General features: G+C 43.6%; 41 protein-coding genes and 1 tRNA gene (2 of these 42 cut by a window edge). 27 read left to right on the top strand and 15 right to left on the bottom strand.

Going from position 1 to position 57,671, the window contains the following annotated elements:
• Positions 1-41 carry the 3' end of a LutC/YkgG family protein gene (locus F0145_RS09065; RefSeq protein WP_150088087.1) on the top strand. The gene continues 553 nt to the left of window position 1, outside the view, so the window shows 41 of its 594 coding nt (coding positions 554-594); the start codon falls outside the window, past its left edge; the stop codon is at positions 39-41.
• 117 nt (positions 42-158) lie between these two features.
• On the opposite strand, the gene F0145_RS09060 is transcribed toward F0145_RS09065, so the two are convergent.
• The 4 genes from F0145_RS09060 to F0145_RS09045 all read right to left on the bottom strand — a co-directional run bounded on the left by F0145_RS09060 (position 159) and on the right by F0145_RS09045 (position 4,681).
• Positions 159-629, bottom strand: coding sequence for a DUF1905 domain-containing protein (locus F0145_RS09060; RefSeq protein ID WP_190277510.1), 471 nt, complete (start codon positions 627-629; stop codon positions 159-161).
• A gap of 217 nt (positions 630-846) precedes the next feature.
• Positions 847-1,680 carry a hypothetical protein gene (locus tag F0145_RS09055; protein WP_150088085.1) on the bottom strand — a complete coding sequence of 278 codons (834 nt, stop codon included), beginning with the start codon at positions 1,678-1,680 and terminating at the stop codon, positions 847-849.
• Positions 1,681-1,861: 181 nt separating this feature from the next.
• A complete protein-coding gene (locus F0145_RS09050; RefSeq protein ID WP_150088084.1) occupies positions 1,862-2,446 on the bottom strand; it encodes a hypothetical protein in 585 nt (194 codons plus the stop codon).
• A 540-nt stretch (positions 2,447-2,986) separates the two neighbouring features.
• On the bottom strand, positions 2,987-4,681 hold the full coding sequence (locus F0145_RS09045; RefSeq protein ID WP_223815911.1) for a M28 family metallopeptidase: 1,695 nt from the start codon (positions 4,679-4,681) through the stop codon (positions 2,987-2,989).
• A gap of 405 nt (positions 4,682-5,086) precedes the next feature.
• Between F0145_RS09045 and F0145_RS09040 the strand changes: the two genes are divergently transcribed.
• From F0145_RS09040 to F0145_RS09010, 7 genes are all read left to right on the top strand, one after another.
• On the top strand, positions 5,087-6,811 hold the full coding sequence (locus tag F0145_RS09040) for an IlvD/Edd family dehydratase (protein ID WP_150088083.1): 1,725 nt from the start codon (positions 5,087-5,089) through the stop codon (positions 6,809-6,811).
• Between the two features lie 248 nt (positions 6,812-7,059).
• Positions 7,060-7,896 carry a fumarylacetoacetate hydrolase family protein gene (locus F0145_RS09035; protein WP_150088082.1) on the top strand — a complete coding sequence of 279 codons (837 nt, stop codon included), beginning with the start codon at positions 7,060-7,062 and terminating at the stop codon, positions 7,894-7,896.
• Positions 7,897-8,034: 138 nt separating this feature from the next.
• On the top strand, positions 8,035-9,597 hold the full coding sequence (locus F0145_RS09030) for an aldehyde dehydrogenase (NADP(+)) (RefSeq protein ID WP_150088081.1): 1,563 nt from the start codon (positions 8,035-8,037) through the stop codon (positions 9,595-9,597).
• 870 nt (positions 9,598-10,467) lie between these two features.
• Positions 10,468-13,743 (top strand): SusC/RagA family TonB-linked outer membrane protein, encoded by a 3,276-nt coding sequence (locus F0145_RS09025; protein WP_150088079.1) that lies wholly within the window; start codon positions 10,468-10,470, stop codon positions 13,741-13,743.
• Between the two features lie 26 nt (positions 13,744-13,769).
• Entirely contained in the window at positions 13,770-15,605 is a 1,836-nt protein-coding gene (locus tag F0145_RS09020) for a RagB/SusD family nutrient uptake outer membrane protein (protein WP_150088077.1), read from the top strand.
• A gap of 342 nt (positions 15,606-15,947) precedes the next feature.
• A complete protein-coding gene (locus F0145_RS09015) occupies positions 15,948-17,309 on the top strand; it encodes a M23 family metallopeptidase (RefSeq protein ID WP_190277509.1) in 1,362 nt (453 codons plus the stop codon).
• Positions 17,310-17,408: 99 nt separating this feature from the next.
• Complete coding sequence (locus F0145_RS09010) at positions 17,409-18,638, top strand: S-adenosylmethionine:tRNA ribosyltransferase-isomerase (RefSeq protein ID WP_150088073.1); 1,230 nt, start codon at positions 17,409-17,411, stop codon at positions 18,636-18,638.
• Positions 18,639-19,092: 454 nt separating this feature from the next.
• Here the strand turns inward: F0145_RS09010 and F0145_RS09005 are convergent, their stop codons facing one another.
• Complete coding sequence (locus tag F0145_RS09005) at positions 19,093-19,623, bottom strand: hypothetical protein (RefSeq protein WP_150088071.1); 531 nt, start codon at positions 19,621-19,623, stop codon at positions 19,093-19,095.
• A 477-nt stretch (positions 19,624-20,100) separates the two neighbouring features.
• Between F0145_RS09005 and F0145_RS09000 the strand changes: the two genes are divergently transcribed.
• From F0145_RS09000 to F0145_RS08980, 5 genes are all read left to right on the top strand, one after another.
• The gene (locus F0145_RS09000) at positions 20,101-20,934 is read left to right on the top strand and encodes a prephenate dehydratase (RefSeq protein WP_150088069.1); all 834 of its coding nucleotides are present in this window, start codon (positions 20,101-20,103) and stop codon (positions 20,932-20,934) included.
• Position 20,935: 1 nt separating this feature from the next.
• A complete protein-coding gene (locus F0145_RS08995) occupies positions 20,936-22,108 on the top strand; it encodes a pyridoxal phosphate-dependent aminotransferase (RefSeq protein WP_150088067.1) in 1,173 nt (390 codons plus the stop codon).
• Positions 22,109-22,197: 89 nt separating this feature from the next.
• A complete protein-coding gene (locus F0145_RS08990; protein ID WP_150088065.1) occupies positions 22,198-23,301 on the top strand; it encodes a chorismate mutase in 1,104 nt (367 codons plus the stop codon).
• A 457-nt stretch (positions 23,302-23,758) separates the two neighbouring features.
• A complete protein-coding gene (locus F0145_RS08985; RefSeq protein ID WP_150088064.1) occupies positions 23,759-28,852 on the top strand; it encodes a S8 family serine peptidase in 5,094 nt (1,697 codons plus the stop codon).
• A 98-nt stretch (positions 28,853-28,950) separates the two neighbouring features.
• Entirely contained in the window at positions 28,951-29,688 is a 738-nt protein-coding gene (locus tag F0145_RS08980) for an MBL fold metallo-hydrolase (RefSeq protein ID WP_190277508.1), read from the top strand.
• A 152-nt stretch (positions 29,689-29,840) separates the two neighbouring features.
• Here F0145_RS08980 and F0145_RS08975 read toward each other — a convergent pair whose 3' ends face one another.
• Positions 29,841-31,226, bottom strand: a complete 1,386-nt coding sequence (locus tag F0145_RS08975) for a M20/M25/M40 family metallo-hydrolase (RefSeq protein WP_150088060.1) — start codon at positions 31,224-31,226, stop codon at positions 29,841-29,843.
• A gap of 168 nt (positions 31,227-31,394) precedes the next feature.
• Here F0145_RS08975 and F0145_RS08970 point away from each other — a divergent pair, with 168 nt between their 5' ends.
• Positions 31,395-31,772, top strand: coding sequence for a BlaI/MecI/CopY family transcriptional regulator (locus F0145_RS08970; RefSeq protein ID WP_150088058.1), 378 nt, complete (start codon positions 31,395-31,397; stop codon positions 31,770-31,772).
• The gene (locus F0145_RS08965) at positions 31,765-33,369 is read left to right on the top strand and encodes a M56 family metallopeptidase (RefSeq protein ID WP_150088056.1); all 1,605 of its coding nucleotides are present in this window, start codon (positions 31,765-31,767) and stop codon (positions 33,367-33,369) included. The genes F0145_RS08970 and F0145_RS08965 overlap by 8 nt, the downstream gene beginning before the upstream one ends.
• A gap of 303 nt (positions 33,370-33,672) precedes the next feature.
• Here the strand turns inward: F0145_RS08965 and surE are convergent, their stop codons facing one another.
• The gene (gene surE / locus F0145_RS08960) at positions 33,673-34,449 is read right to left on the bottom strand and encodes a 5'/3'-nucleotidase SurE (RefSeq protein ID WP_150088054.1); all 777 of its coding nucleotides are present in this window, start codon (positions 34,447-34,449) and stop codon (positions 33,673-33,675) included.
• A 305-nt stretch (positions 34,450-34,754) separates the two neighbouring features.
• On the opposite strand from surE, the gene F0145_RS08955 reads away from it, so the two are divergent.
• On the top strand, positions 34,755-35,198 hold the full coding sequence (locus F0145_RS08955) for a DoxX family protein (RefSeq protein WP_150088052.1): 444 nt from the start codon (positions 34,755-34,757) through the stop codon (positions 35,196-35,198).
• Between the two features lie 13 nt (positions 35,199-35,211).
• On the opposite strand, the gene F0145_RS08950 is transcribed toward F0145_RS08955, so the two are convergent.
• The 3 genes from F0145_RS08950 to gap form a co-directional block, all read right to left on the bottom strand.
• Positions 35,212-35,559: a translation initiation factor gene (locus F0145_RS08950; protein WP_150088050.1), complete on the bottom strand. Its 348-nt coding sequence runs from the start codon at positions 35,557-35,559 to the stop codon at positions 35,212-35,214.
• A gap of 277 nt (positions 35,560-35,836) precedes the next feature.
• On the bottom strand, positions 35,837-36,733 hold the full coding sequence (locus tag F0145_RS08945; RefSeq protein ID WP_150088048.1) for a diacylglycerol/lipid kinase family protein: 897 nt from the start codon (positions 36,731-36,733) through the stop codon (positions 35,837-35,839).
• Between the two features lie 88 nt (positions 36,734-36,821).
• Entirely contained in the window at positions 36,822-37,814 is a 993-nt protein-coding gene (gene gap / locus F0145_RS08940; protein ID WP_150088046.1) for a type I glyceraldehyde-3-phosphate dehydrogenase, read from the bottom strand.
• Positions 37,815-38,013: 199 nt separating this feature from the next.
• Between gap and F0145_RS08935 the strand changes: the two genes are divergently transcribed.
• Positions 38,014-38,085: transfer RNA gene (locus F0145_RS08935), tRNA-Glu, on the top strand.
• A 208-nt stretch (positions 38,086-38,293) separates the two neighbouring features.
• On the opposite strand, the gene F0145_RS08930 is transcribed toward F0145_RS08935, so the two are convergent.
• Positions 38,294-38,923: an HPP family protein gene (locus F0145_RS08930; protein ID WP_150088044.1), complete on the bottom strand. Its 630-nt coding sequence runs from the start codon at positions 38,921-38,923 to the stop codon at positions 38,294-38,296.
• A 74-nt stretch (positions 38,924-38,997) separates the two neighbouring features.
• Complete coding sequence (locus F0145_RS08925; protein WP_150088042.1) at positions 38,998-40,884, bottom strand: chloride channel protein; 1,887 nt, start codon at positions 40,882-40,884, stop codon at positions 38,998-39,000.
• 104 nt (positions 40,885-40,988) lie between these two features.
• Between F0145_RS08925 and F0145_RS08920 the strand changes: the two genes are divergently transcribed.
• Positions 40,989-41,909, top strand: coding sequence for a bestrophin family protein (locus tag F0145_RS08920; protein ID WP_150088040.1), 921 nt, complete (start codon positions 40,989-40,991; stop codon positions 41,907-41,909).
• 215 nt (positions 41,910-42,124) lie between these two features.
• Complete coding sequence (locus F0145_RS08915) at positions 42,125-42,532, top strand: hypothetical protein (RefSeq protein ID WP_150088038.1); 408 nt, start codon at positions 42,125-42,127, stop codon at positions 42,530-42,532.
• Between the two features lie 365 nt (positions 42,533-42,897).
• Here the strand turns inward: F0145_RS08915 and F0145_RS08910 are convergent, their stop codons facing one another.
• Together F0145_RS08910 and F0145_RS08905 are read right to left on the bottom strand one after the other, a co-directional pair.
• Positions 42,898-43,047: a hypothetical protein gene (locus F0145_RS08910; RefSeq protein WP_190277518.1), complete on the bottom strand. Its 150-nt coding sequence runs from the start codon at positions 43,045-43,047 to the stop codon at positions 42,898-42,900.
• 116 nt (positions 43,048-43,163) lie between these two features.
• Entirely contained in the window at positions 43,164-44,069 is a 906-nt protein-coding gene (locus F0145_RS08905; RefSeq protein WP_150088035.1) for a phosphatase PAP2 family protein, read from the bottom strand.
• Positions 44,070-44,455: 386 nt separating this feature from the next.
• On the opposite strand from F0145_RS08905, the gene F0145_RS08900 reads away from it, so the two are divergent.
• From F0145_RS08900 to F0145_RS08865, 8 genes are all read left to right on the top strand, one after another.
• On the top strand, positions 44,456-45,274 hold the full coding sequence (locus F0145_RS08900; protein ID WP_150088033.1) for a phosphatase PAP2 family protein: 819 nt from the start codon (positions 44,456-44,458) through the stop codon (positions 45,272-45,274).
• Between the two features lie 539 nt (positions 45,275-45,813).
• Entirely contained in the window at positions 45,814-46,044 is a 231-nt protein-coding gene (locus F0145_RS08895) for a hypothetical protein (RefSeq protein WP_150088031.1), read from the top strand.
• Positions 46,045-46,418: 374 nt separating this feature from the next.
• Positions 46,419-46,970: a peptide-methionine (S)-S-oxide reductase MsrA gene (msrA, locus tag F0145_RS08890; protein ID WP_223815909.1), complete on the top strand. Its 552-nt coding sequence runs from the start codon at positions 46,419-46,421 to the stop codon at positions 46,968-46,970.
• A 725-nt stretch (positions 46,971-47,695) separates the two neighbouring features.
• Positions 47,696-48,151 (top strand): YsnF/AvaK domain-containing protein, encoded by a 456-nt coding sequence (locus tag F0145_RS08885; protein ID WP_150088029.1) that lies wholly within the window; start codon positions 47,696-47,698, stop codon positions 48,149-48,151.
• A gap of 43 nt (positions 48,152-48,194) precedes the next feature.
• Positions 48,195-49,292 (top strand): YsnF/AvaK domain-containing protein, encoded by a 1,098-nt coding sequence (locus F0145_RS08880; RefSeq protein WP_150088028.1) that lies wholly within the window; start codon positions 48,195-48,197, stop codon positions 49,290-49,292.
• 290 nt (positions 49,293-49,582) lie between these two features.
• A complete protein-coding gene (locus F0145_RS08875) occupies positions 49,583-51,811 on the top strand; it encodes an alpha-galactosidase (RefSeq protein WP_150088026.1) in 2,229 nt (742 codons plus the stop codon).
• A 605-nt stretch (positions 51,812-52,416) separates the two neighbouring features.
• Positions 52,417-54,048: a T9SS type A sorting domain-containing protein gene (locus F0145_RS08870; RefSeq protein ID WP_150088024.1), complete on the top strand. Its 1,632-nt coding sequence runs from the start codon at positions 52,417-52,419 to the stop codon at positions 54,046-54,048.
• A 374-nt stretch (positions 54,049-54,422) separates the two neighbouring features.
• Positions 54,423-56,789: a glycoside hydrolase family 127 protein gene (locus tag F0145_RS08865; RefSeq protein ID WP_150088022.1), complete on the top strand. Its 2,367-nt coding sequence runs from the start codon at positions 54,423-54,425 to the stop codon at positions 56,787-56,789.
• 122 nt (positions 56,790-56,911) lie between these two features.
• Here the strand turns inward: F0145_RS08865 and F0145_RS08860 are convergent, their stop codons facing one another.
• On the bottom strand, positions 56,912-57,671 hold the 3' portion of the coding sequence (locus F0145_RS08860; protein ID WP_150088020.1) for a M16 family metallopeptidase. 524 nt of this gene lie beyond the right edge of the window; the window shows 760 of its 1,284 coding nt (coding positions 525-1,284); the start codon falls outside the window, past its right edge — the gene reads right to left on this strand; the stop codon is at positions 56,912-56,914.

Raw genomic sequence — 57,671 nt, 5'->3', positions numbered from 1 at the left:
GGCCCAAAAGAGCCCACGTGTTCATTTTGGAGAATGAATAATTTACCTGCCTTTAGGTATTTATCTACAAACCTTAAGACTAATATAATTTTGGCTGTTTCTATCGCGGGCGCCTCGCCCGTGATAGTCCTGTCCGGCCTCTGGCAGAAATTAAAACCTTATAATCTTTGGCCGCTCAAAACTTTGTCGATGGTAATATTAATTCGCTCGGCTTTGGTGTCTTCTGTTTTAGCTGCATAAATCCAGTCCAGAAACTCTTTTTGCCAGCCTTCCGGCAGGCTGATAAATTTTTCGTAAGCTTCCGACTCAGTGTTTAAGCAATCTATTATTTCCTTCGGAATTTCTAAAACAGATTCATCCGGGTATAACAAAATCTGAACGGTATCGCCGGCCTGTTTTGTAATTTTTTTCCGAATTTCGGCTTTTACCGGCAAAAACACCCGACCAAGACCCATAGGCGCTAGTTTCAGGCCGCTAAATTCATAATCGTCGATTTTGCCCTTAACCTTTATCCAACCAAAGTTAGTTTTCTTAGTTGGCAGCACATCCGGAATTTCGGCATACGTCCAACCACCTTTTCCCGGAAACTTCTGCAGCAAATATTCATTCTGGACTAAAGGTTTTTTCATTTCAATTTTGTTTTCTGGGGATTAGTCAAGAAAGTCTAAAGTCAGCAGGTATTGTAAAGTTAATTAATTTATGATTTGTATCTTTATACAAAAGCTAACGGTTTCCGGCTTAGCGATGTGGCGGATTTTTAGCTCAAAATTCAATAGAATTTCTAATGCTGAACCTTGTACAAATGTTTCATAGAAGCACTTCTTCCGTCACATTACCAAACCGATGTTAGCGGCGCGCTGTTTTTTTCTTACTTCGTCCACGATATAGAATCAGTAATTTGTTTAAACTTCTTTGGTCTGTATCGTAGTCATCAATTTGCAAATGTTCTGCTCCGTCTGGATGGTCGTAGGTTAAATAATAATGAGTATGTTTTCCTGAACCTTCGTTAATTACTTCTTCGTTTTCAATGTCATTCCAATCGTAAAAGTCTGTCGAGATAGTTTTAATCCCTTTGTCGTTTAATATAATTTGAGGTTCAGTATTTGTTGCTTCTTTATACTCTTTGAAACCAAAATATGCACCAACAATTGAAAGTATAGAACCCAGAATATAACTGTCTGTTTCTAGAAGTAGATAAATACCAACGCCTAAACAGCCTAACATGGCTGCCATTTCTACAAAATTTTTACCTTTTGAATAGTAAATTACAGTTTCATTAGTCACTCTTAAGTCGTCTTGAAATAAGTCGTCCTGCCTGAATTTATTTTGAAGCAAACTTAATTTTTCTTTGTCAGTTGCAGTGCGAATTTCGGTTTTTTCAAAAATGCTATTGTCTGCCCAAACTAGTTTTTCTTGAATTGCTCGTTTTTTAAGTTCGTGAACATTTCGAACATTATCGAAAGCCCAAAGTCGCCACTTTGTTATCATAAAACTCCACCAAAGCCAAGCAAGTATAAATGCAAGAACAAACCCAACCGGAAAACACCAAGTTGGAATAAGTTTTTGTACGCCCAAATAAAGTGTAAGTCCAATAATCCCGAACATAATTACCATTACAGGATAGTTAACCATTCTATGACCTTTTGAAATTGCTTCGTCAACAGTTACTGTTTTGTTCATAAATTTTGTCTTTTTTACGGGGTCACTCTACAATGACCGCTAACGTGTTACCTAAATGACGGGTGGGGACTTAAATTAAATTTCCCTGCCCACAACTGGAACGGTTGTAGCAATCTATTCTTTCCCAATTTAATAAAACCTAGCTACCATTTAGGTTTTGTTATGTGCAAGCATTTTTTCATCACACGGATTTGACGATGAAGTCGTAAGAGTGTTCTGTATAATACAAAGGCAAGTTTGCCCAATTCATTTTTTGGCTCTTTGCCTCAAGATGAGCAGCTCGCATCAACTCCATGAACCTTGCGATGACGATTTGCTCGCACCAGTCTCTCGCGTCCTGTAATTCGTCTGTGTCGGGCTCTATGTTCTCAAATGCATCCTGTAGGATTTCATACCCGCCTATTACATATTCTTCCGTGGTTATTGTTTCAAGGCTTACCTCGGAAAGCCAATCCATATCCTCTGGATCAAGCCCACCATCCTCGCTAAACGCGAATCCGTCTATGTACCACATGTCAGTGTTGATATCGAATTCGTTCATTTCAAAATAGAGAGCCTTTACTTCCAATCCTTCAGAAACCGATTCGTGGAAGTTACCTATCCAATTTGCCAGGCCAACTGCGTGGTGCATAAGAGACTTACCAAGAATTGAGTGGAATTTTGTAGTCGGGATATTTTGCAGTGCTTCTTCTGCTATACTTATTGCTGTTGGGTGATCGTGTTTCTCTAGGTAGGGATTTATTTGCTCTGCAAAATCAAAATTCATGTTCTTTTATTTTATCAAGGATTGTTTCTGCTGCCTGCACATAACTAAAGTATAAACGGAGTTATTCCGGTTATCTGCACTATGTGTGGATGACTGGCTATCCTGTTTTTATATGATTTTTAAAATTTTCAGAAGCCAAAGCTAGTCTTTTAGTATCAGGAGCAATATAATAAAATTCTAATATTAATAGAATTAGTTCTTCATTTATATCAAAATAGTGGCTGTACTTTATTATGAATTTACTTTTTTTAGTTTCCCCAGTAACACACCGCCATAACTCCTTGATAAAGCAGGTTCATTAATATTTATAAATTTAAATTTACCCGCGTAAAAACCCGGGTATTAACCATCACCAATGCTTTAACCTTTTAGATCTGGTAAAACAAATTAGTGGTTGGTTCAGAAGTGGTGGGTACTGGTTACAAAACATTAAAAACTGATAGAACAAAAAAGCCGGCTAAATCAATGGCCGGCTTCTTTGTTCTATTCTGCTTTACCTTCTTTATTCTGCTTTATCTTCTTTATTCTGCTTTATCTTCTTTATTCTGCTTTATCTTCGTTTTTACTTTCGTCGTGAGCTGTTGCATTTTGAGAACCAAATTTGCCACCGAAGAAATCGCCTTTGTTCCAGGTGGGCCGTTTGGTGTCGTTGGCGGTGAGATAGCCAATCAGGAAGTTGGTTTTTACGTGCATGGCCGCGGCATTAAAATCAAATGGCTGGTTCATGTCGTCTTGGGGTTTGTGGTAAATGGTTTTGCGCCACTCCGCAATAATTTTTGCGCCATCTTTGTTTGGGTCGCCGGTAATAATGCCGCCTTTAATAAACAGGGCCGGAATACCTTTTTTTATAAAGCTGTAATGGTCGCTGCGGGTAAATACCACTTCTTCGGGGGCTGGGTCCGGGGTAATTTTCAGGTCTAAATATTGGGCAGTGGCTTCTACGGGGCCGCGTAAGCTGGAGTGCTGAATGCCGTGCGGAATAATATCGCGGAGCGGGTAAAAGAAAAACGGCATATCAATGGCCAGATTAGCCACCAAACTACCATTGGGTACGGTAGGGTTACTGGCAAAATAATCGGAGCCTTGCAAACCCAACTCTTCGCCGGTGCACGACAAAAATATTACCGATCGCTTAGGTGCTTTGGACAAGCTCTTAAAAGCGCGGGCCGTTTCAATTAAAAATGCCGAACCCGAAGCATTGTCGTGGGCGCCGTTGTTAATGGAGTCGCCGTTTACCGGTGCCGATAGCCCTAAATGGTCGAGGTGGGCGGCGTAAACCACGTATTCGTTTTTCAGAACTGGGTCGCTGCCGGGCAAAATACCTACTACATTGTAACTCGGAATATTGGAATATTTGGTGGTAGTGGTTAAGCTAACTGTAACCGGCAGCGTACGGGAAGCCGGCTTACCATCTCTTAAAGCAGCTGCCGCCTGCAATAAATTAGTGCCGGAACCAGTAAAAAAGCTATCGCCTACGCCTTGGGCTACCGCCGCTAATCCTTTTAACGCGGGCAAATACGTATTAGGGGTGCCATTGGGGCCGGCCCACCAGGTGCTGCCTGCGCGTACGCGTTTGGCATAAGCATTCCAGGTGGCGTTGTTTTCGCCGGCGGCTATTACGGTAATTACGCCTACGGCTCCTTTTTGCGCGGCTATACTGTTTTTAGTTGCGGCCGAGGAGAAATAAGCTTTTTCGTTGTTCGGAAATTTGGCCGGTGCGCCGGAGATAAACATAACAATTTTACCGCGCACGTCCTGGTTGGCGTAATCATCGTAGTTTAATTCAGGAGCCGAAACCCCGTAACCTACAAATACCACCGGCGCACTTACCTGGCTTTGCGGCAGGCCCATATTCGGCTGCAAAACAAAATCCGTAGCAAAGGTTAAAATTTGCTCCTGCCCGTTCCGGGTTACTTTAAAAGCGCTCTGGGCTTCGGTTACTACACCGGAGCGCAAAGGTACGGCCTGCAAATAGGTATTTTTATCGCCGCCGGGTTGTAATCCAAGGCTGGCAAATTGAGTAGCCATATAGCTTGCCGCAATACCAAAACCAGGTTTACCAGGCCGGCGGCCAGCTAATAAATCATCCGACAAAAAAGTCATGTGGGCTTTAATGGCTTCCGGATTTACGTTGTTTACGACTTGCTTTACTTCTTTGGCTTTTAGTTGCTTCTGGTATTGGGCCCGGCTGCTAAAAGGCACGAGTAAACTAATCAGAAATATTATTGGTAACAATTGGGTCTTTGTAAATAGCCCCTTATTAGCTGGTTTAAGCGAAAGTTCTGAAAATAATTGCATCTATTATTTATTTAAACATCAAGAGTTACCGGCTTAGCCTTTTTACTCCTACAAAATTTTACAAAATAAGTTTAAAACACCGGCTTTCCATAATCAAATTAAGCTGTTCTTACAAAACCACCAAGCTTGGTAAAACAAACAATCGTGTATTTTCCTGTTTAACCTTATTTATTATTTACTAAATTACCGCGGCCGGTTAGTCCGGCAAACTTACTAACGGCGCTGCCACCGGCCCTAACGCATTATTTTACCTTTTCTGGCTGGCAGCACAGGTTAATTCTTAATTACAATATTTATTTTTCAACTATATAAAGGCTTCGGCCGGCTTAAAAAGTTCTTTTGATGGAAAATTCTGAAAAAAAACTCCGCAGCACCGAGTGGTTTGGCAAACGCGACAAAATGGGTTTTATTTACCGTAGCTGGATGAAAAACCAGGGCTTGCCCGACCACGAATTTGACGGACGCCCGGTAATCGGTATTTGTAACACCTGGTCGGAGCTTACCCCTTGCAACGCCCACTTCCGCGAAATTGCCGAACGTGTAAAGCGCGGTGTATTCGAAGCTGGTGGTTTCCCATTAGAATTCCCAGTAACCTCACTCGGCGAAACATTAATGCGCCCCACCGCCATGCTGTACCGCAACCTGGCCAGTATGGATGTAGAAGAATCGCTCCGGGCCAACCCGCTGGATGGCGTAATATTACTCGCCGGCTGTGACAAGACCACCCCCTCTACCTTAATGGGTGCCGTAAGTGTAGATATTCCGACGCTGGTAGTTTCGGGTGGGCCAATGCTGAACGGGAAATACCAGGGCCGCGATATTGGTTCGGGTACCGATGTTTGGAAATTCAGCGATGATTTGCGTACCGGTAAAATTACCCTGAAAGATTTTATGTTAGCCGAAAACTGTATGTCCAGGAGCAGTGGCCACTGTATGACCATGGGCACGGCCTCTACCATGGCTTGTATGGTAGAAGCGCTGGGTATGACGTTGCCGGGCGGCGCCGCTATTCCGGCCGTAGATGCCCGTCGTAAAATATTGGCCCACATGGCCGGTATGCGCATCGTGGAAATGGTACGGGAAGATTTACGGCCATCTCAAATATTAACCCGCGAGGCTTTCGAAAATGCCATTATGGTAAATGCCGCCGTGGGTGGTTCTACTAATTTTATCATTCACCTACTGGCCATTGCGGGCCGCGTGGGCATAGAACTGGAACTCGAAGATTTTGACCGCATTGGCAGCCACATTCCGTTTTTGGTAAACCTGATGCCCTCAGGTAAATTTTTGATGGAAGACTTTTACTATGCCGGTGGCGTACCCGTGGTTATGAAAGAACTAGGCGAGCGTTTGCACCTGGATGTTAAAACCATTAATGGCTTAACGCACCGCCAAAATATTGAAGATGCCGTTTGCTACAACCGCGAGGTAATATTCCCAATTGAAAAACCAATTCTGGAACACGGCGGCACCGCCGTGGTAAAAGGTAATTTATGCTCGAATGGGGCCGTCATTAAACCATCGGCCGCTACACCCGCGCTTATGCAGCACCGGGGCCGCGCCGTTGTTTTCGAAAGCATCGAAGATTACCACGCCCGCATCGACGATCCGGATTTAGATATTGACGAAACCTGCATCATGGTGTTAAAAGGCGTTGGTCCGCGGGGTTATCCGGGTATGCCCGAAGTAGGTAATATGGCCCTGCCGAAGAAATTATTGGCTAAAGGCGTTACAGATATGATCCGGATTTCGGATGGTCGCATGAGCGGTACGGCTTTTGGTACCGTATTCCTGCACGTTTCGCCGGAGTCGGCGATTGGTGGAACGTTGGCCTTGGTGCAAAACGGCGATTTTATAGAAGTAGATGTGGCTAACCGCCGTTTACACCTCGATATTCCGGACGACGAATTAGCGGCTCGCCGCGATTTGTGGGTAGCGCCGCTGCCGCATACCGACCGTGGTTACGTTGGTTTATATTGCCGCCACGTACAACAAGCCCACCAGGGTGCCGATATGGATTACCTGGTTGGCAACTCCGGTTCGGCCGTGCCCCGCGATTCACATTAATATGAAACTATTGTTCCCTTTATCTCGGAACTAGTTTTAGTAATTAAATTATAATGAAATTAAATTTAAGTAATTCACTCCTGTCATTCAGAAAGAAACTTTTTGGCTGTCTGCTACATAATTTCCTCCTGAATGACATGAGTAAAAACCAGGTATCGAAAAAATATTAACCAGTTATTAGGTCACATCCGGTACTTATAATAGCAGCTAGAATTTTAACAATTAATAACCCCAAGAAGCCTTAAACTATGAAATTATATCGTTTAAAAAGTGGTATCCTGCTGGAGCACGAAAACAATTATTATTTAACCCTGGAGGTAGATTGGGACCGGTTGCTGAACCAGGAAAATTTGTACAAAGAACTTCAATCCGAAATAAACGGCAACAAACCTATTACCAATGCCGAAAAATTATTGCGCGAAGAAATATTGCCTCCTATTTTAAGACAGGAAGTATGGGCTTCGGGGGTTACGTATTACCGCAGCCGCGATGCCCGCATGGAAGAATCGAAAGATAGTGGCGGCGGCGATTTTTACGATAAAGTTTATGATGCCGAGCGGCCCGAATTATTTTTTAAAGCTACCGCTGCCCGTACCGTTGGTTCCGGCGATTTGGTAAACATCCGCAAAGATTCTACCTGGAATGTGCCGGAGCCGGAACTAACCTTGTTTATAAATTCCAGAGGCGCCATCAGTGGCTATACCATTGGCAACGACATGAGTTCGCGCAGCATCGAAGGCGAGAACCCGCTTTATTTGCCGCAGGCCAAAACCTACGACCGCAGCGCGGCGCTGGGCCCTTGCATTTACGTGCCTTCTACCCGTATTTCGCCGGATACTAACATTACCCTGGAAATAATCCGGAAAGACACAACCGTTTTTACCGACAGCATCCGGATAGACCAGATAAAGCGCTCCCACGACGAACTGGTAGAATATTTATACCGCGAGTGTTCTTTCCCGTACGGCTGTTTCCTGATGACTGGCACCGGCATTATTCCGCCTTCCAAGTTTACCTTAGCCAGCGGCGACGAAATCCGGATTTCCATTGATGAGATTGGCACCCTGATAAATAAAGTTGCTTAATACTGAATATTATTCTTCTAATAGCTCAAGTTTAGCAAAACGCAACCGGGGGCTAAGGATGCCAGAAGAAAGCCCCGGCTTTTAATATTATTTTGAAATATTACTTCAAACCGAAGTATTATACTTAAGCTTAAATTTATGACTGTAACCCAAAATATTAAACCCAAAACCTTTTTCGGCATTAACCCCAGAACCGGCCAAACCTTAACGCAGGAGTTTACCGAATCTACTACCGAGGAAATAAATAATGCGGTGGAACAGGCCGAAGCAGCGTTTGATGCTTACCGCGCTAAAACGCCGCAGGAAAGAGCTGCTTTCCTGGAAAAAATAGGGGAAGAAATTATGGGTATTGGCGAAACATTAATTAAAACCTGTGCAGAAGAAACTGGCTTACCCGAAGCCCGCCTGACCGGTGAACGGGGCCGGACGGTAAACCAGTTAAAATTATTTGCCGAGTTGTTACGGGAAGGCTCCTGGGTACAAGCTATTATAGAAACTGCCCAACCCGACCGGCAGCCATTGCCCAGACCCGATACACGTAGTATGCAAATTCCGCTGGGGCCAATAGGTGTTTTTGGGGCCAGTAATTTTCCGTTGGCATTTTCGGTAGCCGGCGGCGATACGGCCTCGGCGCTGGCAGCCGGTTGCCCGGTGGTTGCGAAAGCGCATCCGGCGCATCCGGCCACTTCGCAGTTGGTTGCCGAAGCCATTTTGCGGGCAGTGGCCGCTACCAATATGCCGACCGGGGTATTTTCTGTAATACAAGGTCCATCGGTAGAAGTAGGCATAACGCTGGTGCAGCACCCATTAATTAAGGCCATTGGTTTTACGGGTTCTTTCCGGGGCGGCAAAGCAATTTACGATGCAGCCGTACGGAGGCCGGAGCCTATTCCGGTGTACGCCGAAATGGGCAGCACCAACCCGGTATTTGTTTTACCCGGTGCCCTGCAAGAACGTAAAGAAGCGCTGGCTCAAGGTTTAGTTAATTCTATTACCATGGGCGTGGGGCAGTTTTGTACCAATCCGGGTTTGGTTATTTCGCTTGCTTCCGACGACACAAACACCTTTGTAACAAAAGCCGGCGAAATATTAACGGCGGTACAGCCGGGCACCATGTTAACGCCAACTATTAAAAATGCTTACGACCAGGGCGTGCAAAAATTAAGCAGTGTAAGCAATGTGCAGGTAATCGCCCGCGGCCCAGCTACTGAGGATAGTTGCGCCGGTTCGGCCCATCTCTTAAAAACCGATGCCGCTACTTTTGTGGCCAACCCCGAATTAGCCGAAGAGGTTTTTGGTCCGTCGTCGGTGGTAATTACCGCCGATACCAAAGAACAACTCCTGGAAATTGCGCGTAACCTGCACGGCCATTTAACAGCCACTATTCATGGCACACCCAACGATTTAGAAGAATATCGGGAGTTAATTAGTGTGCTGGAACGCAAAGTGGGCCGCTTACTTTTAAATGGCTACCCAACCGGTGTGGAAGTTGGCCACGCCATGGTACACGGCGGTCCTTACCCTGCTACTACCGATGCCCGTAGCACCTCAGTAGGAACCGCAGCCATTAACCGCTATGTGCGGCCGGTTTGCTACCAGGATTTTCCGGAAAACCTATTACCCGCCGCGCTGCAAAATGCTAACCCTTTAAACATCTGGCGAAAAGTAAACGGAGCTTTTTCACAAAAACCGGTTAGCTGATGCAGGAAGGATGCACTAATATTTAACATGTAATTTAATGTATTTTGAATGGGTAGTAGCCGGCGTGTTGCTACCCATTTTTTTTGCTCTAATAATTAAAGTAGGGGTAACTTATTTTCGAAATCCAGAAAACAGGTTTCCTTTTAACTGCTGCTATTGCTTAAGTTATCGCTTGTTCCTCTAAAATATTAATTAAAGCTATTATAGATAGTACCACAACCTATCGGAATTAATTATTTGGGAAAAGGCATCTTAGTTCCTTGCCTAAGTTCAGGAAGGGTCAGAAGTAATTGATTTTCTTAGATTAATCTCTGGCAAGTTCTCTCCCCGGCTACATCCGGAATAAGCATAATCTTGATATGTTTCTATACAACTATGCTCCTCAACGCCAGTACAAATAAACAATGTTTAAGAATAATAACTTACAGCTATAATATTTTCAAAGCCTAATAGCAATTATTGAAATATAATTAAAGTTACAAAAAATAATTGTTTTTTCTTATATTAATCTTTAAAATTGAAGAAACAATAATTTTAAATTAGCACAAATCGTATAGATGATAAATAATACAAATCTCACCTGATTTATACTTATTTAATTTATTACTATTAGAGCACGTGTAAACAAATGCTTTTAGCGCGTTAACACTGGTTTTAATAAGCAATTTTGTGTACATCATATATAACTTATTTATTATTTTTTCTAATAAATTTTAAATTTATTTAATCTAAAATATAACTTAATCTTTTTAAATAATTAAAGCACCTTACATAGAATTATGAGCAAAATTTACACTTAGAATAATCTCATTTTTACCTTCCTGACCTTTAATCTACCAAGCTTATCCAACCACTAAATATGTTAACTTCATGAAAAGACAATTTCTAAAAATTGCCTGGCTGATAGGGCCTTTGGGTTTAAGTACCCTGGTCTTTAAGCCGGCTGCTTACGCCAAAGATCATACTGCTGATCTTTACAACAAACTGCACTACCTTAACAGGTCGCCCTATGCTCCGGGCGATGTTCAAGGTGAAAACTTAAAAAATTACCCGTATTTTATTAATAATTCAGCCAACGAAAAAAATACGGCGGTTGGCAAAAGCACCAAGCAAGTGCAGCTTACGGTTACGGGTAAAGTTACCTCCCCTACCGGCGAAGGTTTGCCCGGCGTAACAGTAGTTCTAAAAGGTACCACCATTGGTGCCACTACAGATGTTGAGGGAAAATATTCGCTTAACGTGCCGGATGCCAGCAGCCAGGGCACGCTGGTTTTCTCCTACATTGGCTTTGTAACCCAGGAAGTACCGCTTAATGGCCGCACAACCGTAAACGTATCTTTGAAAGATGATGCAAAGGCTTTGGAAGAAGTGGTGGTGATTGGTTATGGTACCCAAACCAAACGCGATTTAACCGGTGCGGTATCGCAGGTAAAAGCCACGCAACTCGAAAATGAAAACCCCAACTCGGTACAGGATGTGCTGCGGGGAAATATTGCGGGCTTAAACGTTGGGTTAGATGCATCGGCTAAAGGCGGTGGCAGCTTACAGGTTAGGGGCCAAAACTCGCTTAATGCGGGTTCCAGCCCTTTAATTGTACTCGATGGTATTATTTATTACGGTGCTTTATCGGATATTAACCCCAACGACATTGAAACCATAGATGTGTTAAAAGATGCCAGCTCGGCCGCCGTATACGGGGCAAAGTCAGCGTCGGGGGTAGTATTAATTACCACCAAAAAAGGCAAAGAAGGCAAGCCCGTCGTTAATTTTGATGCCAGCGTGGGTACTGCCACTATGAGCGCAAACGAAAAGGTTTACGACCCGAATGGCTTTATTTCGTGGCGCGAAGATGTGCAGAACAGCCGCGACGTTAAAGCAGCCCCGTATCATTATGCCAACCCTAACTCCCTGCCTTCGGATATTTCCTTAGCTACCTGGCTGGCCGGCGCCACCGGCGACCCGAACGATGTGTGGCTGCAGCGCTTAGGCTTTAACCCGATTGAAATTCAGAATTACAAAGACGGCAAAACCGTAAACTGGTACGACATGGTATTTCAGAACGGCAAGCGCCAGGATTATAATGTAAGCCTATCGGGTAAAAAAGAAGGGGTTTCGTATTACATGTCGTTGGGCTACCAGGATAACGAAGGTATTGTGGTAGGCGACCGTTTTGAAACCATCCGGAGCCGCATTAACCTGGAAGGAAAAGTAAATAAATTTTTAACGGTGGGTTTAAACACCCAGTTTGCCGATCGCGACGAAAGTCAGGTTACCGCCGACTGGGGTAGAATTGTAAATAATTCGCCTTGGGGTTCTGAATACGATGCCGACGGCAAATACCGGTTAAGCCCGGTAGATGAGCCCGGCGGCGGCTCCCGCCATCCGTTTCTGGATATGTCGTACACCGACCGTACGCGTAAATTTACCACCCTTATTTCGAGTATTTACGGCAAAGTAGCTTTACCATTTGGGGCCACTTACCAAATAAACTTCTCGCCGCGTTTTGAGTGGTTCCGTTACTATAATCACCAGTCGGCACAGCATCCGGAGTGGAAACTTCGGGGTGGTATGGCCAGCCGGCAGCAAAGCCAGGTATACAACTGGCAAGTAGATAACCTGATAAAATGGAATAGAAAGTTTGGCTCCCACGATGTTGATATAACCTTACTGGCCAATGCCGAAAAATTCCAGAGTTGGGATAACAGTATGAACAACGAAGGTTTTAACCCTGGCGATCAGTTGGGCTACCATAATATTGGCGCCGGTATTAAACCAACCATTAGCAGCAACGATGAGTACAGCACCGCCGACGCTTTAATGGCGCGGGTATTTTATTCGTTTAAACAACGTTACCTGCTTACCTTATCTACCCGCCGCGACGGCTACTCGGCTTTTGGCCAGGCCAACCCACGGGCTACTTTCCCATCGGCGGCCTTTGGCTGGATATTCACCGACGAAAACTTTTTAAAATCGGCTCCGGCGCTAAGCTGGCTTAATTACGGTAAACTGCGGCTTTCGTGGGGCGTAAACGGTAACCGCGATATAGGCCGCTACGTGGCTATTTCGGATTTAACCAGTGGCAAATATTTATTAGTACGGCCCGATGGCACAGTTTACCCGGTTTCGCAATTATACGTAAACCGCATGGCCAACCCTGGTCTGCAATGGGAAAGAACCGAATCGGTGAACGCCGGTTTAGACTTTGGCTTGTTTAACAACGTAATAGACGGCAGCATAGAGGCTTACAAGACTTCTACCACCAACCTGTTAGTAGAACGCACCTTACCCGATATTCTGGGGTTTAACTGGGTTTACGACAACTTAGGCGAGGTACAAAACAAGGGTATTGAATTAACGCTGAACTCCCGCAATTTTAATCGCGATAATTTCTCGTGGAACTCTTCGGTTAATTTCTCGCTGAACCGCAATAAAATTGTGCATTTGTACGGCGATATGGTTGATGTTACTGATGCCAACGGCAATGTAATTGGCCAGAAAGAACGCGACGATGTTTCGAACAGTTGGTTTATTGGCCATGCCATTGACGAAATTTGGGGCCAGCGGATATTAGGCGTATGGCAGGAAGAAGAAGCCGAAGAAGCGGCGAAGTACGGCGTATTCCCCGGCGACTTTAAAATTAAAGACGTAAACGGCGACTACAAATTTACCGATGCTGATAAAGAATTCCTGGGCTTCCGTAACCCCCGGTTCAGATGGACGCTGCGCAATGAGTTTACCTTCTTTAAAAATATTAACTTCTCTTTTATGATGTACTCCTACTGGGGGCACATGAATACTTTTAATCAGGCTAAAAACAACAGTGGCTTCCTAGATCGGTCCAGCTCTTACGTAGTACCTTACTGGACACCTGAAAACCGCAAAAATGATTACGCCCGGCTTTATTCCAGCAACGGCGGCGCCAGCTTTGATGTATTCCGGAAAAAATCCTTAATCCGGTTAGATAATATTTCCCTGGCCTATACCCTGCCCCAGACTCTTATCCAGCGAGCCAGTATTCAGAACATGCGCGTGTATTTCTCTACCCGTAACGTTGGATTTTACGCGCCGGAATGGAACTTTTGGGATCCGGAAAACAGCGGCCCCACCCCCAGAACGTACACCCTGGGCCTTAACCTGACTTTATAGTATTTGCAATTAATTAGCGTTACAAAATGAGAAGAATATATATAAAATCAATTTCCTTTTTGCTCCTTACGGGCTTAGCCGCTTTTGGCATAAGCAGTTGTAAAGAAGATTTTCTGGAGCCCAAGCCACTTTCTTTTTATGCTCCCGAAAATACTTATACCAATGCGGCCGGTATGAAAGCGGCCTTGGTAGCCGGCTTGCGCAACATGCGCTACGAGTGGTACGGCGATAACCCGCCTATTGTAACCGAGCATATATTTTCGGAAGTGGCCGTAGAAGGTACCACCGATAAATCGGGCCCGGCCCAGGATTTGAATTTGCTCATTACTCCGGATGCTCAGCTTAACCACATCGATTATAATAAAATTGGCTGGTACTGGTACGAAGGTTTTAAAGGTATAAAATACGCCAACGTGGTAGTAAGCCGGATAGACCAGGCAAAATATACCTCAGAAGCCGAAAGAAATGCGGTGTTGGGCATGGCCTACTTCCACCGTGCCTACCGGTATTACCGGTTAACCCAGCAGTTTGGCGATGTACCTTTAATATTAACCGAAATTCAGGAGCCCAAACTCGATTTTTACTCCACCAAGCGCGAGGTAATTCTTAAAAAAATGAAAGAAGACCTGGAGTTTGCCGAGCAATGGGTACCCGATAACGTAGATAAAGGCGAAGTTACCAAAGGCGCGGTTAGTCATTTATTAACCAAAATAAACCTGGCTTTAGGTTTATTCGATGATGCCATTAAATCGGCGAGCAACGTTATTAACGGACCTTATAGATTAATGACTGAGCGCTTTGGTATTAATAAAAGTGATGCTACTAAAAACGTAATCTGGGATTTGCACCGGCCCGAAAACAAAGCTTTAGCCGAAAACAAAGAAGCTTTAATGCTGGTAATAGACCGGATTGCCCTGGAAGGTAACTTCGATGGCGGTATTCAAAGCATGCGTAATGCCGTACCTTACTGGCATAGCAACCGGGTTTTAACGCCTACTGGTATTAAAGGCACCAGCGATAATGCCGCCGCCGAAATTAATCAGATTAATAAATATGGCCGGGGAATTGGCCGTTTACGCGGCACCTGGTATTCTACTCATTCTATCTGGAAAGGCGATGACACGGATCTGCGGCACGCCGAAGGGAACTGGATGGATATGGAAGATTTGGTTTACAACAATCCGGATTTAAAAAAGGTAAACGACCCATATTACGGCAAAAACCTGGAAATGTACCGCAGCAATGGCACGCCAACTGTAACCGATACCATCCGGAACTGGTTTTCCTGGCCGCATTATAAATTATACGTTGCCGATCCGGAACGCGTACAATATACAGGTGGTCATACCGACTGGTACGTATTCCGGTTAGCCGAAACTTATTTATTACGCGCCGAAGCGCATTTCTGGAAAGGCGATTTGGCCAGTGCTGCCGCCGATATTAATGCCGTTAGAACCCGGGCGCAAGCTGCCCCTATTAACCCCGATCAGATAAATATTGGTACAATTCTGGATGAACGGGCCCGTGAGCTTTATTACGAAGAACCACGCAAAACCGAACTTACCCGCATTGCCTATATTTTTGCCATGACCGGAAAACCAGCTTACAACGGCAAAACCTATAACCTGTCCAATTTCTCCGATGATAATTTCTTCTACGACCGGATTATGGAGAAAAATGATTTTTACAATAGAAATGTAGTAACCATTCACGGAGACCGGTACACCATGAGCCCATACCACGTGCTGTGGCCAATTCCCCGGAACGCTATTGTTTCTAACAGCAAAGGCCAGTTGAATCAGAACAAAGGCTACGCCGGTTACGAAAAAAATGTACCACCACTTACCGAAATAACTGAGTAAGCAGGAATATGCGCGTAATATTCTGATTTAGTTTTTTCGACTTTAAAGCCTTAATACCGATAAATTAGACCTTATCGGTATTAAGGCTTTTTTATGTTCGAACCCCACTGAAAAAATATTGCTTATCTACGGCTAGAATAAAAAGCCGCTTTTAACAGCATAACCTGATTACACTTATTTTCTGGCCTTTTCAACAAGTACATCTGTTAACCCTAAGGGCCATAAGTATGCAGCAAGCTAGTTTTAAACCTGCCAGCATCCGTTTTCTACCTGGGGTATAAGAATAATTTAGGCCAACTATTTGCAGGAGAAATGTGTTATGTAAAAATACCGAAAGCTTTTATGTTGTTAAAAAATATAAACCGGGTAATTCGCCCAACCTTTTACTTTTTATTCTTAACATTATTTTTAGCCAGTTGCGGAGGCAAAGAGGCCGTCAAAACTATTTTTCAGAAACGAACCCCGTACGAAGCCTACGCACACGGCTTGCGGGAAGCTAAATTGCACCGTACAACTTTAGGGCAAGCCTGGCTGCTGGCCGGTCAGCAAGCTTTGCGCGACTCGGTGCGGGTAAACTTGCCTTTCCAGGAAACGGCTTACTTCCGGGCCGATAAACCTACGGCAGGGAGTTACAGTTTTCTGGCCAAGCACGGCGAGTTAATAGATATAAAAGTTACTACCCGCACCCAGCAGGATATTAAATTATTCATTGATTTATTCGAGCTAAGCCAAACTTCGCCTTACGAAACCAAGCACGTAGCCGCCGCCGATACCACCACCTTGAGCCTGGAATACCGGGTAGACGAAAATTTACCGCATCTGGTGCGGGTACAACCGGAATTGCTGCACAGCGGCAGTTATACCATTACCATTATAACTAGGCCTTCGCTTTCTTTCCCGGTAAAAGGTAAAAACGGTAAGGCAATCCAAAGTTATTGGGGCGCCGAACGCGATGCCGGTGCGCGCCGGCACGAAGGCGTGGATATTTTTGCGTCGCGCGGGACGCCCGTACTAGCTGCCGCCAAGGGCATCGTGAGCCGGGTAAGCAACACACCTATTGGGGGGAAAGTGGTTTGGCTATCAGATATAAATAACCGGCAAAGTTTGTATTACGCCCACCTGGATTCGCAACTGGTACAAGCCGGCCAGCAGGTAAATATTGGCGACACATTGGGTTTGGTGGGCAATACCGGCAATGCCAGAGGTACCGTGCCGCACCTGCACTTTGGCGTTTATGCTTTTGGGCAAGGGGCAGTAGATCCTTTTCCGTTTATTAACGATAACCGGCAACAACCCACGCCAGTACGTGTACCCGAAGAACAACTAGGCAAATGGGGGCGAACAGCCAAAAATAATATTACCGTTCGGTTAGCGCCAACTGCCAAAGCCACGGCGGTAACCACACTGCCTAAAAATACAGCGCTGCAAATAACAGGTGGCGCAGGCAACTGGTTCCGGGTGCAACTACCAAACGGGCTATCTGGCTACTTACCCCAAAATAGCCTCGAAAGCCTAACCAAACCATTGCGTACCGAAAAGCTAAAAACCGATGTAGAATTGGTTGAGTTACCCAATATGCAGGCACCGCCCATTGCTTTAATAAAAAAAGATTCAACCTTAGCCGTAGTGGCAATTTATGCTGCTTACCAATTAGTTAAACTTACCGATGGCAGTTATGGCTGGTTGCTGACTACGCAATCTTAAACCATTTCGGGCTACTCTTTATATATCTGCGCTTGGTTATACCATATAATCAGTGGGTATATATTATTTTTGCCCTGTTTATTTTGAAGGCAAACCCATATGGCCATTAACCCAAAGGCATTAAAGATTAAAGATTTCGCATATCCACTACCCGAGGAGCGCATTGCAAAGTTTCCACTTGCGGATCGGGCTGCTTCTAAGCTGCTTTTTTACCAGAGAGGCAATATTCAGGATAAGTCTTTTACGGCGCTGCCGGAATTATTACCTTCTGATGCTCTACTGGTTTTTAATAACACCAAAGTAGTACAAGCCCGCTTGTTTTTTAAACGGCCATCGGGTGCTACCATCGAAATATTTTGCCTGGAGCCGGTAGCACCGGCAACCGATATGCAACTGGCCATGCAGCAAACCGCCGGCTGCACCTGGAAATGCCTCGTAGGAAATGCCAAACGTTGGAAAGAGGAAACGCTGGAACTTGCCATTACTTTACCCGACCAAACTATAGGCCATTTAAAAGTTACCAAGAACGATAGATTAGCAGATAGCTACTTAATTAATTTTACCTGGGAGCCCACGAGCCTCACTTTTGCTGATATTCTGGCTACGGCTGGCAATCTGCCCTTGCCGCCTTACCTTAACCGCACGGCTACCGAACAAGATAAACAAACGTACCAAACCGTTTATGCCCAGCAAGAAGGTGCAGTTGCCGCTCCTACTGCCGGTTTGCATTTTAGCCAGGATATTTTTGCTGCTTTAACGGCTCGCAATATTAAAAGCTTACAGGTAACCCTGCACGTAGGAGCCGGCACGTTTAAGCCGGTAAAAGCCGAGGAAATGGCCCAGCACAACATGCACGGCGAAGAAATATTTGTATCGGCGGCAGCCATTAACCAGCTCCTAAACCATTTGCCGCAACCCATTATTCCGGTGGGCACCACTTCGCTGCGTACTTTAGAAAGTTTATATTGGTTGGGGGTAATGCTTCTGCAACAGCCGGCATTATCGCCAGAATATTTGCAGGTGCCCCAATGGCTGCCTTACGAAACTTCGCTTACCCCGGCGCCGGCCGAAGCCTTGACAGCTTTATTAAATTATTTGCAAAAACAGCAACTGGAACACCTGCGCGCTACCACCCAAATAATTATTGCGCCGGGTTATGCTTTTAAACTGGTTAGGGGCCTGGTTACTAATTTTCACCAGCCCGAAAGTACTTTATTATTATTGGTATCGGCGTTAATTGGGGAAGATTGGCGGCGGGTTTATGAACACGCCCTAGCCAATAACTACCGGTTTTTAAGTTACGGCGATTCTTCGCTCCTGCTGCCTTAAGCTGTTTAATATTCTTTAGCGCTTTTCTGTTCTTTTGCCTTCGCTGGTACAGTTTTCTTCTGGAGCAGATTAACCCTTCCGCCCTCCGGGCACCTTCTCTAAATTAGGGAAGGAGTTCGGCCGAACCGGAATATTATGGCATAACTTTGTTGCGGAGGCTTATTAATTGATAATTGAACCTAGAATGGCAGTAACTACAGGCAACTGACAGCAGTTTGGACAGCGAGGGCCTTTCAGGTTTCCGGTGCGCAGCATTGCGAGGTACGAGCAAAGGAAAGATGAGCAGCCCGAGTGGCCAAACGGGGCCCGCCGGCCAGGAGGCTACTTAGGCTGCTGAAAACAGTTAGCACCCCACCATTGAAAGATGGAATCTTTCAAAAGATAAGCAGCTAAACTATTAAGCCAATTAGCACCGTTAGTCCAATATTTTTAAAACCAAATCATCAGATTAAAATTATTGCGCTGTTTGGCTGGTTATATTAAAATCGAATTGGAGACTTAGTTTACCGTCGGTTTCGGCAATGTAACTGAACGTGGTTCTATCGTTGTTAAAAGCCAGCGACCACACATAACTCATTTCGGAGCCCATTAATTGTTTGGTATAGCCATCGGCCGGAAACACCAGCAAGTAACCCGTATCCGGTTCGGTGGTATGGCCGCCGTACAACGAGAAATCGGCCTGCGCGCCATTTGGTCGTTTATTTTCGTGGCGCAGGGTGTAGCCGGTTTGGTCCTGGCCTAATATTAAGGTGCGGTAAATTTTATTATCAATGTAAATCGGCATTCTGATTTCCCGGTCGCTGCACTGGGTTACTTCCAGCCAAATGTCCATTCCCCGGAAAGGCGCTTCGGCCCCTGCCGGGTACAACACCTCGCCGTTAATTCTTTTCCCGCAGAGCAACCGGAGCTGTTTATAAAAACTAAGCGTATTGCCCGCTGCCGCTACCGATTTTCCCGGATTACAACCTGGTAGTATTACCAGCAAAAAACAACATACCAACAAACCCCAATAATATTGTTTCAGGAAAAGGAATTGGTAAAACAGCTTTTGCTTACACCTCGCAGCACTCCCCCTTAAAAAGCCTTGGTTCAAGAAATATGTTTTCAGAATTAAGAAAATTAAACCTGCTCCAAAAATATAAAATTTACTTCAACTAACCCCTACAACAAAGCTAAAAACTAATTAAATAATAAGATTATTTAAAGAAGTAAAAATCCGAAACTGGGTATAATTTTACTGTTTACCAAAAAAGATTAAAATTTTTATACCCAATAACTAGATTTTAAAAATATTCTTCCTTATAATTGCCCTCACAAACACAAATTATGAAAACCAGACAGAACGCTGCTTTTTATTACTACTTCTTTTTTAGTACCTCATCGGGGTGTTAAGGAAAAGTATTGCGTTCAAAAACAAGATATAAAACCTAAAGCCCCGAAATTCGGGGCTTTTTTTTTAACTATGAATCCAAAACCAGTAATCGCTATTCAGGGCGGACCCGCTTCTTTCCACGATGTAGTGGCGCAGCAATATTTTGCGCCTACCGAAATTCAGTCTTTGCCGTGCATGACTTTTCAAAGAGTTTTTGCCAGCGTTAAAAACGGCGAGTCGGATTTTGGCGTGCTGGCCATCGAGAATTCGCTGGCCGGCAGCATTTTGGGTAATTATTCGCTGCTGCACGATTATCCGGTTTCAATTATTGGCGAAGCTTATTTACCGATAGAACAAAATTTACTGGCTTTGCCGGGGCAATCGGTGAAAGATATCCGGGTGGTGCGCTCCCACCCCATGGCTTTGCTGCAGTGCAGCAATTTCCTGGAAGAGCATCCGCACCTGCAGGCCCTGGAAGCCGCCGACACCGCCGAAAGCGCCCGCGAAATCCGGGAAAATAATTTAACCGGCGTTGCCGCTGTAGCCAGCCGGGCCGCGGCCGCCCGCTACGGACTGGATATTCTGGAAGAATGCATTCAGAATTACAAAGATAATTACACCCGGTTTTTAATTATTTCGCGCCAGGCGGCTAAAGATTTGAGCACGGCTAATAAAGCTTCGGTTAATTTCCGGTTGCACCACCGGTCCGGTGAGTTGGCTAAAATATTAGATGTGTTCCGCGATTTAAATATTAACCTGTCGCTGATTCAGTCTATTCCCATTATGAGCAAGCCCAGCGAGTTTACCATTCTGCTGGATTTGGAGTGGGACAATTACGAAGATTTTAAAGCCGCCATTGCCAAAGTAGAACCCATGACGGTAGAAATAAAAATATTAGGCATCTATAAAAGAGGAGTTAAATAAAATGATTATTCCGAAGGCAAACCGCTTAGAGCACGTACAGGAATATTATTTCGCCCGCAAGTTGGCGGAAGTACGGAACCTGATGGCGCAGGGCCACGATATTATTAACCTGGGCATCGGCGACCCGGATATGCCCGCTTCCGACGAAACTGTAGCAGCCCTGACCGAATCGGCACAGAACAAGAAAAATCACGGCTACCAGGCTTACCGCTCTATTCCGGCTTTGCGCACAGCCATGGCTAAGTGGTACCAGCAGGTTTACAGTGTTTCGCTTAACCCCGAAACCGAAATATTGCCGTTGCTGGGCTCCAAAGAAGGGATTTTTCATATTGCCATGGCCTTCCTGAACCCCGGCGACCAGGTGTTGGTGCCCAATCCGGGTTACCCGGCCTATGCCGCCGTTACCAAACTGGTTAACGCCGAGCCGGTTTTCTTTGATTTGACCGAAGAAAATAATTGGTTACCGGATCTGGATGCGCTCCGGAAACTAGATACCTCTAAAGTTAAGCTGATGTGGCTGAACTACCCGAACATGCCCACGGGTGCTTTGGCTTCGGAAACGGACTTTGAAAAAATAATTCAGTTTGCGCAGGAACGGCAGATCTTGATCGTGCACGACAATCCTTACAGCCTGGTTTTGAACGAAAAAGCGCCGATTAGCATTTTACACGCTAAGGGAGCCCTGGATTGTTGCCTGGAACTGAACTCTTTAAGTAAATCTTTTAACATGGCGGGTTGGCGCGTGGGTATGGTTGCCGGAAAGCAGGAATATATAGATGCCATTATTGCGATTAAAAGCAACCTGGATTCTGGTATGTTCTTACCTATTCAGCATGCGGCCATTCAGGCTTTGGCCAACCCCGAAAGCTGGCACGAAGAGCGCAATAATGTATACCGCCAGCGCCGCGAACTGATTTACGAGTTGCTGGATGTACTGAACTGCAAATATTCGAAAGAAGCGACCGGTATGTTTGTGTGGGGCCGCGTACCCGATGCGGTAGAAGATGTGGAAGCTTACCTGAACCAGATATTATACGAAGCCCACGTTTTCCTGACGCCGGGTAAAATATTCGGCAGCAACGGCGAACGCTACGTCCGGGTTTCGGTTTGTGCCACGGAAGAAAATATTCAAAAAGCAATTAACAACATCAAGAAATTACTAATAAATGCTTGATATCAGCTAATTAGCTTTAACAGAATAGAAATATTAAAAATATTATACCTTAAATTTGTAACCTATAACTTTTAACCATATTTATTGCCATGAGTAAACCAACCATCGACCTGCTGCCTACTTCAGCCTTGATTAATGAGGACAGGTCACCCCTAATTATTGCCGGCCCTTGCAGCGCGGAATCCGAAGAGCAAGTAATGGAAACGGCTCGCCTGATTAAAGAAGTACCAGGTGTAACCGTTTACCGGGCTGGTATCTGGAAACCCCGCACGCGTCCGAATAGCTTCGAAGGTATTGGTGTACCCGGCCTGAAATGGTTAAAGCGGGTAAAACAGGAAACTGGCTTAAAAGTAGCCTGCGAAGTTGCCAACACCGCTCAGGTTTTCGAAGCTTTAAAAGCTGGCATTGATATTTTGTGGATTGGCGCCCGTACCACGGTAAACCCTTTCACCGTTCAGGAAATTGCCGATGCCCTGCGCGGCGTAGATATTCCGGTATTGGTGAAAAACCCAGTAAACCCGGATTTACAATTGTGGTTAGGAGCTATTGAGCGTTTAAACCAGGCGGGTTTAAAACAATTAGGTGGTATTCACAGAGGTTTCTCTACTTTCGATAATGCCCCTTACCGGAACATGCCGAAATGGAACAGTGCTATTGAATTCAAACGTTTGGTACCCGAATTGCCTTTAATTTGCGACCCCAGCCACATTGCCGGTAACCGCGAATTATTGCAACCAATTGCCCAGCGCGCCATGGACTTAGCCATGGAAGGTTTAATGATCGAAACCCACGTAAACCCAGCCGTAGCGCTGAGCGATGCTTCACAGCAAGTTACGCCAGCCGATTTGAAAAAATTATTAGCCAGCCTGCGTTTCAGCAAGGTAGATCCCGAAACCGAAGACGATCATTATCAACTGGAAGAAATGCGCCGCAACATCGACCAGTTAGATAAAGAGTTAATGGAAGTGTTTGCACGTCGGGCCCGGTTATCGCGTAAAATTGGCGAATACAAGAAAGAGCACAACATGGCTATTCTGCAGGTAAAACGTTGGGACCAAATTCTGGAAGATATCCTGGAAAAAGCCAACAAAGAAGGTTTAGACGAAAAGTTTGTACGTTCCATTTTCCAGACCGTACACCACTATTCTATCAATATCCAGACTGAAATTGTAAACGGTAAAGCCGACGCTTAATCCTATTTTATAGCTGCTTTCTGGAGCAGTTTTACTGAGTGCCATTCTGAAAAATTGGAGTTCTGCTGTTAAAAGCAGGAGCCAATCTATCAGGATGGCATTTTTTTTTGCGCAATCCAATAAAATGTGGATAACTTTTATTTGTATTAAATGCAATTAAATATAAAATTTTAAAGAATTTTAATTTTAGCAATTTGTTAAGTACAACTGTTAAATAATTTAAGTACAATAATTAAAAAAGCAATTTATTAGCTAATATATTATAAATCAATTACATATAATAAATTTGATTATTTAATCAGCCATATTCCATAGAATACGCAAACATTTCCATTTTATGGATTTTTCCTATCTTTGATACCGAATTACAAACAGCACAAAGGTTTATTATACTCTTATTTCAAATATAAGTTTCTTAAGAAAGCCTTTTTGCAAAAAAAATTTTGGTAGGTATTATATGATAAGAATTTTACGCCGGGTTTTCATTTTAAGTCAATTAGTATTTTTATCAGGATTAAGTCAGGCGCAGCAACTTCGCCCCTTAGTTCCGGCCAAAACAGATTTAAATAAGCTACAGAAGATTGCTACTGACCAGAATCAGAGTTATAAGCTGAAACAAGATAAAATTCTGAAGCTCGCTCAAAAACACAAGTGGGTAATAAACCACACGCTGCCTAACGGTTCTTATATTTCGTTACAAGATGTAGCCGAAAACGGTCGGCCCATTTATTACGAAACCTTATTTAACTTAACGTCTGCCATTACAACCAATACCAATAAAGTTTGGCAAGGCGGCACCTCCGGGCTTAACTTAAGCGGCGCTAACCCGCTTTTAGCCGGCAAATTAGGTATCTGGGATGGCGGCGCTGTCCGGAAAACCCACCAGGAATTAGCTGGCCGCATTGTGCAGCGCGACGGGGCCACCGCTTTGAACGACCACGCTACGCACGTAGCCGGCACCATGATTGCCAAGGGTGTAAGCGCTAATATTAAAGGGATGGCTCACGGCGCCCTGGATTTACAAGCCTGGAACTTTAATAACGATAACTCCGAAATTGCGGCTGCAGCCAGCGGTTTATTAGTTTCTAACCACTCTTACGGCAACGTAGCCGGCTGGCGGTTAATTGGTACAAACTGGTATTGGTACGGCGACATAACCGTAAACGAAAAAGACGACGTAAACTTTGGCTACTACAGCAGCACCTCGCAGCTTTGGGATAATATTGCTTTTAACGCCCCTTATTACTTAATGGTGAAAGCCGCCGGTAATAGCCGGAACATGGCCGAACCAGCCGTAGGGCAACCTTACTACCGCTACAACCCAGCCATTGGTAATTACGAATTAATGCCCGGCCGTACTGCCGATATGCGTTTTTACAACGGTTACGATGTAATTCCGGACCATAGCGTAGCCAAAAATATATTAACAGTTGGCGCTATCCAGGGCATTCCTAATGGCTATAAACAACCTTCGGATGCGGTTGCGTACGTTGCCAGTAGCTGGGGCCCAACCGATGATGGCCGGATTAAACCTGACTTAGTAGGCAATGGTATAGCTGTTACCTCTTCCATGGCAGCCTCCGATAATAATTATAACTATGCATCGGGCACTTCTATGGCCGCGCCCAATATAACTGGTTCTTTATTTTTATTACAAGAACATTTTGCTAATCGGAATAACGGCCGTTTTATGCTGGCTGCAACCCTGAAAGGTTTAGCTATTCATACGGCCAACGAAGCTGGCAGCACTCCAGGTCCGGATTATATTTACGGTTGGGGCGTTATGAATACCGAAGGCGCTGCCAAAGTTATTTCTAATATCCAGCAAAAATATTCTTTAACCGAACGTACTTTAATTCAGGGGCAAACCTACACCCAATCAGTAGTAGCCGCGGGTACAGAGCCGCTGCGCGTTACTATTTCCTGGACCGACCCCGCCGGTACTGTTTTACCCATGATTCCTTCTACCCTAAACAACCGGACACCCCGTTTGGTAAACGATTTGGATGTACGGGTAAGCAATAGCCGCGGCGTTGCGCAGCCCTGGATTTTAGACCCCAGCAACCCTTCGGCCGCCGCTACCACTGGCGATAATATTCGCGACAACGTTGAACAGGTTTTAATCACGAATGCTACTCCCGGCGAAACCTATACCGTTACTGTTTCGCATAAAGGCGCCTTAAAAAACAGCATTCAGAATTATTCTTTAATTATGAGTGGCTTACAAGGCCTGCCGTACTGCGTTTCTAAACCAGTTTCGGCTACCGGTGCCCGCATCGAAAATGTAACCCTTGGCACTATTAACAACAGTACTACTACTTGTGGCACTTATGCTGATTATACTTCTTTAACAGCTAATGCCGAAGTAGGCCAGGTAATGCCTTTATCGGTAAAAATTGGCACCTGCGATGCGGCCGCCAACACCATTTTAAAAGTATTTGCCGATTGGAACGAAGACGGAGACTTTACCGATAACAACGAATTAGTAGCCACCTCCGGCGTATTAACTACTTCTACCACTTATACCACTTCGGTTACTGTTCCTACCACAGTACAAAGCGGCAACAGCGCCCGTTTGCGGTTGGTACTGGTAGAAACCGATATTGCCGAAACCGTAAGCAGTTGCGGAACCTATGACAAAGGCGAAACCGAAGATTACGCTTTAAATTTCACTACGCCTTTAAACGATATTGGTATATCAGCATTAAATATTCCAACGGCCAGCAATTTGTATGCTAATCCGGACCAAAGCGTAACTGTTAGCATTAAAAATTTCGGGTTAGCTGCTCAAACGAATATTCCGGTTTCGGTTAAAATTACCCAGGGCACCCAGCAAATAGCTATTCTAACTGGTACTTACACCGGCACCATTGCCAGTGGCAAGGAAAAAACCTTTACGTTACCGGGCAGCTTTCCGGTAGTAGCAGGCGCTGCCTACACCATTACCGCCACTACCGCGCTGGCCACCGACCCGGTAGTACCTAACAACGAATACCAGACAATTATTACGGCCCAAACAGTAGCGCAGATGCCGGTTATTGCGGCTGCCAGTTGCGATGCCAATGCCAACGTAACCTTAACCGGGTCGGGCAACGGTATTTTATACTGGTATGATGCCTTAGTAGGCGGTAACCTGATTGCTGCCGGCAACAATACCACTACCGGCTTTAAGCCTCAAGATAAGACTTATTATGCGGCCCTGAACGAATTTACCGGCACTACTGCTGCCTTAAACAACGCTACTGCCGGCACATTCGCCAACTCCACTCAGGATACTGTTTATTTTAATGCTACTGTACCTTTTGTGCTTGATAGGCTAACCATTAATGCCAAAACTGCCGGTACCGCCACCTTAAACCTGTACAATACGGTAAATACGTTAATTGGCTCTTCCGAAATAAACCTGATTCCGGGCGTAAACCAATATTCTGTAAACTTAAATATTCCGGCTGCGGGCAATAAATACCGGCTTTTACTCAATGCTTTTACGGGTGGCGCTACGGCCAACCGCAACGAAGCCGCCGGTACCCTGGCATTTCCGTACGCTATTCCTAATATTTTAACTATTACAAAATCTACTACCAACAGCTTGTATTTTTACAACTGGAAAATTAAAGCTGTCGGCGCTCCAAGTGCCCGCGCCAAGGCTATCTTAAACGGCACTATTACGGCCACCGAAACCAATGTGTGCGCCAATAATAATTCCGGTACCATAACCTTTAACGGCGGCGGTAATATTTTGCGCTGGGAACAATCGGCCGATGGTTTAACTTGGACCAGTCTGGCGTATACCCAGAACAGCTATACCTACACAAACCTGAGCAGTACCACCGTATACCGGGTAATATTTGGCAATGCCACGTGTGCGGAGATTGCATCGGAAGCCATAACCGTTACCGTAAATCCTGTGCCTGCGGCTACTATTACCGCCAATGGCGCTACCAAGCTTTGCGCGGGCAGCAGCCTGATGTTAGTGGCCAGCCCCGGATTTGAATATTTGTGGTCTACCGGCGAAACCACCCAGAGCATTACCGTAACGCAGCCCGGCAACTACAGCGTAGAAGTTAAAAATGCGAGTGGTTGTACAACCAAATCAACTGTGCTGGCGGTTACCAATTGCTTAACCACCTGGACCGGCACAACCGATACCAACTGGAACAATACAGCAAACTGGTCGAATGGCATACCCGATGCGGATATGGATGTGAACGTACCGACCAATGTAAAATATTCGCCGGCGGTAAGCGCGGGAACAGCCACCTGCAAAAGCATTGTTATTGCGGGTAGCTTAACCATAAACGGCGGCACGGTAAAAGTAAACGAAAACTTTACCAATAATGGTACTTTTAACCAAACCAGCGGCACCCTGGAACTAACCGGCAAAGGCGCTCAGAAAATTAAAGGCAACAGCTTTTTAAATTTACGGATGGGCGGCGCCAGCACCAAAACCCTGACTTCGGATATTACGGTTACCGGCAGCTTAACAGTTACCGAGGGCGTGGTAAACACCGGCGCTTACAAAATTATCCTGGACCAGGCCGCTACGCTTTCCGAAACCAGCAGCAATTATGTAGTGGGTAAAGTAATAGCGACGCGCACTTTCAGCAAAACGAATGCGAAGCACACTTTTGGAGATATGGGACTAGCCCTTACCACTAACGCCAGCCCGTCACCCACCATTGAAGTAACCCGCGTAACCGGCAATCCTGGTAATTCTATCTGGTCGGTAAAACGGCAATTTGAGATACACGTAACCGCCGGTAAAAACACCGATTTAAATGCTACCATGGAATTCTCTTACTTGCCCGGCGAACTGAACGGATTGGTAAAAGAACACCTGGCGCTCTACCGCTCTACCGATGATGGCCTGACCTGGACCGTACAATCAAAATCGTTAGTAGACTTAAACGCCGATGCTAATAAAGTTACCCTGAACAATATTAGCGCATTCTCTACCTGGACCCTGGCCGACCGCGACCCGAGCATGGTTTTACCAGTATCATTATCAGCTTTTAAAGCTACAAAACAAAAAAATGATGTGGTAGTAACCTGGGAAACAGCTATGGAAAAGAATGCGGCCGGTATGGAAGTAGAAGTTTCTACCGACACTAAAAATTACCGCACCCTGGGTTTTGTAGCGGCCACCGGCATTAACACCAATACCAGCCAGCAATACCAGTTTACCGATACTGAAAATAATAAAGTTGGCACCCGTTATTACCGGTTAAAACAACTGGATCAGGATGGTAAATTTACGTACTACGGCCCGAAAGCCGTTACCTTTAACGACCCGGTAACTTCTACCCTGGCTGCTTATCCAAACCCGTCTAATGGCACGTTTGCTTTAACGGTGCAAGCCGCCGAAACAGCACAAACGCACCTGGACATAAAAAATATTGCTGGTCAATCTGTTTACAACGCGCAAAAGCAGCTTTCTAAAGGCAACAACAACGTAACGGTTAATTTACCGGCCGGCACAAAACCAGGGGTTTACGTGGTATTAGCCCGCTACAACAATACCCTGCAAACTTTAAAAATAGTGGTGGAGTAAAAGCCAACAAAGTAAGTATTGTAAAAAAGCAAACCCGGTAATTTTTAATAATGCCGGATTTGCTTTTTTTTTGCCGGTTTAATGTAATTTATAGCCTTATGCAAGTATTTACTTTAGAAATCAGAACCACTTTCCTTAATCAGGAAATTGTATTAAACCCTTCGGTTATCCAAGACAAGGAAGCAATATTTTTAGTTGATTGTGGTTATGCAGGCTCGCTGGAATTAATTTCAAACTGTTTAGAAAAATACAACCTCAGTCTTAAAGATTTCACCGGCATTATTATTTCGCACGATGATATTGATCACTTGGGCGGATTATGCGAAATAAAAACTACCTATCCCCATATTAAAGTTTTCGCATCTCAAATTGAAGCACCTTATGTAGCCGGAGAACAAAAATCATTAAGATTAATACAAGCAGAAAACGCTTTTACTACCCTGCCGGAAGCGTATAAAAGCTGGGCAGTAGCGTTCCAGAAAAGTTTAAATGGTATTAAGCGAGTTCCGGTTGACAGCACCTTTAGCTTTGATACTTCTTTTTCGGAAAACATAAAAATTATTAATACGCCGGGCCATACCCTAGGTCATATATCTATTTACTTACCGCATAATAAAATATTAATAGCCAATGATGCCGTAGTTCTGGAGCAGGGCGAATTGGCCATCGCCAACCCGCAATTTACCTTAAATTTAGAACAGGCTGTTGCCTCAGTTAATAAACTTTTAAACTATCAGATTGATAAACTTATTTGTTATCATGGCGGCGAAGTAGTTGGTAATATTTCAGAAAAATTAACGACCGTGCTGCAAAAGTATAAACCCGAACTGGTGTAAGCCTGATTGACTATTTCTAAAATCGGAACACAAAAGCAAAACAAAGCAGCACCATAAGTCCACCCCGGTAATAGCTGAATAGCATTAATATTAATTTACCTTTTGCCTTACCCCCATACAACAGGTTCCTGAATATTTAACTAAACTGAATATTATAAGCCGTATTTATCAATTAGATAAATTAAAGCAGCCATAGAAGCGCCACCTAATTCCAGTTCGCGTTGGTTTACGCGGTCGAAAGTATCAGAGGCGGCATGGTGCACTTCAAAATAACGTTGTGAATCGGGCCGGAAACCAATCAGGGCAATTTTATCATTTTTTAGCGGGCCAATATCTGCGCCGCCACCGCCAGCAGCAATATTGTTTAATCCGTAAGGTACCAGCAATTCTTTCCATTTGGCAATATCGGCCACTTTGTTAGGCGAAGCGTCGATGCTAAAACCCCGCGGCGTAAAACCACCGGCATCCGATTCCAGGGCCGCAATATGGTTTTCTTTGTTGGCCAAAGCTACTTCGGCGTATTTGCGGCCACCGCGTAAGCCGTTTTCTTCGTTCATGTACATTACCGCCCGAATAGTTCTTTTGGGTTTAATATTTAAAACTTTCAGCAAACGTAAAACTTCAATGGCCTGCATACAACCGGTACCATCGTCGTGGGCACCTTGCGCCAAATCCCAGGAATCCAGGTGGCCGCCTACCACAATTATTTCTTCCGGATGTTCGCTTCCTTTTATTTCGCCAATTACATTATGCGAAGGCGCATCGGGTAAGGTTTGGGGGTTCATCTTAAAATTAAATTCCAGGTTCGGGCCGGCTTTTAGCTGACGGCTTAATAATTCGGCCCCGTTGGTACTAATAGCGGCAGCCGGTATTTTGGTTACGCCTTCTTCGTAGCGCGTAGAACCGGTATGCGGAAAATCATCTAAGGCCAGGTTCATGGAACGCACAATAGCGCCCACGGCACCCAGTTTAGCGGCCTCAATGGCACCGGAACTCCGCTGATTCACTGCATCGCGGTAAGCCAGGAAAGCTTCGATATAAGCCGGATTCATGGGCCGGTTAAAAAACACAACTTTGCCCTGCACTTTTTCGCGACCCAGTTGCTGCAGTTCTTCAAAAGATTGCACCTCTACTACCTGGGCCTTAATACCTTTTTTACCCGTACCCACCGAGCCGCCCAACGCACAGATTGGCACCTCTTGTTTGCCGACGCTTGATTTAAAAAATGCTTTTTCTTTTTCGCCGCGCACCCAATGCGGCACCATTACATCTTGTAAGTATACCCGATCGAAGCCATAGCTTTCCATTAATTTTTGCGTGTAGGTAACGGCTTTAGCCGCCCCTTCGGAGCCACTCAGTCGCGGACCAATTTGGGTACACAGGTAGCGTAGGTTCTCGTAGCTTTTACCCTGGGTTAAAGCCTCCCGGTAAATATTCCGGATAACAGCAGAATCGGGTTGCTGGCCTTGCGCCTGACTAGAAAATAAGGAAAAGCTGAAAGCAGCGGCTAGTATTAGCTTGTGGAATTTATAGAACATGCTAGAAGGATTTCACCAAAAATAAGTTTTCTCCGCAAATATTCTAAGCAAAAAGCTTCGGCTTTATCTAAAGTGAAAATATTTCGTTTTAAACAATAATAACTAAACTTTTAGTTTAACAACTAAGTAATTAGTTATATATTTAATAAATTAATTAATCCACTACAAATGAAAGAATTAACCAAAGCCGAAGAACAAGTAATGCAAGTTCTTTGGGAATTACAAAAAGGGTTTGTGAAAGATATTCTGGAAAAATTGCCCGAACCGAAACCGGCTTATAACACTGTTTCTACGATTGTGCGGATTCTGGAGAAAAAAGGCTTTGTAGGCTATCAGGCTTACGGTAAAACCCACGAATATTTCCCGCTCATCGAGAAAGAAAAATACACCAGGCAATTCCTGAAAAATTTTGTGAGCAGCTATTTTGGGGGCTCCTACCAGCAATTAGTTAGCTTTTTTGCCAAAGAAGAAAACATGAACCTGCAGGAACTGGATGAGCTGATGAAACACGTAAAAAAGGATTTGGACCAGCCCGCTGATGAATAACCTGCTGCAATATTTGGCCGAGTCGAGCCTGGCGCTCCTGTTATTTTATGCGGTATACGTTTTGCTTTTAAGTCGCCAGACCTGTTTTACGTTTAACCGGTTTTATTTACTGGCGGCCTTGGCATTCTCCCTGGTTATTCCTTTCCTGGAGTTGCCCGCCTGGCCGACCGAACCCACTTTGCCGGCAAATGCCATGCTGGTACAGGTGCAACCCGCAGGAACTGTATACCAGGCCCCCATCATGACGATAACCCCAACCGAAGCAAAAACCTTAAATTTAGGCCCCTGGCTTTATGGCATTTATGCGATTGGGGTATTGGCAGCCATTATTTTTTTCTGTTGCCAGTTTCTAAAGCTTTACACGTTTATTTACAGCCACGCCGCCGAAGGGTACTACTGGCAACGCATTAAAATAATTCCCACGCACGGCGAAATGGCTACCTTTTCTTTCCTGCACTATATTTTATTCGACAACAGCCAGCCGCACACCCCCACCGAAAAAAGACTAATCTTACAACACGAGCAGGCCCATTTAGCGCAAAAGCATACTTTCGATATTCTTTATTTAAAAATATTAACCATTATTTTCTGGTTTAACCCCCTTCTCTATTTCTATAAAAAAGCCTTAGAAAGTACCCACGAATATTTAGCCGACGCCGCCGTGCTGAAAGAAGAAGCTATTGATACCTACGCAACCTTGCTGGTAAATCAGGTTTTCCATAGAACCAGTTCTTCTTTTGGTAATTTCTTTCATCTCCATCAATCCTTGTTATTAAAACGACTAACCATGATGAAAAAATTTAATAGCCCTTTCTCCTTAATCCGGCCATTATTGGCCATTCCGGTGATATGCATAATTGCCGGAGCCTTAGCCGCTAACCGGCCGGTTTCCATCCCGGATTTAATGCCTGTGAGTGAAATAAACGAAAGCTCAGCTTTTCCCAACCCGGCAGATAAAAGAAACATTTTTACGCAATCTGCAGCTAATGCGGGAACATCTGACGATGAAATTTCCGAGCCTTCCTTCCCGAACGGGAAAGAGCAGTTGTACCGTTTTTTATTACAGCACCTAAAGTTTAAGCCGGAAGCTTTCGGGAAAGATGCTGTCAGAGGAACTGTAGTTTCTATAAAAATAGATAAGGAAGGTAATCCGGAAAATACATTTGCCGAAAACGAAGATTTAATTAACCAGGAAATTAACCGGGTAATTCGCCTGATGCCCCGCTGGATTCCGGCCTATCAGGATGGGAAAGCATTGAATTCTAAATACGAGCTACAATTATTAATTGATAGAAAGGCTAAGCATTCTGTTATTACGCCTAACAAGTTAGCCAAGAATGGCTCTCTAAATGCTGAGGGAATCCCAACATTCGTTTCCGATATTATTCACCTGGGTTTAAACCCCGTTACCGGTACGCCAAAAAACTTTTTGAATCAAGAGGCCATAGTAGTAGGAGAAATAACCGAGCCCACTTTTCCTGGTGGCCAGGCAGCAATGGAGCGATATTTTAAGGAAAATTTGAATCTGGGAAAAGTTGTGGGTAATGAATTAGCTAAAGCAAAAGAGTTTGGCTTTGGTAGCGCAGGGGCACAATAAAGTAGCGCTGCTTATAAATATTGCCTGCCTTAAAATATAAAACGCCAGCAGAACAGATTATGTTAATTGTTCTGGCTGGCGTTTAAAATTATTACGTAGAGCTTCTGAACTTATACCGTTACTATTTGGGTATTGCGCTTAAAAATATTGCGGTCATAGGTAGCTTGCCGAGAAAGCTGAATCTACTTTTTCATAATGGTATTAATTCCTTCGGCAAGCTCAGGATGACCCAGTAGTATACACCTAAGCGTAAGTATTGTTTTATTAGGGTAATATTATACCCTTATCAGATTGAAAATGGTATTACTTACCTAACTCCCACTCATTATTTAATCGCGCCATAGCAAAGTGGGCGGTCATGTCGTACTGGCAAGGCACAATAGAAACATAGTTATGCGCCAGCGCCCATTCGTCGGTATCTTCGCCTTTATCGGGGTTTATAAAATTACCGGTGAGCCAGAAATAACGGCGGCCATTCGGATCTAAACGTTCGTCAAATTCTTCTTCCCAGCGCGCCTGGGCCTGGCGGCACACTTTTACGCCAGCAATTTTCTTGTTCGATTTTTTCGGGAAATTCACGTTTAGGGCAACACCTTCGGGAATGCCATTCTTCAGCGCTTGGCGGGCTATCAGTTCTACAAATTCTTCGGTGTGCGAAAAATCGGCATCGTGGCCAAACTCGCAAAGCGAAAAACCAATAGCCGGTAAACCCTCAATAGCCGCTTCTATGGCTGCCGACATGGTACCGGAATAAAGCACGCTCACGCTGGAGTTAGAGCCATGGTTAATGCCACTAACCACCAAATCGGGTTGCCGTTCTTTTAACACGTGGTGCTTGGCTAATTTCACGCAATCGGCGGGCGTACCCGAACATTCCCAGGCTTCCACATCGTCGAAAGCTAGTGATTTATCTAGCCGCAGGGTGTTGCCAACCGTTATGGCGTGCCCCATACCCGATTGCGGGCTATCCGGCGCTACTACTACCACATCGCCAATTTTCTTCATTACATTTACGAGCGTCCGGATACCGGGTGCGGTAATGCCGTCGTCGTTCGATACTAATATTAGTGGTTTAGACATTTTCAGAACTTGATTAAAGGTGCCAAATTAGGCCGAACTTACCTGATTAACAAACCAGGTTTGTTATTGCTTTTAACTTAATTAGAGGAGGTGGGGTTTAGGAGAAATATTATAAACCACCAGGTAATAAATATTACCCATAGGTACCTGGCTCTCGGCAAAACCGGAATATTTGCGATATTAATAAGCAAAATATTCCTTTCGTGCTGGCTATTAGCAAACTGCCGCTTCGGCAAGGGCTAAATTAAACTTAAAATATTTGCCTGATGCTTTACCGGTAAAAACAATATTAATATTTTAAGCGCATGAACATAACTTCAACTAGTTATCCGCATTTTTATTTGGGCGTGTTATTGTTGCGCCTGGGTATTGGAATTTCATTTATATGCCACGGCTGGCCCAAATTACAAGCCGGCCCAGAACTTTGGGAGTCTTTAGGCGGCGCAATGAGCTTTTGGGGAATAAATTTTGCGCCTACTTTGTGGGGTTTCATCGGCTCGTTGGCTGAATTTGCCGGTGGGCTGCTGCTGGCGTTGGGGTTTCTGTTTCGGCCTACCTGTGTAATATTGGTTATTCAAATGATAGTGGCTACCTCTTCGCACCTAAGTCAGGGGCAATCTTTTTCGGAATATTCCCATGCGCTGGAAATGGCTATTCTATTTTTCTGCTGGCTGTTTATCGGACCCGGAAAGTACAGTCTGGATGCCCGGTTGCAAAAGCCCACGGAACGGCTGGGGTTAAATGCTTAGATTTTAAGGCTGCTTACCCGCCGGCTTTTTTGGCTTTGTAACCGGCCTGTACCAATATTTGTAATATTTTATCCCGGAAATCGCCTTGAATAATTATTTCGCCATCCTTAATGGCTCCGCCTACCCCGCATTTATTTTTTAGTAGCTTACCCAGTTCTTTTAAATCATCTTCCTGGCCCACAAAACCGGTAACCAACGTTACCTGTTTGCCGCCCCGCGCTTTTTTGTCCAGCATTACTTTCAGGTTTTGTTGCTGTGGTGGCAGCGTATGGGTTTGCTCCTCCCCTTGGTACTGGTATTCAAAATCCGGATTAGTAGAATATACCACCCCTTCCCGGCCCTTTTTATTTTTATCTGCCATATTCAATTCAAATTCTATCGTAATACCAAAATAAAATGATTGTTGCGCTTATAAACAAAGCAAAGGCCGTGCTTCCCAACGCTGTCATTCCGGAGGAATCTTATCGGTTACCTGCTAATAAGATTCTTTCAGAATGACTGGGTTGAGTGGGCATGCTTTAGAAAATATTGAAAAGAAACTAAGGTGCATTTTCAATTTGATAATGGTATAATTCACTTCCCAATTCCCAAACACTCAACAATCAAACAATCAAACAATTCAATAACCCAACAATTCATCAATTCAACCCTTCCTCCCGCGGCACTATTACGTGCAACGTTAAGGGCATTATTTGCACTTTAAACGAAGTTGCTTCGCCCATGTATTCACCATCGGCATGAAATTTAAAAGCGTGCTCGCTTTTTACCAATATTTCCTGCGTTTTAAAATATTCGGCATCCGGCGAGGTAGCAATTTGCTTTGTAATTAAGCCGTAACTAATGCCTATTGCTTTTGCCAGGTTCAGGTGCCTTATCAGGCAAACATCCACTAAACCATCCCGAATATCGGCCATAGGGGCAATATAGGCGTTGTTGCCGTATTGCGAGGCATTGGCAAAAGCCACTACAAAGCAAGAAGTTTTAAGTTTTTGTCCGTTCAGCGCCAGTTCTGCCACCTGGGGTTTAAAGTTAAAAAATTCGCGCAGCACCATTTGCACGTAGGTTTGCAATCCGCGCCGCGTAGAGGCCGCAAAAACCGAACTTACGTGGGCATCGAAACCAATACCGGCGGTGCAGAAAAACGGATGATTATTAATGGTGCAGGTATCGATGGCGCTGGGCTGCCCCTGGTTTAAAATATTAATGGCATGGCTTACATTCATGGGGATACCCAGGTGGCGGGCCAAGCCATTGCCCGAACCTTTTGGCAAAATAGCCAAAGCCGTTTGGGTACCCATTAATCCCCGGGCAACTTCGTTTACGGTACCATCGCCGCCCACCGCGCAAACAATTGGTATTTTTTCGGCGGCGGCTTCCCGGGCTATTTCGGTGGCATGCCCCGCGTACTGCGTAAAAACTATTTCGGGCTCAAACCGCTCTTTATCCAGCAATTGATTTAAAAGGCCAGGCACATCTACGCCGCCTTTGGTACGGCCCGAAACCGGGTTGATGATAAATTTTATCTGGGTACGCACAAATAAACCTGCAAATGAATAAAAAGTAAATTAAAACAAAACAGCCCATACAAGATGGGCTGTTTTATTCTTTTTTGTAATACTAAAATTAACCGATTCTGGCGATTAAATCAGCAGCCCGGGCAGAGTAACCAGACTCGTTGTCGTACCAGCCTACTACTTTAACCAAGGTATCGCTCACCGAAGTTAATTTAGAATCGAAGATACAAGAGTGGGTATTACCAACAATATCAACCGAAACAATTGGGTCGGCGGTATATTCCAGAATACCTTTCAGTTCACTCTCGGCAGCCGCTTTTACCGCAGCATTAATTTCTTCTTTGGTTGCTGGTTTCTTTAAAATAGCGGTTAAGTCGGTTAAAGAACCGGTTGGAACCGGTACGCGCATGGCAATACCATCCAGTTTACCGTTTAAGTGTGGCAATACCAAACCTACAGCTTTAGCAGCACCAGTAGAGGTTGGCACAATGTTTAAGGCCGCAGCACGGGCTCTTCTTAAATCGCTGTGCGGACCATCGTGTAAGTTCTGGTCAGAAGTATACGCGTGAACGGTAGTAATAAAACCTTTTTCAATACCAAAAGCATCGTCCAGTACTTTAGCCATTGGGGCCAAGCAGTTGGTAGTACAAGAAGCGTTAGAAACAATGGTTTCTTCGCCGGTTAACACGTTTTCGTTAACACCTAATACTACGGTAGGAATATTACCTTTAGCCGGAGCCGAAATAACAACTTTACGCGCGCCTGCTTCCAGGTGGCCGCCGGCACCTTTTTCATCTACGAAACGACCGGTAGATTCCAATACCACATCTACACCTAATTTACCCCAAGGCAAATTCTTAGGCTCTCTTTCAGCGAAAATTTCAATACGCTGGCCATTAACCGTAATGCTGCTTTCGTCGGCAGACACTGTACCGTTAAATTTACCGTGCACCGAGTCGTACTTTAACAAGTGCGCCAGGGTATTATTATCTGTTAAATCGTTGATACCAACTATCTCGATATTATCTTTACGAAGCAGTTCCCGGAAGGTAAGTCTGCCGATGCGGCCAAAGCCATTAATTGCAACTTTAATTTTTGCCATTTTTACCAATATTTGAGTAGTTTATTAAACGGGGCGAAGTTATTAATCTAAAAACTTAAATCAAATTAAATTTTTTCTTTCTAATAACCAGCCACTTCTGAATTGTACGTAACTTTTTATAAAAAATGTTTTGCAGATATAAAATCACCCTCTATATTTGCACCATCAAAACGGAACAAGGACGTCAGATAAACTAAACGGCCCGTTCGTCTAGGGGTTAGGACACCAGATTTTCATTCTGGTAACAGGGGTTCGATTCCCCTACGGGCTACTAAAGCCGCTCTGCAATATGTAGAGCGGCTTTTTTATTGATATTTCCCCAATCCTATCACTCACCTAAAAAGAAAACCAGACCTATTGCTAAGCCTGGTTTAAATTTTCTTATTCTCCTCTGAATATTCTGCTTGGTGCTTAAACTCTCAAAGAGCAACAAATATTTGCTAAAGCTTTAGCAGCATATAGACTTTAAAAACATGATGCTATTGCCGGTATTTTCGCTTCCATACCAGGTACCATTTTTTATTAAGCGGGTATTTCCGGCGGGGAGTTATATTATTAAATACCAGTGCTACCAGCAGCAAAATAACCGCGCCGGATAAAACCGGACTTAACACATAATAATAACCCAGCGTCGTAATCTTATTGGAGCCAATATTGGCAATGAGGGCGGTAGCGCCGCCGGGCGGATGCAGGGTTTTGGTTATTTGCATCAGCACAATAGACAGCGACACCGAAAGTGCCGCAGCAAGCCAGGCTTCCTGCGGAATTAGCTGGTGAACGGTTACGCCTACCAATGCACTAATCAGGTGCCCGCCAATCAGGTTACGGGGTTGAGCCAAAGGACTGTTGATGATGCCATAAACTAATACCGAAGAAGCCCCAAAAGAACCAATCAGAAATAAATTGTCAGATGCAGAAAAGTAAGAACTGTGCAATAATCCTATCAGGCCAATGCCGGTAAAAGACCCAATAAAAGTCCATAAATGCTCGGTTGAATCAACTAAGGTTTCTTTATAAAAAATGTACCGGGCCAGGCGAAGATGCTTTTTCACCTTTTTCTTAATTTTATTACCGGTAGGATGTTCTCGGGTTTCCAGGTTATCGAGCATCTGTAATATTTAAAATATTGCTGTTTAGCACAGCGCTAATTCTCTTGCTTTAATAAAAATTGCTTTGGCAAATATTATTTGCCATTCCGTTTTACTGTTGTAATCAGTTTCTGGCCTTGTTGTAATATTCTGAGGCTGTATTTTTTAAGCGAAAGATTGGGTGTTTGTTTTTCGTGTTCGTCAATACTTTTCTTGTAAGCCGCAATAATATCTTTATAAGTTAACACTCCAATCATATGTTTATCCTGCGATACCACCGGCAAAACATCTACGTTTTCTTTAGCCATCATTTCTACCGCGGTGCGCAAACTGTTGGTAATCGAAATAGAAACTGGATTTCTTTTTATCAGCGAGCCAATTAAGGTATCTGGGTTATGATGGTTGCTGAATAAGTTAGATGAGCTTATAATGCCTTTAAAAGTTTGCTCCTGATCTACAATTACAAAGAAGTTGCTGTTATAATCCTGCTCTTTTTCCAGCCATTCCCGTACTTCGCCAATGCGATTCTCGGCGCTTAACACCAACCGGTTTTCTTCTATTACTTGCCCGATGGCAACTTTCTCTAAAATATCGGGCTCGTAAGAATGCGGTGTTTTTACGCCCCGGCGGGCAATTTTTTCGGTCATAATCGTATTCTCCATCAGAAAGAACGAAACGAAATACGAAGCGGTGCAGGAAGCCAGCAGCGGCAGCAAAGCATTAGACTGCGCGGTAGTTTCGATGGCAAAGATAATAGAAGTAATTAAGGCCCGTGAGGCACCGGCAAACATAGCCGACATACCAACCAAAGCTGCCAGCGTAAGCGTAACGCCGGCCCCCGGAAACAAATAAATAATAACACTGCCCAATAAAGCGCCGGTAGCAGCACCAATGGTTAACAAAGGTGCCAGGGTTCCGCCCGAAGTTCCGCTGCCTAAAGCAATTACCCAGGAAAGAAATTTAAACACGCACAACGTTAGTACAATTTGCAGCGGCATGTTACCCGAAAGAATATCGGTAATATTTTCGTAGCCTACGCCCAGGGTACGCGGCGCAAAATAACCAATTAACCCAACGCCCAAGCCGCCAATGGCCGGCCACCACATCCAATGGATTGGTAATTTTTCAAATGCATCTTCGGTTAAATATACCAGCTTGGTTACCACCACCGATAGTAACCCCACCACAATGCCTATAACGCTGTAAGCGAGCAACGCCGTGTTAGAAGGCACCGCAATCAGGTTGGCAATAGGAAAAACCGGGCCTTCTTCGAATAAAAAATAATGCCCGGCGGCCCCGGTGATACAAGCCAAAGCAACCGGAATAATTGAGCGCGGCGAAAATTCGAATAACAGCAATTCAATGGCTAAAAATATAGCGGCAATGGGGCTACCAAATATTGCCGACATACCAGCAGTGGCGCCAGCGGCCAGTAATATTTTGCGCTCGATGTGGGTAATATTTAATAATTGCCCAAACGTAGAACCTAACGCGCCGCCGGTGGCAATAATGGGTCCTTCGGCACCGAACGGCCCACCCGTACCAATAGAAATAGCCGAAGAAATAGGTTTTAAATAAGTAATAGAAGGTTTTATTCTGCTTTGATTGGTTAAAACCTGTTCCATGGCTTCGGGAATACCATGCCCCCGGATGGCTTTACTACCGTATAAAGCCATTAAACCAATAATAACGCCCCCAATCGCCGGTACCACAATTACAAACCAACCCAAGGCATGATGTGCCGGACTGGTTGGTTCTACGGATAAGGTGCCGTAAAAAGAAATATTCGTAACCAAATCTATCAGGTAAACCAATAATTTGGCAATAAAGCTGATACAAACCGCCACCAGAACCGCCAATGCCGAGATAAACAAAAGCCTTTTTTTATCGGGTGCTATCTGCGGCCGCATGTTTTCGGCTTCTAAAGTAGGGGCCAGCGAAACTGAAATAGGAACTCCCTCATTCGATATATTTTTTTCCATCGGCTACTTTTATCGTTACTCTTCCCGCAACTATGTACGTATCTATCTCTTTTGGGCTGCAAAGATAGGCAGCACAATATAAAAACCGGCACAAAGCTTCATTCATGATTATTAGAGAAAAACATAATTGGCTGCGCATGCTCTTTGTTTGGCGCGGCTCTATCCTGAAAGATATTCTGCCCCGTTTAGTAGTTTTGTTCTTGTTTTCGCTGTTAGTCGTGTTTTTTCGCGAGGAATTATCGGCTTACCGCGTTTCTTTTAATCCGGTGCCGTTTACGTTTATTGGTATTGCGCTGGCTATATTTTTGGGATTCCGGAACAATGCCAGCTACGACCGTTTTTGGGAAGCCCGTAAGCTCTGGGGCGCTTTGTTAAATACCACCCGGTCTTTGGCCCGCCAGGCCATTACCATGGGCGGTTTACCAGAAAATTCAAAACAGGTTACTTCTTTTGTGCACCTGCTTATTGCGTTTACCTACGCCTTAAAACACCAGCTCCGGCAAACAAATGCTACCCCAGATCTGGAACGGCTCTTACCCAACCCTTTGGCGGCCGCTGTTGGGCAGCATCAATATAAACCTATCCGGCTGTTAAAAGAATTAGGCTTTTGGGTTAGGCAAGCAAAAGAAGAAGGGCGAATAGATGCCATTACCCAAACTGCTTTCGACCATAATTTTAATGTACTTTCCGATATCGTAGGCGGCTGCGAAAGAATTCTGGGTACGCCCATTCCCTACCCTTACAGCTTGCTTTTGCACCGCACCGTTTATGCGTACTGTTATTTATTACCTTTTGGCCTGGTACAAAACAGCGGCTGGATAACGCCCTTATTTGTTGTATTGGTGGGTTATGCTTTTATGGGTTTAGATGTAATTATAAACGAAATTGAAGAACCCTTTGGCCTGGAACCCAACGACCTTGCCCTGAACAACATGAGCCGAATGATTGAATCGACGCTGCTGGAAATGATAAATATGCCGGCTCCTACCTATCCGAAGAATGAGAATTTATATTTAGTTGATTGATTTATGAAATACTTCGGGCAATTAGTTTTACCCACAAGGTTAAAGCTAACTTTTCAAACAAATCTATTATTTAATAGCCCCGATGAATATTTTATTTGTAACAAGCAAATGATTGCATCCGCAATACTGCCCTCTTTCACAATCATAGGTCAATAAAAATATATCCCGGTTTGGCTTGCTGCCGTTACAGCAATTAGACTTTAAAGATTAAGCAGATGAAAATTAAAAACGAACCGCAAAGCTGGGTAACTTTTTGCTTATTAATTGTTGTTTTACTAACTGCTTGCCAAACCAGTAACGCCCCCGCTGGCACCACCAATGCCACAACTACTAATAAGCGGAACGCAGCCCCTCAAAGAGTAGATATAAAAGGCAGCATTATAATGCGGCAGTATAGCCAGGGGCAGGTTGTGCTAGAAGTAGAAGGCTTTCCTTCGCAGGATTCGCGCTATAACCGGGCTTACGTACTCGTTTTGCCAACTACCCAAATTATAGGCCCTGAAGGAAAATCGATTAGTTTAAGAGAGTTACAGCAAGGGCAAAATGTAGCCGTTTTGTTAAGAAGTGGCGGCAAAGGAAATTTAGTTGGCATGGGCATTGCCCGCAAAATGTGGGTAGAATAAAACCAATCATAATTACCTTAAAACGCAGCTTATTTTGATGGTTTAGTTAGGCTAATATTCCAGATTGTCTTATCAATCAATCCAGAAATCTAATTTACCGCCGGCGGCATTATTGCTAATTTTGTAAAGAACAATAGCTTTAAAAACGCGCCTTGCCTTTAATTAGTTAAGCCAGATTTACAAATATTAAATAATTTATTAAAATTGTAAACCCCAGTTATTCAACCTTATAATAAATATTGGATAAAATAAAAAGCGAATCTTTTACCCGAAGCTGGTTTGTAATTTATTTATCAGCAATTATCTGACTTTATTTATTCTCTAGCCAAAATGCTGTAATATATCTACTGAAAGGACTTACTCTTCTAAATTCTGAATAGCCCCAAGCGCAGGTTCTCTAAAATACAAGTCATGTTATAAAATTTTTTCGGATCTATTTCCGGATTTTCCGCCATTGCTACTACTATATTAGTAAGTGCCTGAGCATAACTATTATCAAATTCCTCTTTTGTCATTTTCATCTTGCTTTTAGATTTATCTGCCAACAAACAATATTATTGATTAATATTCCAACTTCAAAAGCTTTGAAATAAACCGGCGCGATACATTACAGATTAATTTAAAACTTTTTCTAATGTACTTGCTTTGGCTCAATAATGAAGCCCGCACTTAAACCATAACTCCCATTCTGATACATAGGTGCAATTCCCATTAAGTTTTTTCTGACGAGCTTTAGTTTAATCTGCTCTTGTAACCACGGGTAAATTATATAGGCCAAATGGGTAGATAATATACCAACTCCTGCTCCGGCTACAACATCTGATATCCAATGCCGGTTATTAAGCATCCGCAAAGAACCCGTAGCCACGGCAAAAGAGTAACCAGCTACACTGCCCAAGGCACTTTGGTCTTTATATTCCTGGTGCATGATTTCGGCATTAGCAAAAGCAATACTGGTATGCTGCGATGGAAACGCATCTAAACTCATTGCATCCGGGCGACGCTCTTTAACGACTTGCTTGATTTTCTTAGTAAGCGTATTATTTATAAAACCCGACAGGGCAACAATCATGGATAGGTTTACTAAATTATTCCGCCCTTTTTCCCCCACTAGGTTTAAACCATAAACCGCCGCTAGCGGAACGTACCGAGTATAATCATCCAGCTTAGTATGAAAACCCGCATATTTTCTCGTTAACTCTTCTTGTACAGCTTCATTAGCTTCAAAATATTCGGGGTTGTTTTGGGTTAACATTCCTGCTCCTATTAACAAAGCTGGCGCAATTACAGCCGCATTAAAACGAAGTTGTTCTGAAATACTTATTGGTGATAATATAGGACTGAGCTTTTGAGAAGGTTGGCGTAAAAGAACTATTATATTTAACAATAAACTATTCTGTTCCGATTGCTGCCAATATGGAAATTGGTAAACTTCCAACCGCACATCCTTCATTAATAAGGAATCTGAACCAGATGTGCTTTGGGCATAACTCTCTTGGCAAACCCAAAGTAGACCAAGCAAAAAATACTTTAACATGTTTGATAAAGTTTAAAAGGACTGGTAGCTAAATGATTAGTTAAGCAGGAGAATTAATAAGAAGACCTAGCTTATAATCTATAAGTTCCCCAAAAGCAGGAGACCTAAATACTTAAATGTTACAATAATATTTAAACGTTAACATAAGCTAATACCAGTATTTAAAATAGCTTTTTCTTTCTTCGGAATATAGCTTTTTACCCCTTAAGGGTTTTATGATTTAATACTTAATAATTTAGGGTAAGCAGTTATAAACGAAAGCAACTAATTAATTATCCAGTTCACCTTTTTAGGCAATCTTATTTTCCAAGCTTTTTTCAGTTCTAAGTTCAGCCAAAAACAAAATTTTTCGTAAATCCCAAATTCATCCTTAATACTATTCTTTTATGCAGCAAATTAAACAGTATTACCTTTTTGTAGTGTTCTATATAGGTATGTTTAGCCCTGGCATTTTAGTAGCCCAGGAAACCGATACCTTAAAAAAATACCAGGATTCCGTATTAGTTCCCTCGCAAAAAGCGCCGTTTTTTAAATCTAAAATTTTTAAAGCTACGGTGGTGCCCGCCGTTTTAATTGGTTATGGTTTAACCACTATCAAAGACAATGGCCTTTATAGCAGTTACGATGCCCAGAAAGATCTTCAGCGGCATTTTCCTAACTTTCATACCCGGGTAGATGATATTTTGGTGTTTGCTCCTTTTGCCGAACTGGCGCTGGCAAATTTGCTCAATGTTAAATCTAATAACGATTTTTTAAATACCGGTTTGGTAATATTAAAGGCTGAAGCTATTAACGGCATTTTGGTATTGGGATTAAAAAACACCACGAATCAGTTGCGGCCAAATGGCGAAAATCGTTATTCTTTTCCATCGGGCCATACTGCCCACGCCTTTCTGGCGGCCTCTATTCTGCACACCGAATTGCGCCACAAAAGTCCGTGGTACGGCATTGGGGCCTACACCATTGCGGCCAGTGTTGGCGGCCTTCGCATGTTAAACAACGCCCATTGGCAATCTGATGTATTAGCCGGCGCCGGTATTGGTATTTTGTCTTCGCACCTGGCTTACTTGTCGCACCGCAACCGCTGGGGCCGGAAGCCTTCGGTCGTATTTATGCCTACTTACATTTACGGTACACCTGGAGTAGGTATGGTGTTAGATTTAACTAAAGTTAAAACCAAAATGTCGTTGCCAAACCCTTTGTAAGTAAAAAGCTGTTTAGTTTAGCTGTTTTGAGCAGAATACAACGCCATTGGTGGTGTTATCATCGCCAATTTTAAAGCGGCTGTAAAACTGTTTGCTGGTGAAAACACCCAGCAAAGGCAGCGCTTTGTTTATGACATTTTGATAACTGCTATTACGGAAGAGTTAAAAATAGAAATTTAAGCAATCCACACCTGTCATTCTGGAAATCCAAGGATTCGGGGAGGAAACTATGTAGCAGGCTGCCAAATAGGTTCTTCCTGAACGACTTAAGCTTGCAATATTTTTAGCTGCTTCGGCACAGCAAATATTGCCGTATATTGCTTTGCTCTAAATTGTGGCTTCTAAATTGTAGCAATAGTTTTCATTTTATAGCGTGCTCCGTTCTTTGTTAATCAAAACGGCCTTTTCTTTAAAAAAAACCCTACAAATTTTGCCATATTTCAAAGCTGGCATATAAATTCCGGATAAGTTTTTTTATAATCAAAAATAATTTATAGGTTTATCAAAATTTTCTATTTCACTCTTAAACACAAGCCTCTATGAGCAAATATGAAGAAGTAATCGAAACATTAAAATCGGCAGAAAAAAACAAAGAGCAGATTAGTGCAATCACTTCAACTTTAACCCGCGTAATTAACGAGCAGAAAAAAAGCGTTGAAGCTTTAGAAAAACTGTTATCAGAAATTGAATCGGGTAATGTAACGCCCGCTAAAAAACGCGGCGGTTACCGTGGACGTAGAAAAAAAGAAGCCAGTCAGGAATCTCAATAATAAAGAAAAGGAAGCCTCAAAAGCTTCCTTTTTAATTTATAAACATTTTCATTTTAAAATTACAAAGCGACCAAACAGGTAATATATTTATTAATTTTTCTCTTTTCATTTTCAGGAACTACTAAATAAAGCAATTAAATTTTAGCCAACTTCGGCCACTTTACCTGAATAATTTTATACATACTTTTTTGATTACATTAATACCGGGTTTATTTGCTTTGGTTAAATAAATTAAAAAATAAACACCAACGGCTTTGTTGCGTTTAAAACAACACCAACTATAAATCAGGCTCAATATTATATTTATTGCTGTGATGCATATAAACTAAGCGCTTGTATAGCAGACTATTATTTGTAAATAGTAAAAGAACCAAATGGAAGACAAGATGCAATCTGAAACGCCTTACCAGTTGGCTACCTTTGCCGGTGGCTGTTTTTGGTGTATGGTAAAGCCTTTTGATAAATGGCCGGGGGTTATTAAAGTAATTTCGGGTTATACGGGCGGCCACGTAGAAAACCCAACTTACGAGCAAGTATGCTCCGATACTACCGGGCACTACGAAGCCGTGCAAATAACTTTCGACCCAAACATAATTTCGTACGATGAAATATTATCGGTTTTCTGGCAGCAAATAGACCCAACAGATGCCAGCGGCCAGTTTGCGGATCGGGGTTCTTCTTACCAAACGGCCATTTTTTACCACAACCCGGAGCAGAAAGAATTGGCCGAAAAATCTAAAATAGCATTAGCCCAAAGCGGTGCTTTTAATCGCCCGATTGTAACGCCAATTTTATCCGCTAAACCTTTTTATCCGGCCGAAGAGTACCACCAGGATTATTATAAAAAGAACCCGTTGCACTACCAGCGCTATAGCGTAGGTTCCGGACGAGCCGGTTTTCTGGAGCGGCACTGGTCAGGTAAATAATACATTTATCAATAACTGATATTGCGCAAAATTAAACTGTATAGTTCTCATTTGTCTTTGCAACCCATTTCAGTTATTCTGGGTATACTTGTATTCCCAGAATAACTGAAATGGATTAGTCAAACTTCTAATTGTTTGGCTTTTGCGTACTATCAATTAATTAATTTTATTCCTTCTCTTAATAAAAAAATATTATTCTGCTTCTACATTTGCTGGGAGCGGGTAATATTTTTTAATCCAGCTTATTAAAAATTGTTGGTTTGAAAATAAATTATTTGAACTGGCAGTTTTTGGCTTAATTCAATTAATTCTCTTCCTGTTTTTAGGGTGAATTCAATCTAATTTAATTTTCTTTTTTGATATTTAATTTTACCTTTTCTGTCAGCTTTTTCAAAGCTGTTTTGCTCAAATAATATATTTATTATGCCTTCAGCATTATTGGTCAAAAGCGCTATTGAGCCAATACTGCTCTTAAATCACTAATCCAGTCTCCTTTCATAAATACAATTATTTTTAAAAAATCTCCAGATTACTATTATCAAAAGCTGCTATATATAACTAATTTATTAAGCTATTTTTCAATATTTTACTTTACTTATATACACCTTTTGGCATTTTAATCGCACAGCAGCCCTAAACGAAAGTACAATTTTTTATTTTCAAAAGAAGTAAACTTAATCTGGGGCAGGGCCGTAAATTAAGGCCTACTTAACCGCTAATACCCGATGATAAATATTGCAATAGAATCTGAAGCTGAGGAATCAAAGAATGATAAAAAGACTGCTGCTCAGGCAGGTTCTTCATTCGTGATTCCGGTGGTAGAGGAACAAGCGCAAATTGGCAAGCAGGTAGTAGAATCGGGACGTTTACGCATTACCAAAAGTGTGCAGGAACAAGAAGAACTTGTGAACGTGGCGTTAACCCACGAAGAACACCAAGTAGAAAGGGTGCCGGTAAACGAATACGTGGATACCCCTCCGCCCCCGATTCGCTACGAAGGCGAAACCATGATTATTCCGGTTTTGCGGGAAGTAGTGCAAGTACGTTTGCTGGTAGTAGAAGAGCTCCGTATTACCAAAAAGCAAGTACAAACGCAGGTGAACCAACCGGTTACCCTGCTAAAAGAAGCAGTAAACGTGGAGCATCAAACCATTGAGCCGACAGATAGTGAACCGGCTTAAAATTTAGACCACCTTTTTCAACCTTTAAAAACTAAGTAAAACTATGACACAGACCGTAATAGGAATTTTCGACAATAGTAGCCAAGCCCAAACTGCTGTAACGCAGCTTACCAGCAACGGCATAGCCCGCGACCGTATTGATGTTTCGGACCGCAGTAGTTATAATAATAATACTACAACATCTGACCGGTATGATGATGACCGCGACGATGACAGCATTGGTGGCTTTTTCCGCTCTTTATTCGGAGGCGATAACGACGACGATGCCCGCAAATATTCTACTGCTGCCCGGCATGGTTGCGTAGTAACCGTACATGCCCAAAACGATGAAGAAGCCCGTCGGGCCGCTGAATTATTAGATGATTATGGTGCCGTAGATGTAGATGAGCAGGCTGCCCGTTATGGCTATTCCGGTACTTCTGATAGGTTAAGTACTGCCGGCAGTTCGCTGGCTTCCGGAGCCGGTATTACCGGTATGCCCAATACCGCTGGTACCACCAATTCCGATACTGATTTTAATCGCACTAACTTAAACGATGATTTTAATCGTACGAACTTAGACGCTGATTATAACCGGAATAATTTAGACACCGACTATAACCGTACTAATTTAGATACTGATTTTAACCGCACCAATCTGGATTCGGACCGCTTAGATGCTGACCGCTCTATTCCGATTATTGAAGAAAACCTGCAGGTAGGCAAACGGGAAGTTGAAACCGGTGGCGTACGCCTGCGGAGCCGGATTATTGAACGTCCGGTAGAAGAGCATTTGCGCCTGCGCGAAGAACACGTAAACGTAACCCGCAACCCGGTTAACCGGCCGGTTGGCGATAACGAACTAAATACTTTCCGGGAAGGAACTATTGAAATGACGGAACATGCCGAAGTGCCGGTAGTGAACAAAGAAGCCCGGGTGGTAGAAGAAGTTTCTTTAAACAAAGAAGTACAGGAGCGCGACGAAGTAGTGCGCGATACCGTGCGCAAAACCGAAGTAGACGTAGAGAACCTAAACCGGAACAACCTGGATACGGATGTGCGCAATACCCTGGATACAGACTTAGACGACCGGAACCGTTTAGATTTAGATAACGATCGCAGAAGAACTGACTTGGACGGAGACCGTTCAACTGCTTTATAATAACAGCATAATATTTTTTTAAAAGGTGACGGCTTTACAAAGGTCGTCACCTTTTTTTTGCCTGAGTTTTATTAAAGCAATTTCCTGAGCCCGATATACCCAATATTTAACCGACGCTACTTTTATTCCAGAATGGTGCTCCGCTTCTTTTTACCTAAACTGTTTGGAGCCAATTATTAATTATTCAGCGTTAATTCGTAATAATTAAATAAATTCGGGCTTAAGAATATATTACACTTTAATCGGCGGCTTACCTTTAGTTGCTGCTTAAAGTTTACCTTTTAATGTTTATGCTACTTTCTAACGTTCAAAAGCATTTCTGCTCTTCACAACTAATTAAAAGTAACCTTTTACTTTCCCTGCTGTTTTTATTTACAACTCAGGTTTTAGCCCAGAAACAAACCATTATTCCAATAGAAACCCAGCACCATGCCCTGGCTTTACAGGTAGGCGCCGATCAGCGGGTAGGCATTACGTACTTCGGTAAAAAATTAAAAACGCCCGCCGAATACCAGCACGTACCCACCATGTACCGCCGTGGCGATGATTATTCCGGCATCCTGAATTCAGCTTATACCCCGGCGGGATCCCGCAACCTGGTAGAACCGGCCATTCAGGTTACCCACTCCGATGGCAATACTTCTTTGGATTTGCAGTACGTGAGCCATAAAGTGCAGAAAACCGATAAAAACGTAAGCACCACTAGTCTGGTGCTCCGCGATCCGCAACACCCCTTAGAAGTAACTTTATTTTACAAAGTTTACCACGATGAAGATGTCATTGAGCAATGGTCGGTAATAAAAAATAACCAGCAAGGCCCGGTTACGCTGCACAAATACGCTTCGGCTAACCTGTACCTTTCCGCCGATCGTTATTACCTGAAACACTACCACGGCGATTGGGCCAAAGAAATGCAAACCCAGGAAACCCAACTAACCGCCGGCATTAAAGTGCTCGATTCTAAACTGGGTACCCGCGCCAACCTGTACCAGCCGCCTACTTTTATGGTTTCTTTAGATAAACCAGCTACCGAAGACGAAGGCCGGGTATTGTACGGGTCGGTAGAATGGTCTGGTAATTTCAGGGTAGATTTGGAAGTAGATCCTTTAAATAATTTGCGCATTATTGGCGGTATTAATCCGTTTGCCTCGGCTTATACTTTAGCTCCTGGCCAGGAATTTACTACCGCTTTGTTCCTCTATACTTACTCCGAAAAAGGCAAAGGCGAGGCCAGTCGTAACCTGCACCGCTGGGCCCGCAAATACCGCATTCTGGACGGACAAGGCGATCGCCTTACGCTCCTGAACAATTGGGAAGCCACTTATTTCGACTTTAACGAACCCAAACTCGCCGAACTGATTAAAGATACCAAAAAATTAGGCGTAGATATGTTCTTGCTCGACGACGGTTGGTTTGCGAATAAATACCCGCGCAACAACGATAAAGCCGGCCTCGGCGATTGGCAGGAAAACGTACAAAAACTGCCGCACGGCATTGGTTATTTGGTAAAAGAAGCCAAGAATAACGACGTAAAATTTGGTATTTGGGTAGAGCCCGAAATGGTAAACCCCAAAAGCGAACTCTACGAACAACATCCCGAATGGGTAATCCGGCAGCCGGGCCGCGAAGAGCACTTATACCGCAACCAGTTGGTGCTGGATTTGAGCAACCCGCAGGTACAGGATTTTGTGTTTAACGTGCTGGACAACATCATGACCAAAAACCCCGGAGTAGCCTTTTTTAAATGGGATTGCAATGCCGTAATCTACAACGCCCACTCTACTTACTTAAGAAACCAGTCGCATTTGTACGTCGATTATGTAAAAGGCTTGTATAAAGTGCTGGATCGGTTTCGGGCCCAATACCCCAAACTGCCCATGATGCTTTGCTCCGGCGGCGGCGGTCGGGTAGATTATGCGGCTCTTAAATATTTTACCGAATTCTGGCTTAGCGATAACACTGATCCTTTGGAACGCATTTTTATGCAGTGGGAGTATTCTTACTTTTTCCCGGCCATTTCGCACGACAATCACGTAACCGACTGGGGCAAACAACCTATAAAATTCCGCACCGATGTAGCCATGATGGGCAAGCTGGGTTTTGATATTGTGGTAAGCAAGTTAGAACCGAAAGAACTCCAATTTTGCCAGCAAGCCGTAAAAAACTACAACTCCATTAAAGAAGTAGTATGGCACGGCAATTTATTCCGGTTGGCCAACCCGCACGAAAATGATTTTGCTTCTTTAATGTATGTAAACGAAGCTCAAAACCGGTCCGTAATGTTTAATTACATGGTCGGTAACCGTTACGGCGCTGGCACCGGCTCCCCAATTAAATTAAAAGGCTTAAACCCAGACAAAAAGTACAAAGTAAAAGAGCTTAATCTTTATCCCGAAACCCGGACGCCCATAAAAGAAGACGCAATTTATTCCGGCGACTACCTCATGACCGTAGGTTTTAACCCGCAGTTAAGTACCCGCCGCACCAGCGTAATATTAGAACTAACGCAGCAAAAGTAATTCTAATAAGAACTGCAAAAAGAAAAGGCCGGTTTTAGTTTAAGACCGGCCTTTCTTTTTTGGGTAATTTTTAATTTATACCAAATTTAAATGATTGCTGCGCTTTAAATAAAGCTAAGGCCGTACCACCCAATGCTGTCATTCTGAAAGAATCTTGCCAGCAGGCAGCCAATAAGATTCTTTCAGAATGACAGCATTGGGTAGGTATTCTTTAGAAAATATTAATAAGAAAGTTAATGCGCTATTTCAATTTAATATACATTAAATATAGCATTTGCTTAACCAAAGTCGAGCTGAAAAATTCTTACGCCACATCACCTTTCCGTTTAGTCTTCGTTCCTCTTCTTCATCTCTTTCCATTATTACCAGCACCAAGTTCAAACTAATTTTCTTTTAGGATTATTCAATAAATGCGTTTAAACTCAATAGGGCCATATTATTAATTAGTATTAAAATAATTATAAATACTGTTGAACTTTTGAAACAAGAATTTTATTTAATCTGAATAACAGCAGACCTATAAGCTTACTACTAAGCAGTTTAAAAAAATTTATATTAAAAAGGTCAGCTTCGGGCAAGCAAACGCTAACCAATATATATTTTAAATGAAAACTGGTTCATTACTTTCTAACTTAACCCTGTACACATTTTTAATTTTTATCTTTTTTGCTTTTTCTTCCTCAAATGCTTTTGCTCAATTAATTGGTAAATACGAGTTCACCGGAGTTTCTACACTTCAAACCCAAAATGATTTTTCTGCCGTAACAGCCCAACCTTATTATGCAACTTTTAGCCCATTTAGAAGAGAAGTGGTGCAATGGTGGCGCGGCGATAACGTGTATAACTCGCGCGAATGGGCCAAAACACCCGAAGATGAGCGTTTTATAGAGTTTACCGTTACGGCTAAGCCTGATTACGCTTTGCTACTAACCTCGCTTAGTTTCGATAATTACCGCACCGATGCCGGCCCTACTAATGTTAGAATTACGCACAATGGGAGCGGCAACTTCAATACCGAATCGTTTGACTTTTCGCCACTGGAAAGCAAATTAAGTAAAGCCACCTGGGATTTTACCGATATAATTATTCCTGAAGGCAGGTCTGTTACATTCCGGATTTACGGGTATGGTGCCAGCAGTTATTTAGGTGCCTTTCGGGTAGACAACCTAAGTTTATTCGGCACCCCTATTCCGCGCATTAAATTAAACGAATTACACTACGCCAACACAACGGTTACTAAAACCGGTTTTATAGAACTTGCCGTTCCTAAAGATTTTACCAATCTTAATTCAGTGCAAATAAACCTATATAACAGCACTGGCGAAGTTTATAGTACTTTTAGCTTAAGCAACTTTAAAACACCACCAATGGGTATTGTGGAAGATGATAAAATATATTACCTCGATATACCAGCGGGCCTGGTTGATGGACAAGGAGGTATTGCTATCTCTTCTGGCAAACATATTATTCAGTTTTTATCTTACGGCGGCGAAATTACAGGTATATCAGGGCCGGCAAGCGGCCTGAAAAGCCAGGATATTGGTACAACCGAGAACGCTGCCGATGGCCCTGACAACTCGCTTTACCTGGCGCTAAAAAATAATGCGAATTTTGCACCGGGTACCTGGGGCCACAGTTTTGATAACAGCAACACCAAAGGCTTTCCGAATATTGATAACTCGGTGCTGCCCGTTGAATTAATATTCTTCAAGGCGCTTGTATCTGCTAAAGAAATAATACTGAGTTGGGCCACGGCTATGGAGAAAAATAATGAGCAGTTTGTCCTGGAAAGAAGTCAGGAGGGAATTTCAGATTTTAACCAAATTGGAGTTGTTAAAGGCAACGGCGATTCTAACTCCGAAAAACAATATAGATTTGCTGATAAAAAGCCCCTGCCCGGTACCAGTTATTACCGCCTAAAACAAGTTGATTTAGACGGCACCATTACGTACTCGCCCGTAATAGCAGTAGAAGTTAAGCTTTCACAACCATTAATAAATCTCTATCCAAATCCAGCTACAGATATTTTGAACGTAGATTTAGGAAATTCGCAGGCTTACAAAGAAATAAATGTACGCATTGTAAATGCACTGGGGAAGGTTATTTACCAGCAATCCGCTACTAACCCAAACACCCACGCTATGGCGGTTCCGGTCGCTGCTTTGCCAGCTGGCACTTACTATCTGGTAGTTATAAAAGATAATACCCAGGAAAGTAAAACCTTCGTAAAACGATAAATATTCTTTTACAACTAAAATTTTACTCTTTAACTTAACAGGATAAACCACCTAGTTGTAGTTTATCCTGTTAGTTTTTTTATACTTAGTAACGGGTGTTAGGCAAAGGTTTCTTGTAAATAGTTTAATAGGCCTAAACATTCCACTTTTGTCATTCAGGAGGAAACTTTTTGGCTATCTACTAAATAGTTTCCTCCTGAATGACAGGTGTGAATTCGAAATACCGAAAGTTAATATTTCACTACTGTTGGGTACCATCCGTTATTAAGCTGTAACCTGCGCCTCTAATTATTTCTCACGTTATTTCTCACGAATTGCTATTACTCCCGGTTCTTGACTATTAAATTAGCCCGTAATATTTAGAGTTATCCAGCATGAAGCTTAATTTTTTTCCTATTCTTTTTTTATCGCTGCTTCCGGTACTTGGTTTTAGCCAGCAGCTTACCGTGCAAAGCTTTCCTTTAAACGCGGTTAAACTGCACGAGAGTGCTTTTAAAAAAGCCCAACAAACCGACCTCAACTATATTTTGGCCCTTAATCCGGATAGGTTGCTGGCGCCTTACCTTATTGAAGCGGGCATTAAACCAAAAGCTGAACAATACGGCAACTGGGAAAATACGGGACTGGATGGGCACATTGGCGGCCATTATTTATCGGCGTTGTCTTTGATGTACGCGGCTACGGGCAACCAGGAAGTAAAGCAACGGCTCGATTATATGATTGACCAACTGGCCGCCTGCCAGGAAAAGAACGGCAACGGCTACCTGGGCGGTGTGCCCGGCGGAAAAGCCATGTGGCAAGATATTGCCCAAGGGAAAATTGATGCCGGTACTTTTTCCTTAAATAAAAAATGGGTGCCCTTGTACAATATTCATAAAATTTACGCCGGTTTATACGATGCTTATCAGTTTGGAGCTAATGCCAAAGCCAAAGATATGCTGGTGAAGCTTACCGATTGGTGTTTGAACCTAACGGCCAACTTATCGGAAACGCAAATACAGGAAATGCTGAAAAGCGAACACGGCGGCCTGAACGAAGCCTTTGCCGATGTAGCGGCTTTAACCGGCGACAAAAAATACCTGGAACTGGCCCGCAAATTTTCGCACCAAAATATTCTCAACCCCTTACTAGCCAAAAAAGATGCTTTAAACGGTATTCATGCTAATACGCAAATTCCGAAAGTTATTGGGTATATGCGGGTTGCCGAAGTTGCCGGCGGCGAGGCCTGGGCCGATGCCGCAGATTTTTTCTGGCAAACGGTTGTGCAGCACCGGACTGTTTCGATTGGTGGGAACAGCGTGCGGGAGCATTTTCATCCGGCCAATAATTTTTCTTCGATGCTGGAATCGGTAGAAGGGCCGGAAACCTGCAATACCTACAACATGCTGAAACTTACGAAGCACTTATTTCAGTCTAAACCCAATGCTGATTATTTAGATTATTACGAACGAGCCCTGTACAACCATATATTATCGTCGCAGCACCCTGAGAAAGGCGGCTTTGTATATTTTACGCCCATGCGGCCCCAGCATTACCGGGTATATTCCCAACCCCAGGAAAGTTTCTGGTGCTGCGTAGGTTCCGGACTGGAAAATCATGGCAAATACGGCGAACTGATTTATGCCCACAACACCAAATCGCTTTTTGTAAACTTGTTTATTCCGTCGGAGCTTACCTGGCAGGAAAAAGGACTTACGCTCACCCAGGAAACTAAATTCCCCTACGAAGAAGCAACGGCGCTAAAATTAAAGCTGAAAAAATCGCAGAAGTTTGCTTTGCAAATCCGCTATCCGTCGTGGGTAGAAGCCGGTAAATTAAAAATACAGGTAAATAATAAAGCAATAAATATTACCCCTGGGGCAAACGGCTACGTTGCCGTAGAGCGCAAATGGAAAACCGGCGATGTGGTTACAGTTACTTTGCCCATGCAAACCAAAGTAGAAGCAATGCCGGATAACTCACCCTGGGTTTCGTTTGTGCATGGCCCAATAGTACTTGCGGCAAAAACGGATACTACAAATCTTAAAGGGCTGTGGTCCGATGCTAGCCGGATGGGGCATATTGCCAGCGGGCAGCAGTACCCCATTGAAGAAGCGCCGATGCTCGTTTCTAACAATACCGATTTAGCCGCGGCGGTGCAGCTAGTGGCGGGCAAACCTTTAACCTTCCGGGTTTCTAATTTGCTTTACCCCGCTAAATACAAAAGTTTGGAATTGGTGCCTTTTTACCAGATACACGAAGCCCGCTATATGCTTTACTGGCCCGTAACTACCCCCGAAAAACTGGAAAGCAACCGGAAAGCCATCCGGGAAAAGGAAGCGATCCGGCTAGCTCTGGAGGAGCGCACCGTCGATCAGGTAGCCCCTGGCGAACAACAACCCGAGTCGGACCATAACTTTCAGGGCGAAAAAACCGAATCGGGGGTATTTAACAACCGCCATTGGCGTCATGCTACCGGTTGGTTTAGTTACGATTTAAAGAACCCGAAGAAAGAAGCGCGTACTTTACAAATAACTTATTTCGGCGGCGATAAAAACCGCAGTTTTGATATTTTCGTGAATAATACACTCCTGCAAACAGTAAAACTAGATGGCTCGGCCGGAGACAAATTTTATGAAGTTGATTACCAACTGCCACCCGCAATAATAACCAAGGCCGGCAGCACGAATTTAAATGTAAAATTTGTAGCGCACCAAAACTCAACGGCCGGCGGTATTTATTATGTGCGGTTGCTTAAGTAAGTTTATGTAGCGCCTTCTGGGTATATGTTAAACCTAATTCGCTTTAAATAAAAACACCCGCTAAATATTATATTTAGCGGGTGTTTTTATTTATGATATTCTCAAAAAACGAGATTAAAAATTTAAGCTCTTACTTCTTTTCCGGCTAAAACAGTGGTTAAGGTTGCCGGATTTAAATATTGTTGGGCAAGTTCGATTAAACGTTCGGCGCTAACCTCCGAAATTCTTTGCAGGTAATCGGAGTAATAGGTAACCGGCAGGTTATGCAGAATTAACGATTTGTACTTATCTACCTGATCAAAAATATTATTGGTGTCGTTGATGAATTTGCCAATGGTATAGTTCCGGACCGCATCCAGTTCTTCATCCGGCACCAAATCGTTCTGCAGCAAATTTATTTCTTTTAAAATTTCTTCTACTGTCCGGCCGGAGTTCTCATAATTTACATCGGTGCCAATGTAAAACAAAGTGGCGTTTTCTTTAGCCGAAACCGTCGAGAAAATGCCGTACGTAAAACCTTTATCTTCCCGAATATTTTTCATGAGCCGGGAGCCAAAGTAGCCGCCTAATATTTTATTCAGCAATAACAATTCTGAAAAATCGGCTTCGTGCATCAAAGGCCAGATGCTGCCCATCCGGACGGTAGTCTGAATTTGATCCAGTCTTTCTAAATAATGCGCCTGGGGTTTATAGCTTAAAGAATGGTTAACAACTGGCACCAAGAGGTTATTTAGCGCAATTTGGTTAAACATAGCCACTAAACCGGCGGTAGCTTCGGGTTCAACTGCGCCGGAAAAGAATATTTCGGTGCCCGCCAGCGAAAAATTGGTCTGAAAAAAATGCTGCACCTGATCCAACGAAACATTTTCAATTACGGCTTCG

The organism is Adhaeribacter rhizoryzae, from assembly GCF_008629685.1.
In the GTDB taxonomy this organism is placed as follows: Bacteria; Bacteroidota; Bacteroidia; order Cytophagales; family Hymenobacteraceae; genus Adhaeribacter; species Adhaeribacter rhizoryzae.
Note: the sequence above shows the minus strand (reverse complement) of the source record. Positions and strands in the feature narration are given on the sequence as shown.

What these genes read in the sequence shown, in the direction of transcription:
- F0145_RS09060 (WP_190277510.1), bottom strand. Translation starts at nt 629, where the DNA reads ATGAAAAAACCTTTAGTCCAGAATGAATATTTGCTGCAGAAGTTTCCG.
- F0145_RS09055 (WP_150088085.1), bottom strand. Translation starts at nt 1,680, where the DNA reads ATGAACAAAACAGTAACTGTTGACGAAGCAATTTCAAAAGGTCATAGA.
- F0145_RS09050 (WP_150088084.1), bottom strand. Translation starts at nt 2,446, where the DNA reads ATGAATTTTGATTTTGCAGAGCAAATAAATCCCTACCTAGAGAAACAC.
- F0145_RS09040 (WP_150088083.1), top strand. Translation starts at nt 5,087, where the DNA reads ATGGAAAATTCTGAAAAAAAACTCCGCAGCACCGAGTGGTTTGGCAAA.
- F0145_RS09035 (WP_150088082.1), top strand. Translation starts at nt 7,060, where the DNA reads ATGAAATTATATCGTTTAAAAAGTGGTATCCTGCTGGAGCACGAAAAC.
- F0145_RS09030 (WP_150088081.1), top strand. Translation starts at nt 8,035, where the DNA reads ATGACTGTAACCCAAAATATTAAACCCAAAACCTTTTTCGGCATTAAC.
- F0145_RS09025 (WP_150088079.1), top strand. Translation starts at nt 10,468, where the DNA reads ATGAAAAGACAATTTCTAAAAATTGCCTGGCTGATAGGGCCTTTGGGT.
- F0145_RS09020 (WP_150088077.1), top strand. Translation starts at nt 13,770, where the DNA reads ATGAGAAGAATATATATAAAATCAATTTCCTTTTTGCTCCTTACGGGC.
- F0145_RS09015 (WP_190277509.1), top strand. Translation starts at nt 15,948, where the DNA reads ATGTTGTTAAAAAATATAAACCGGGTAATTCGCCCAACCTTTTACTTT.
- F0145_RS09010 (WP_150088073.1), top strand. Translation starts at nt 17,409, where the DNA reads ATGGCCATTAACCCAAAGGCATTAAAGATTAAAGATTTCGCATATCCA.
- F0145_RS09000 (WP_150088069.1), top strand. Translation starts at nt 20,101, where the DNA reads ATGAATCCAAAACCAGTAATCGCTATTCAGGGCGGACCCGCTTCTTTC.
- F0145_RS08995 (WP_150088067.1), top strand. Translation starts at nt 20,936, where the DNA reads ATGATTATTCCGAAGGCAAACCGCTTAGAGCACGTACAGGAATATTAT.
- F0145_RS08990 (WP_150088065.1), top strand. Translation starts at nt 22,198, where the DNA reads ATGAGTAAACCAACCATCGACCTGCTGCCTACTTCAGCCTTGATTAAT.
- F0145_RS08985 (WP_150088064.1), top strand. Translation starts at nt 23,759, where the DNA reads ATGATAAGAATTTTACGCCGGGTTTTCATTTTAAGTCAATTAGTATTT.
- F0145_RS08980 (WP_190277508.1), top strand. Translation starts at nt 28,951, where the DNA reads ATGCAAGTATTTACTTTAGAAATCAGAACCACTTTCCTTAATCAGGAA.
- F0145_RS08975 (WP_150088060.1), bottom strand. Translation starts at nt 31,226, where the DNA reads ATGTTCTATAAATTCCACAAGCTAATACTAGCCGCTGCTTTCAGCTTT.
- F0145_RS08970 (WP_150088058.1), top strand. Translation starts at nt 31,395, where the DNA reads ATGAAAGAATTAACCAAAGCCGAAGAACAAGTAATGCAAGTTCTTTGG.
- F0145_RS08965 (WP_150088056.1), top strand. Translation starts at nt 31,765, where the DNA reads ATGAATAACCTGCTGCAATATTTGGCCGAGTCGAGCCTGGCGCTCCTG.
- surE (WP_150088054.1), bottom strand. Translation starts at nt 34,449, where the DNA reads ATGTCTAAACCACTAATATTAGTATCGAACGACGACGGCATTACCGCA.
- F0145_RS08955 (WP_150088052.1), top strand. Translation starts at nt 34,755, where the DNA reads ATGAACATAACTTCAACTAGTTATCCGCATTTTTATTTGGGCGTGTTA.
- F0145_RS08950 (WP_150088050.1), bottom strand. Translation starts at nt 35,559, where the DNA reads ATGGCAGATAAAAATAAAAAGGGCCGGGAAGGGGTGGTATATTCTACT.
- gap (WP_150088046.1), bottom strand. Translation starts at nt 37,814, where the DNA reads ATGGCAAAAATTAAAGTTGCAATTAATGGCTTTGGCCGCATCGGCAGA.
- F0145_RS08930 (WP_150088044.1), bottom strand. Translation starts at nt 38,923, where the DNA reads ATGCTCGATAACCTGGAAACCCGAGAACATCCTACCGGTAATAAAATT.
- F0145_RS08925 (WP_150088042.1), bottom strand. Translation starts at nt 40,884, where the DNA reads ATGGAAAAAAATATATCGAATGAGGGAGTTCCTATTTCAGTTTCGCTG.
- F0145_RS08920 (WP_150088040.1), top strand. Translation starts at nt 40,989, where the DNA reads ATGATTATTAGAGAAAAACATAATTGGCTGCGCATGCTCTTTGTTTGG.
- F0145_RS08915 (WP_150088038.1), top strand. Translation starts at nt 42,125, where the DNA reads ATGAAAATTAAAAACGAACCGCAAAGCTGGGTAACTTTTTGCTTATTA.
- F0145_RS08910 (WP_190277518.1), bottom strand. Translation starts at nt 43,047, where the DNA reads ATGACAAAAGAGGAATTTGATAATAGTTATGCTCAGGCACTTACTAAT.
- F0145_RS08905 (WP_150088035.1), bottom strand. Translation starts at nt 44,069, where the DNA reads ATGTTAAAGTATTTTTTGCTTGGTCTACTTTGGGTTTGCCAAGAGAGT.
- F0145_RS08900 (WP_150088033.1), top strand. Translation starts at nt 44,456, where the DNA reads ATGCAGCAAATTAAACAGTATTACCTTTTTGTAGTGTTCTATATAGGT.
- F0145_RS08895 (WP_150088031.1), top strand. Translation starts at nt 45,814, where the DNA reads ATGAGCAAATATGAAGAAGTAATCGAAACATTAAAATCGGCAGAAAAA.
- msrA (WP_223815909.1), top strand. Translation starts at nt 46,419, where the DNA reads ATGGAAGACAAGATGCAATCTGAAACGCCTTACCAGTTGGCTACCTTT.
- F0145_RS08885 (WP_150088029.1), top strand. Translation starts at nt 47,696, where the DNA reads ATGATAAATATTGCAATAGAATCTGAAGCTGAGGAATCAAAGAATGAT.
- F0145_RS08880 (WP_150088028.1), top strand. Translation starts at nt 48,195, where the DNA reads ATGACACAGACCGTAATAGGAATTTTCGACAATAGTAGCCAAGCCCAA.
- F0145_RS08875 (WP_150088026.1), top strand. Translation starts at nt 49,583, where the DNA reads ATGCTACTTTCTAACGTTCAAAAGCATTTCTGCTCTTCACAACTAATT.
- F0145_RS08870 (WP_150088024.1), top strand. Translation starts at nt 52,417, where the DNA reads ATGAAAACTGGTTCATTACTTTCTAACTTAACCCTGTACACATTTTTA.
- F0145_RS08865 (WP_150088022.1), top strand. Translation starts at nt 54,423, where the DNA reads ATGAAGCTTAATTTTTTTCCTATTCTTTTTTTATCGCTGCTTCCGGTA.